Raw genomic sequence first — 55,279 nt, 5'->3', positions numbered from 1 at the left:
GGCCGAGGGTACCGCTTTTAAACCCGCGTACCGTGCCTTCGCCGCCCGCCGTATAGCTTTCATAGAAGGGTAACCCGTCCGTGGAACCATAGCCGTTGCCGTAACCCAGTTTGGTGTGCAAGCGCAGGGCCGTGGCATTGCTGATTGGCAGGAAGGTTTGCCCCGTGTAGTCGACTTTGTAGAAGCTCAGGTCACTGCCGGGTACGGTCACCATCAGGTTGAGGTTTTGCGAATGCCCGCGCGTCGCCAGTACGCCTTTGTTCAGGGTCGATTCCGACCAGCCTGCGCTGGCCTTGAAGTTGGTGAACTGCTTGCCTTCGCGCTCGATGAAGTCGTAGATCTCGTCGGCGCTGTAGGTGCCCGGCTCGATGTTGTCGTGCTGTGCCGTCAGGCCGAACGTCAGGCGGGAAGTCTCATTGATCGGGTAACCAAGGCTGGTGCCCAGGCCATAACTGTTGATGGAGTAATAAGACACCCCGCTATCGTAGTATTTGTTGTAGTCGGTATCACTGTAGAACGCGTTGTAACCCAGGCTAACCCCATCGGTGGTGAAGTAGGGGTCGGTGAAACCGATGTTGTACTTGCTCTGGTAGGACGAACGGGTCAGCCCCAGGCTGGCGTAATTGCCCGTGCCGAGAAAGTTGTTCTGGGTAATCGACCCGCCGAGGATCAGGCCCGAGCTTTGGGCGAAGCCGATGCTGGCGGTGATCGAGCCGGAGGCTTGTTCTTCCACGGCGTAGTTCACATCCAACTGGTCATCCACCCCGGCCACGGCCGGCGTCTCGACATTCACCTCCTTGAAGAACCCCAGGCGCTCCAGGCGCACCTTGGATTGGTCGATCAGGTAAGTCGACGCCCAGCCGCCTTCCATCTGGCGCATCTCGCGACGCAGCACCTTGTCGTCGGTCTTGGTATTGCCCCGGAAGTTGATGCGATTGACGTAAGCCCGCTTGCCGGGGTCGACGCTGAAGATGATGTCCACCGTGTGGTCTTCTTCATGTACCTGAGGCGTACCGTTGACGTTGGCGAACGTATAGCCTTCGTTGCCCAGGCGGCGGGTGATCAGTTCCGAGGTGGTCGTCATCAACTTGCGCGAAAACACCTGGCCCTTTTGCACCAGTAATAATGACTGGACCTGGTCTTGCGGGACTTTCAGCTCACCACTCAACTTGACCTCGCGCACCGTGTATTTCTGGCCTTCCTGGATGTTCACGGTGATGTAGACGTGCTTTTTGTCCGGGGTCATGGAGACCTGGGTCGAGGTGATATCCATGTTGATATAGCCACGGTCCAGGTAATAGGAGCGCAGTCGTTCGAGGTCGCCGGAGAGTTTCTCCCGCGCGTATTTATCGTCGTTCTTGAAAAATGACAGCCAGTTACTGGTCTTGAGCGTAAATTGGTCGTTCAACGTGTCGTCGGAGAACACCGTATTGCCCACCACGTTGATGTGCTGGATCGACGCCACTTGGCCTTCATCGATCTTGATTTTCAGGCCGACCCGATTGCGCGGCTGAGCCACGACTTCGGTGTCGACCGACGCCGAGTAACGGCCCTGGGCCACGTACTGGCGCTGCAACTCGTTGCGCACGCCTTCCAGGGTGGCCCGCTGGAATATCTCGCCTTCGGCAAGGCCCGATTGCTTCATGCCTTTCATCAAGTCTTCGGTGGAGATCGCCTTGTTGCCCTCGAACTCGATACTGGCAACCGAAGGGCGCTCGACGACATTGATAATCAGCACGTCGCCTTCGCGACTCAACTGGATGTCCTGGAAGAACCCGGTCTTGAACAACGCGCGAGTGGAATCCACCAAACGCCGGTCATCCGCTTCGTCGCCGACGTTCAGCGGCAATGCGCCGAATACGCTGCCCGCCGAGACCCGTTGCAGGCCATTGATTCGAATATCGGAGATTTTGAAGCCTTGGGCGAGTGCCAGTGAGGTGTTGAGCAGCAGCGCAACCGAGCAGAGCAGGCGCGAAAAATTCATCAAGATCTTTTCCAGAATACATCGACAAGCAGCGCCGGCTCGCTTGGATAATTCACCGCGCGGCCAGACTGGTGAACACCCAGCATAAGAGCGCATCGCGTTTGGTGCGGTTAACTGAATGTCAAGTTAGGTAAAGGTTGGCCCGAATCCCTGCTGCAAGGCTGATAATGCGCCCCCACTCTACTGACGAGCCCGCAATGATCTCCGTACTGTTAGTCGACGACGATCAGGAATTGACTGAAATGCTGAGCCAGTACCTGGCGTGTGAAGGCTTCGAGGTCACGGCCGTGCATACCGGTGAGGAGGGTGAGGTCGAGGCGCTGTCGGGGCGCCATAGCATTGTGGTGCTGGACGTCATGCTGCCCCAGCGCTCGGGTATCGAGGTACTCCGGCGTATCCGTGCCGTCAGCCAAGTGCCGGTGGTATTGCTCACTGCCCGTGGCGACAACATCGATCGCATCACCGGCCTGGAACTCGGCGCCGACGATTATGTGCCCAAGCCCAGTTCCCCGGGCGAATTGGTGGCGCGCCTGCGCGCCATCATGCGTAGGGTGCAGGCGGTGGGCCAGCCGACCACCGAGGTGATCAAGACCGGCTCGCTGGTGTTGTGGCCGGGCAAGCGCCAGGCTCTGTGGAACGGCGCCGAGCTGGGTGTGACCAGCACCGAGTTCAGCCTGCTCGAAGAACTGGCCCGCAGCGCCGGCCAAGTGGTGAGCAAAAGGGATCTGTCGCTCAACGCCCTGGGCTGTCCGCTGACTCGCTATGACCGGCGTATCGACGTTCACATCAGCAGCATCCGGCAAAAGCTCGGGCCGCGCCCGGATGCCAAGGCCTGGATCCAGAGCGTGCGCGGTCTCGGCTACCTGTTGATTGCCGAATGATCAAGCCCAGCCTGCTGTTCTGGAAACTGTTCCTGGCTTTCTGGTTGGCGACCACCTTGACGTTTCTGGTAGGGATCGGCGTGCTTGAGTTGGGCCGCTTCCGCCCAGGCGACCCGCATGTTGAAGCCATCCTCGCGAGTGAACAGAAGCTGCTGCAACAATTTGGTGTCGAAGCGGCCGCCCAGCTTCTGGCGGTATGGGAGCATCCGTCGGACCAAGCCATCGGTGTCTATGACAGCGCCGGACAGTTGCTGGTGGGGGCCCCCGTTACGCGGCCGGCCTATGAACAAGCGGTCATCAGCAAGGAAGGCCTGGCGCTTTCGCTGCGCTCGACCCACTTCCCCGGTATTGACGGCGGCAGGCCGTGGCACCAAATCCCGCTGATCATCGGCACGCTGATGAGTGCGCTGTTCAGCGGTTACATGGCGTATTACCTGGCCTGGCCATTGGCGTACTTACGTCGGGCGATGAGCGATGTGGCCCAGGGGCGCTTCGAAACCCGGGTCAAGCCCGCGATGGGCAAGCGCCGTGATGAAATCGTCGACCTGGCCGAAGACTGCGATCGCATGGCCAACCAGCTCAAGGTGCTGGTGCAAGCCCAGCAGCATCTGCTGCACGACATCTCCCATGAACTGCGCTCGCCGCTGACACGCATGCAAGCGGCTATCGGCCTGTTGCGCCAGGACGCCGCACGCCTGGAAATGCTCGAACGCATCGAGCATGAATCCGAACGCATGGACACCCTGATCGAAGCGCTGCTGACCCTGGCACGCCTGCAAGGCCGGCCCGAAAGCATCGAGCGTGAGCCCGTGGACATCACTGAGTTGCTGGCGATGATCGTCGAAGACGCGCAGTTCGAGGCCGGGATCAAAGGCTGTCACGTGCACCTGCAGGCCTGCCCGCCGTTTATCGCGTGTGTCAGCGGCGAGTTGCTGTACCGCTGCTTCGAGAATGTGATCCGCAACGCCGTGCGCTACACCCGACCGGACACCACGGTGCGGGTTTCGGCGCATATCAGCCGCGACGCGAACCGCCTCACGGTGCGCATCACCGACCACGGGCCGGGCGTCGACAATGACCGATTGCACAGCATCTTCCAGCCGTTCGAGCGGGGCGCGGGGGATGCCTGCGTCGGCTTCGGCCTGGGCTTGGCCATCGCCGCACGGGCGGTGCAGATGCACGGCGGCACCATCGCGGCCCGCAACGAAGCGGGCGGCGGGCTGACCGTGGAAATCAACCTGCACAGCGCACGATCTTTACACGACATTACATTGGCTTGACCGCCCTGTACGTCGCCGCTCATTAGACTGGTCACCATTGATTGAGCGGAGGTGGCGATGTTTCAGGTGCATAAAAAGGGCTTTGTGCCCGGCAGGAAAATGGTCGATGGCCTGGTTCCTTACGACTTCTTTTGCGAAGACAGCCCGGCGATCAATCTCTTCGTGTTCACCGGCGCCGCCACGCCGGACGCCACGGTCGAGGAGCAGACGCTGTGGGGCTTCACCCGACTGGAGCGGTTCGAGGCGATGACCAGCGCGCTGGTGGGCAACAAGCAGCACGCGGGTTGGTTTCAAAGCGTCAACGTGCTGACCGGGCCCAACCAGAACGGTACGCAAAGCGTGAAATTCCAGCGCGTGCTGAAAATCATCAAGCACGCCAGCGCCACGCGCAAAGCCGACTACGAGATCCGCACCGACGAAGGCGACACCTACTTCACCCGGCCAACCGTTGCGCCGGGCAGTGCGCAAACGGTCATCTATTCGGCTGAGTCATCCGCTCGGAGCGCGTGATTATTTCAGGTACCTGGCGGGCGCAAGGCTCGCCTGTGCAACCCACATTGTGTGTTACCGCTGCCCACCCTTGGTGCGGGTTGAGCCATTGGGTAGCAAATTCCTCCGTCCTCCCCCCCGTTGCCTGCCGATACGTTCTCGCCGATTTCATCTAAATCAATCACTTGGCACAGCGCTCAAGAAGTTGGCACGTATTCTGCTTTTTTGTATCCGTGGATAATTGGATACAAAAATTCAAAAGGTGCCGCCGATGCAATTTGCCCGCGCTTACGTTGATCGTCAGCCGCTGACCGCCGAGGAAGAGGCTTATAACTTCCTGCTGGACGCCATTTGTCGTGGCCGCTACTGCAAGGGCGACCGGCTAATCGCCGAAGACATCGCCAGCGAGATCGGCATGAGCCGCATGCCGGTGCGCGAGGCATTTCGTCGCCTGGATGCCCAGGGCCTGGTGACCCTGCGCCCCAATCGCGGGGCCATCGTCAGTGGTCTGGATATCGATGAGCTGCATGAGGTGTTCGAGATGCGCAGCGCCCTTGAAGGTCTGGCGGTGCGTGTGGCGGTCGGCCGCATCGGTGAGCGCCAGCTCGCGGCGCTGGAGCGCCTGCTGGATGAGATGGATGACTACCGCGACGAGAGCGCCGCGTGGGTCGGCCGGCACCGCGCGTTTCATGAATACCTGTGCAGCCTCAGCGGCCGGCCGCGCTTGATGAAGCAGATTTCGGCGCTGTACTCGCTGGTCGAGGCGCCCATGCGCTTGTGGTTGCAGCACGGCGAAAAACCCCTCAGCGCACGCCAGGAACACGCGGTGATCCTCGACGCCATTCGTGCCGGTGATGCCGCGCGCGCCGAAGCCGTGGTGCGTGAACACATCGAGGGTACGGTGCCGGCGCTGATCCAATTCCTGCAAAACGAACAATAAAAAAGCTGTCGTGTTTTGACGTTGATTCCTGCCCCCGTTATTCAACGAACTGGAGTGTCTGGTCATGCATAAATGCCGTGCCTTGCTGGTGGCTGTCTCCCTCGGCCTCTGTACCCAATGGGCTTTTGCTGCGCCCCAGGTGCCGGAGCGCCTGCAGAAAGTCGATAAGCTCACGTATTGCTCGGGAATGGACTCACCGCCCCTGGTGTCCTTCGACGAAGCCCAGAAACCGCGCGGGCTCACCGTCGACCTGGGCCTGGAAATCGCCAAGCGCCTGGGCGACAAACAGGTGCAATGGCGGGTGATCCCATTCTCCGGTTTAGTGCCGGCGTTGCTTGCCCAGCAATGCGACATGATCGTCGACCAGTTGTTCGACAAGCCCGAGCGGCGCCAAGTGATCGACATCGTCAACTACATGTACTCCAGCCAGTCGGTGGTGGTGCCCAAGGGCAACCCCAAGGGCATCAAGACCCTGGATGAGCTGTCCGGGCACAAAGTCGCGGTGCTCAACGGCTCCACCATCAAGACCCTGCTGGACGCGCAAAACGACAGCCTGACCAAGGCTGGCAAGCCCTTGATGAAACTGGTGGTCTACAACACCGACACCGACGCGTTCCAGGCCCTGCGCATCAGCCAGGTCGACGCCTACGGCACCACCGTGGAAACCGCAGGTTACTACGCAGCGATGGCCCCGGAGCTGTTCCAAGAAGGCGTGCCAGCGTTCAGTCGCATCCTCACCGGCCTGGGCATGCGCAAGGACGATCCGCAACTGACCGCCGCCGTGCAGCAGGTGATCAGCGATATGCGCAGCGACGGCAGCTACGTGCGGTTGCTGGACAAATGGCATGTCAGCAGCGACACACTCGACTGAGGCAAACCTGCGATGAATTTCAATTGGGATGTGTTCTGGCAGTACCTGCTGCAGCCCAGTGGGGTGTACCTCACCGGGTTGTGGCTGACCTGCCTGATCAGCGTGCTGGCGATGCTGCTCGGCTGTGTGCTGGGGCTGGCGGCGGCGCTGCTGCGCTTGTCGAAGAACCCGTTGTTGCACCTGCCGGTGCGTTTTTATGTGTGGCTGATGCGCGGCACACCGCTGCTGGTGCAGATCGTGTTTTTGTACACCGCGCTGGCGGCGGGCGGGATTTTCCGCTTCGAGGATATCGAGCTGTTCGGCCTGATCGTGCCCGGCAATATCCAGGCGGCAATCATTGCCCTGGGCCTCAATGAAGGCGCGTACATGGCCGAGATCATTCGCGCCGGCATCGGTGCGGTAGACAAGGGCCAATACGAAGCCGGGCGCTCCCTGGGCATGGGCTTTGCCAAATTGATGCGGCGTATCGTGCTGCCCCAGGCATTCCGGGTGATCGTGCCGCCGCTGGGCAACGAGTTCAACGTGATGCTCAAGAACACCACCCTGGTCAGTGTGATCGGGGTGCAGGAGTTGCTGCTCAGCACCCAGATGATCACCTCGGCGACCTTCCGCGTGTTCGAGTTGTACTTGGTGGTCGCTCTGTATTTCCTGACACTGACCACCCTGTGGGGCTTTTTCCAGCGCTGGCTGGAGACGCGCTTCAGCCAGTCCGACCGGCCTTCTGAGCCACCGCCGGCAGCCAGCCGCATGTTCGGGCGCAGCGCCCTGAAACTGCTGAGGGGACGTTAACCATGGCGCACCAAAGTGAAGAACTGATCATCGAAGCGTTGGACATCCACAAGTCGTTCGGCGCACTGCAGATTCTCAAGGGCATTTCCCTGCAAGTGCGGCGCGGCGAAGTGGTGGTGCTGATCGGTGCCTCCGGTTCCGGCAAGACCACGTTCATCCGCTGCATCAACCTGTTGGAAGACATCCAGGGTGGGCGCATCCGCGTCAACGGCCGTGCCATGGGCTATCGCGAACGCCCCGACGGCAGCCTGGTGCGCGACTCGGAGCGCAACATCGCCCGGCAGCGCCGTGACATCGGCATGGTGTTCCAGCGCTTCAACCTGTTCCCCCATATGACCGCGCTGGAAAACATCATCGAAGCACCGATCCACGTGCTCGGCACCCCGCGTGCCGAGGCGTTGGAGCAGGCGCGTGGTTTGCTCGCGCGGGTCGGCCTGGCGGACAAGGCCAGCCATTACCCGTCGATGCTCTCTGGCGGCCAGCAACAACGGGTGGCGATTGCCCGCGCGTTGGCGATGAAACCCCAGGCCATGCTGTTCGACGAACCCACCAGCGCCCTCGACCCGGAAACCGTCGGCGAAGTGCTGCAGGTGATGAAGGAACTGGCCGAGGAGGGCATGACCATGGTGGTGGTCACCCATGAAATGGGCTTTGCCCGTGAAGTGGCCGACCGCGTGGTGGTGCTCGACCAGGGCGAGCTCATCGAACAAGGCCCTCCGGAACAGATATTCAGCCACCCCAGCCACCCCCGTACCCGGGCCTTTCTCAGCCGCGTGTTATGACCCGTCCAAGGAGATTTTCCATGCGCTTATCGAGCTTCTTCGCGGCCCTGTGCTGCGCCGCCATTGTCCCTATGGCCGAGGCCGCCGACCCGGTGGTGAAGGTCTATAACTGGTCCGATTACATCGGGCCTGACACCTTGAAAAACTTCGAGAAAGACAGCGGCATCAAGGTGCAGTACGACATCTTCGACACCAACGAAATGCTCGAGGCCAAGTTGCTTTCCGGGCACTCGGGATATGACGTGGTGGTGCCATCCAGCCAGTTCCTGTCCAAGCAGATTCGTGCCGGCGCCTACCAGCCACTGCAACGCGGGCTGCTGGATAACTGGAAGCACCTCGACCCGCGTCTGATGCAACGCCTGGACGCGGCCGACCCCGGCAACCGCTACGCTGTGCCGTACATGTGGGGCACCGTGGGCATCGGCTACAACGCAGAAAAGGTGCGGGCTGTGCTGGGCAAAGAGGCGGTGCTGGACTCCTGGTCGATGGTTTTCGAGCCCGGCAACCTGGCCAAACTCAAAAGTTGCGGCGTCGCTTTTCTCGATGCGCCGGTGAAGATCATTCCCCAGGTCATGCTCTACCTTGGCCTGAACCCCAACAGCGTCAAGCCAGACGACTACACGCAGGCCTCGAAACGGCTGATGGCGCTGCGGCCGTCGGTGACCTACTTCAATTCGTCGAAATACACCGCCGACCTGGCCAACGGCGATATCTGCGTGGCGGTCGGTTATTCCGGCGATGTCATGCAGGCCCAGAGCCGAGCCAAGGAGGCCGGCAAGAACATCGACATCCGCTACCTGATACCCAAAGAAGGCGTGAACCTGTGGTTCGACATGCTGGCGATTCCCAAGGATGCCGGTAACGCGGCCAACGCCCATGCGCTGATCAACTACCTGCTGCGGCCCGAGGTGATCGCGCCGATCAGCGACTACGTGGGCTACGCCAACCCCAACAAGGATGCGACGGCGCTGATGAACCCCAAGGTCAGCGGCAACCCGGGCATCTACCCCGGCGACGACGTGATCAGCCACACCTTCGTCTCCGCCGACCTGCCGGAAAACATCCAGCGTCTGATGACCCGGGAATGGAACCGGATCAAATCCGGCCAATAAATCGAAGAGCCTTTGCCATGTTGAAATTTTCTGCTCACGAGTACCCCTATCCGTCGCAACGCCAGAGTGTGTTTGCCCGGCGCGGCATGGTCGCGGCATCCCAACCCCTGGCCGCCCAGGCGGGCATCGAAATCATGCAAAAGGGCGGCAACGCGATCGACGCGGCCATTGCCACGGCGGCGGCCTTGACGGTGGTGGAGCCCACCGGCTGCGGCCTGGGCGGCGATGCGTTTGCCTTGGTCTGGTGCAAGGGCCAGTTGCATGGCCTGAACGGTAACGGTCACGCGCCGGCCGCCTTGAGTATCGAGGCGGTCAAGGCGGCGGGGCATGACCGGATGCCGCTGTATGGCTGGACCCCGGTCACTGTGCCCGGCTGCCCCTCGGCCTGGGCCGAGCTGTCGCAACGCTTCGGCAAGTTGCCGTTTGCCGAACTGCTGCAACCGGCCATCAGCCTGGCGCGGGAGGGTTTCCCGGTGTCGCCGGTGGTCGCCCATCAATGGCAGATTGCGCTGAACGAATTCACCCCCCATCGCGACGCCGTACTGGACGCCTGGTTCGACACGTTCCTGATCGACGGGCGCGCCCCCCAGGCGGGGCAGGTTTTCCGCAACCTGGCCCAGGCCCGAACGCTGGAAGAACTCGCCGCGACCCGCTGCGAAAGCCTGTATCGCGGGGCCCTGGCCGCACGCCTGGAGACGTATTCCAAGGCCAGTGGCGGCTACCTGCGCGCCTGCGACCTCAAGGATTACCGCGCACAGTGGGTGGAGCCGATCCACATCAACTATCGCGGCGTCGATGTCTGGGAAATCCCGCCCAGCGGCCAGGGCCTGGTGGCACTGATGGCGCTGAAGATCCTCGAAGGTTTCAGCTTCGATCACCGCGACAGCCAGCAAACCTGGCATCGCCAATTGGAAGCGATGAAGCTCGCCTACAGCGATGGCTTGCATTACATCACCGACCCCGAGCACATGCGCGTGGCGGTGGCCGACCTGCTGAGCGACGACTACAGCACCCGCCGCCGCAACCAGATCGGCGAGCAGGCACAGCCGCCCAAACCCGGCGACCCGCACGCCAGCGGCACGGTGTACCTGGCCACGGCGGACGCCGAAGGCAATATGGTCTCGTTCATCCAGAGCAATTACCACGGCTTTGGTTCCGGCGTGGTGCTGCCCGACAGCGGCATCGCACTGCAGAATCGCGGGCAGGAATTCAGCCTCGACCCGACCCACGCCAACTGCCTCGCACCGGGCAAGAAAACCTTCCACACCATCATCCCCGGCTTTCTTACACAGAACGGTGAGGCCCTCGGGCCGTTCGGCGTGATGGGCGGGTACATGCAGCCCCAGGGCCATGTGCAGATGGTGATGAACCTGGTGGACTTCGGCCTCAACCCTCAGGCCGCACTGGATGCGCCGCGCTGGCAATGGCTGGGCGACATGAAGGTTGGGATTGAGCAGGGCGCTTCTCGCGATCTGGCCAATGGGTTGGCGCGGCGTGGCCACAAGGTGCAAATCGACAGCGACCTCACCGACTATGGGCGCGGGCAGATCATCCTGCGCGACCCGGTCAGCGGGGTGCTGTGCGCAGGGACCGAGCCGCGGGCGGACTCGCATATCGCCGTGTGGTAAAACGGGCGGCCAGCGCATCGGGAGGCGGTGGGTAGCCGTTGCGGAAAATAGTTTGACGAAGCCTGTCCCTTTTTTTCACCTCGCCTGTCATCCCAGGTAAGTGAACAAAATCGAGAGCTTCTTACAATGTCCGCAGTCCCCTCCTTGCGCTTGCGCCCGTTGCTCAACCTGAGCCTGCTGCTGAGCCTCAGCGCCAGCCCGTTGTTCGTGCCCGTCAGCTATGCCGAAGACACCGCCAGCCGCCGCAGCTACCAGGTGCCAGCCGGTAGCCTGAGTGCCGCGCTGACCCGTTTCGCCGGGTTGTCGGGGGTCAACCTGTCGGTGGACCCGGCGCTGGTCAGCGGGCGCAGCAGCAGCGGGTTGTCCGGCGAATATGCGGTGGAAGAGGGCTTTGCGCGCCTGCTGCAAGGCTCGGGCCTGCAACTGCAAGCCATGGGAGAGCAGGCCTACATGCTGGTGCCGACGCCCGAGGGCAGCCGCCTGGAACTGGCGCCGACGTCGATCCTCGGCACCAGCGGCCTGGACGACGGCGATACCTACGCCGGTGGGCAAGTGGCGCGGCGTGGTTCGCAAGGCCTGCTGGGTTCGCGGGACTTCATGGACACGCCGTTCAGCATGACCACCTACACCCAGGCGGCGGTGAAGAACCAACAGGCCCGCACCCTCGGCGACCTGATCGCCAGCGACCCATCGGTGCGCGCCACCAACCCGGCCGGTGGGCGCTATGAGCAGTTCACCATTCGCGGGTTCAGCCTGTTCAACAGTGATGTGGCCTACAACGGCCTCTATGGCGTGTTGCCCACCTACACCATCGACATGGAAATGGCCGACCGCGTCGACGTCGTCAAAGGCCCCAGCCAATTGATCAACGGCATCTCGCCGCGCGGCAGTGTGGGCGGCGGGATCAACGTGGTGCCCAAGCGCGCCACCGACAAGGACATCACCTCGTTCACCGGCACCTGGGCCTCCGACAGCCAGGCCGGCGGCGCGGTGGATGTGGGCCGGCGCTTTGGCGAGGACAACAAGTTCGGCCTGCGCTTCAACGGCGTGAAGCAGTCCGGCGATACCGAATGGGACCATCAGAGCGTCGATCGCGAGATGGCCGTACTGGGCCTGGATTTTCGCGGCGAGCGCCTGCGCCTTTCCACCGATATCGGCCACACCGAGCGCGACACCGATGCGCCCCAGGAGCGTGTGCAGGTGGCCGCCGCAGCCCCGGTGCCCAGCGCCAACGATGTGCGCCACAATTACGCGCAGTCGTGGAGCAAGGCCAGCACCAACGACACGTTTGGCACGGTCAATGCTGAGTTCGACCTCAGCGATAACGTGATGCTCTACGGCGGCCTAGGCGCGCGCAAAAGCAACCACGACTTCCTGCGCCACGCCGTTTCCGTTAGCAACAGCGCAGGGGATTTCAGCGTGCAGCCCCGTGACTTCACCCGCGATGAAAATGTGCGCACCGCCACGGCGGGCGTGCGCAACGGGTTCCAGACCGGGCCGGTGAGTCACGAGGTCAACCTGGCTGCCAGCTACTTCTACATGGACTTCACCAACGGCGGCGCACGGTATGCGTCGGCGTCGAGCAATCTCTACGACCCGGTGCAAACGCCGACGCCGTCCACCGCCACCCGCCAGGATGCGAAGGTGTACACCGAGAATAAATTCAGCGGCGTGGCGCTGTCCGACACCCTGGGCTTCTTCGACGACCGCCTGCTGCTGACTCTTGGCGCGCGCTGGCAACGCGTGAAGGTGGATGACTGGACCAACGACGTCAAAGGCCGCACTGGCTACGACGAAGAAAAAATCTCGCCGTCCGGTGGCATCCTGTTCAAGGCCACCGACACGCTGTCGCTGTACGCCAACTACATGGAAGGCCTGAGCCAGGGCAAGGTCGCGCCGTCGACCTCGAACAACGAAAATCAAATCTTCCCGCCGTTCATCAGCCGCCAGGTGGAAGTGGGCGCCAAATACGACGCCGGTGCTTTCGCGGTGACTGCGGCAGTGTTCCGCATCAAGCAACCGGCCTATGAAACCAACGCCACCTCGAACGTGTTCGGCCCCAACGGCAAGCGCCAGAACGAAGGGGTGGAACTGAGCGTGTTCGGCGAGCCGCTCAAGGGTGTGCGTTTGCTTGGCGGGGTGATGTACATCGACAGCGAGCTGACCCACACCACCAACGGCACCTACGACGGCAACCGCGCCCCGGCCACCCCCAAGTACAACGTCAACCTCGGCGCGGAGTGGGACGTGCCGAGCCTCGAAGGCCTGACCTTGACCAGCCGCGGCATCCACTCCAGCTCGCAATACCTGGATCAGTCGAACGTCAAGGAAATCGACGCCTGGAACCGCATCGACGTGGGCGCGCGGTATGCGTTCAAGGTCGATGACAAACACATCACCCTGCGCGCGAATGTGGAGAACGTCGCCGATAAACGCTATTGGAGTTCGGCGGGCGCGTCGGACGACAGTGAGCCGGGGTTGACCTTGTCGACGCCGCGTACTTACCTGTTGTCGGCCACGGTCGACTTCTGATCGGGAGATCGCCTTTGTTTACTCGCGCGCGGTTCGCAGGTGCCAGCGGCAGTGAAAAACACACAGGCTATTTGAAAGTTTTAGCATGATGTCCGCCGAGGGAAACTTCGGCGCGTGGCGCTAATTAGCGAAGTGGCTAATTGCAATTAGCTAAATTCGGCCTTTTCGGTGCTGAGCCTTTAAATCAAGGCTTGTAAGGCCATTTAAAGATGGCCGAAGCCTATTTTTTTCAGTTTGTTTCCCTGCTTCCGGAACTAGCGTTGGAACTTCCAGTCGATTAACCCAGTTAACTCCGACTGCGGCGTGGCGAACTAATGGCATTTTCTTTTTATATCCAGTAGTTCCAAATAGCCATACTTTCTCGCAACTAGACACCCCACTATGTCGTCCATGCCCATCGATGCCTGCCATACGCAGATACCGCACACCGACACCGTGTGCGCGTGGCTGATGCAGCACGCCGGGCTGAAAACCGTCGATCTGGAGCGTGCCCGGCGCTTGTCCACCGACGCCTGCGACCTGTTGGGGTTGCTCACGCGCCTGGGGTTGGTGTCCGAAATCGAACTGGCCCGCGCCTGGGCGGCGTTGCTCGGTGCGCCGCTGTTGCTGGCCGATGCCGCGCCGCCGCTGCTCGACCCGTTGCCCACGCTCACCGAGCGCTTTATGCGCCATTACCAAGTGGTGCCGATGGGGTGGACCCAAGGCGGGCTGCGCGTCCTCGCGGCCAACCCGGCGCAGCACTATCCCTTTCAGGCCCTGGCCTACGCCTGCGATGTGCCGATATGGCTGGCCATCGGCCCGCGCAACGAAGTCGATACGTTGATCGAGCGCTACTACGGCCAGGGCCGTTCCGCCATGGGCACCCTGATCGAGAACCTCGATGAGCAGGGCGGCGCGCTGGAAGATATCGAACACCTCAAGGACATGGCCTCCGAAGCACCGGTGATTCGCCTGGTCAACCTGATCCTGCAGCGGGCGGTGGAACAGCGTGCATCGGACATCCATATCGAACCCTTCGAAAACCAGCTCAAGGTGCGCTACCGCGTCGACGGCGTGCTGCACGACGCCGAAGCGCCGCCGGCCAGTTCGTCGGCGGCGGTGATCTCGCGGGTGAAGATCATGGCGCGCCTGGACATCGCCGAGCGGCGCCTGCCCCAGGACGGGCGGATCATGTTGCGCATCCAGGGCAAGGAGCTGGACCTGCGGGTGTCCACGGTGCCCACCAGTTTTGGCGAGTCGGTGGTGATGCGCCTGCTCGACCGGCAAACCGTGCAGTTCGACTTCCCCAGCCTGGGCTTTGACGGCCAGCGCCTGGCCGCCTTCCTCGACGTGCTCGAACGGCCCCACGGCATCCTGCTGGTCACCGGGCCCACCGGTTCCGGCAAGACCACCACGCTCTACACCGCGCTGGCGCGGCTCAACAGCGCCGAGCGCAAGATCATCACCGTCGAAGACCCGGTGGAATACCAGCTCGAAGGCATCAACCAGATCCAGGTCAAACCGGCCATCGGCCTGGACTTCGCCGGGGCGCTGCGCTCCATCGTGCGCCAGGACCCGGACGTGATCATGATCGGCGAGATCCGCGACCTGGAAACCTGCCGCATCGCCATCCAATCGTCACTCACCGGCCATCTCGTGCTCTCCACCCTGCACACCAACAGCGCCGCCGCGAGCATCACGCGCCTGCTGGACATGGGCGTGGAGCGTTATCTGATCGCCTCGACCGTCACCGGCATCCTCGCGCAACGCCTGGTGCGGCGCCTGGACCCGGCGACCCGCGTCGCCTTCGAAGCGCCGCCGGAGCTGATCGAGGAGCATGGCTTGGAGCGCTTTACCGATGAGCGCCCGATCCTGCTCTACCGGCCCGGCGCCGAAGGCGGTTACCACGGCCGCAGCGCCATCACCGAATTGCTGGTGATGAATGACGAACTGCGTGGCCTGTTGATGCGCCACGCCGACGCCGCGACGCTGGAGCAGGCCGCCCGTCGCGCGGGCCTGCGTACCTTGCATGAAGAAGGCCTGCGCCAGGCGGTGGCGGGCGTCACCTCGCTGGAAGAAGTGCTGCGCGTTACCCGTGGTGACGGCGCGTGAGTCTGTTCACCTTCCGCGCCCTGGACAGCCAGGGTGTGACCCAGCGCGGCACGCTGCAAGCCAAGGATCAAGCCGCCGCCGTCGCAATCCTGCACAAGCGCGGTTGGCTGCTGTTGCAGATCGACACGGCCGGCAGCCAGGGCCTGCGCCATGCCTTTGTGCGTGGGGCGTTGAAGGGCGCCGCGTTGGTGAGTTTCACCCAGCAGTTGGCGACGCTGTTGGGCGCCGGCCAGCCGTTGGAGCGCTCCCTGGGCCTGCTGCTCAAGCAACCCGGCCAGCCCCAGGTGCGCGCGCTGATCGAACGCATCCGCGACCAGGTCAAGGCCGGCAAACCGTTATCGGCCGCGCTGGAGGACGAGGGCGCGAGCTTCTCACCGTTGTACCTGAGCATGGTGCGCGCCGGTGAAGCCGGTGGTGCGCTGGAAAGCACCCTGCGCCAACTCAGCGACTACCTCGAACGCAGCGAGCGGCTGCGCGGCGAGGTCATCAATGCGCTGATCTACCCGGCGTTCCTGGTGGTCGGCGTGCTCGGTTCGCTGGCGTTGTTGCTGGCGTATGTGGTGCCGCAGTTCGTGCCGATTTTCCAGGACCTGGGCGTGCCGATTCCGCTGATCACCGACGTGATTCTGGCCCTGGGTCAATTCCTCGGTGCCTACGGTCTGCTGCTGTTGGCCGGGTCGATCGTCGCGCTGGGGACCCTGGCGGCACGCCTGCGCGATCCCCAGCGCCGCGAACGCTACGACCGCCGCCTGCTCGGCCTGCGGGTGCTCGGCCCGTTGTTGCAGCGGGTTGAAGCGGCGCGCCTGACCCGCACCCTGGGCACCTTGCTCAGCAATGGCGTGGCCTTGCTGCAAGCGTTGGTCATCGCGCGGCAGGTCTGCACCAACCGCGCATTGCAGGCCCAAGTGGCCGATGCGGCTGAATCGGTGAAAGGCGGCGGCACCCTGGCCAGCGCCTTCGGTACGCAAGCGCTGTTGCCCGACCTGGCCCTGCAAATGATTGACGTCGGCGAACAGGCCGGCGAACTCGACAGCATGCTGCTCAAGGTCGCCGACATCTTCGACGTCGAAGCCAAACGCGGTATCGACCGCCTGCTCGCGGCCCTGGTGCCGTCCCTGACCGTGGTCATGGCGGTGCTGGTGGCGGTGATCATGCTCGCGATCATGCTGCCGCTGATGAGCCTGACCAGCCATATATGAACCTTCAAGGAACCCGATCGATGAGAACTCAACGCCGTCAAAGCGGTTTCACCCTGCTGGAAATGCTCGCGGTGATCGTGCTGCTGGGCATTGTCGCAACCATTGTGGTGCGCCAGGTCGGCGGCAATGTGGACAAGGGCAAGTACGGCGCGGGCAAGGCGCAACTGGCCAGCCTGAGCATGAAGCTCGACAGCTACGCCCTGGATGTCGGTTCACCGCCCAACAGCCTGCAGCAACTGGTGGACAAACCCGGGAATGCCGCAAGCTGGGCCGGGCCGTATGCCAAACCGTCGGAGCTGAAAGACCCGTTCGGCCATGCGTTCGGCTATCGCTTCCCGGGCGAACATGGGGCCTTCGACCTGATCTTCTACGGCCAGGATGGCCAACCGGGCGGCGAGGGCTACAGCGCCGACCTGGGCAACTGGGAATAACCCGCCCATGCCCCAACGCGGCTTTACCTTGCTCGAGATGCTGGCGGTCATCCTGTTGATCAGCCTCGCTGTCGGGTTGTTGGGGCTCGGTGCGCGCCAGGCCGTGCAGGCGGCGAACGAGCGGCGCGTGGTCGGGCAGATGGTCGACGCCCTGCGCACCACGCGGGCCGGGGCGATTGTCAGCGGGCGTGCGGCCAGGACCGAATTCGATCTGCAGCGCCTGACCTTCCAGGCGCCGGGCCGCGCCCCTCACGCGTGGCCGGCGAGCCTGCAGGTCACCTTGCACAGCGCCGAACAGGTCGCAAGCGCCGTAGAGTTCTACCCCGATGGCAGTTCCACCGGCGGCAATCTGCTGCTGGCCAACGGCAGCCGGCGTTGGCGCATCGACATTGGCTGGCTGACCGGCAGCGTGCAGTCCAAGGCGCTGCCATGAAGCGCCAGGCCGGGTTTACCTTACTCGAAATGCTCGCCGCCCTGACGTTGATGGCGGTGTGCAGCACGGTGTTGCTGGTCGCCTTCGGCCAGAGCGCGCGCTCGTTGGCGCAAGTGGCCCGCAGCGATCGCCTGAGCCATGCCGCCCTCAGTGTGCTGGACCAGGAAACGACGGGGCACCTGGCCGACGGGGTCCGCCAGGGCGAGCTGGACGGCATCCATTGGCAACTGACGTGTGTGCGCCAGCAACCGCATCTGTATCGCCTCGACCTTATTGTCAGCGAGGGCTCGCACCAGGCCCGTTTCAGCACATTGAAGGTGCGCCAGTGAGGCGCCGCGAGCGGGGCTTCACCCTGCTCGAAATCCTCGTGGTACTCAGCTTGCTCGCGGTGCTGCTGGTGTTGTTGAGCGGCGCGTTGCTCGGCGCCAATCGCGCGGTGTCCAAGGCCCAGCGCTATACCGTCAGCCTGGACGAAATGCGCGCCGCCCAGCAGTTCTTACGCACCGCCATCAGTGAAGCATTGCCACTGGATGTCACGGAAGACGACAGCCAGGCCGATGGGTTTTTCGTGGGCACCTCCGAGCGACTGCAGTTTGTCGCGACGTTGCCCGGTGTGCTCGGCGGTGGGATTCAGCGTTTCACCCTGCAACGGGGCGCAGAGGATTTGCAGGTGGCGTTCTCGCGGTTGGAGGCGCAGACCACGGTCTCCCGCGATGAGCCGCAAGTGCTATTGACGAACCTTGCGGCGCTGCAGTTCAGTTATCGCGGCGTATCGCCCTTGGGCCAACCCACCGGATGGATTGACCAGTGGCCGTGGCCCCGGCGCTTGCCCGCTGCGGTACGGATTGCCGCGCGTGTCGACGGGCCGGTGCCCTGGGTCACCGAGGTGATTGCGTTGCGCTTGAACCTGTCCAGCGGAGCCACGGGCGAATGAGGCGTCAACGCGGGGCGGCGCTGCTGCTGGTGCTCTGGGTGCTGGCCTTGCTCAGCGTGTTGCTGGGTGGCTTGGCCGCTTGGGTACAGCTGGAAAGTCGCCAGGCGCTGTGGCATCGCCAGCACACCCAGACGGTGCTGGCGGCCGAAGCCGGCGTCGCCCTGGCGATGGCCGATCCACGCTGGATCGCCGATGGCCGTGAAATGCCGCTGACTTTCGATGACGCGCAGTTGCACGTCAGCCTACGCAGCGAGCGCGGCAAGCTGTACCTGATCAACGCCGAGGCGGATGACCTCACGCGCCTGGCCCTGGCCTGCGGCGCCACCCCGGCCCAGGCCACGCAACTGGCCAAGGCGTTGGAGGCGCGGCGCAATCAGGGCCTGGCGCCGTTTCGCGTGCTCGAAGAAGTGCGCCAATTGCCGGGCATGACCCAGGCGCTGTACAGCCAATTGTTGCCCGAGATCACTTTGTGGAGCGACCTCGATCGGCCCGCTCCGGCGTTCGCCAGCGCCCTGATGCGCCAGGCCCTGAACCTGCCGCAGCAGAGCGCGCAGGGCGTCGATCCCGGCGAGGTGCTGGTGGTCGACAGCCGCGCACAGCGCCCCGGCGGTTATGAAGCGCGTTTGCACGTCACGGTTTTATTGAGCCCAACGGAGGACGGCGCACAGCCCTACCGGGTGTTGCGTTGGCAAGAATGAATCGACTGGAACCCATCGCCCGGTATTGGCGTGGCAGCCTGGCGCAACAAGGTTGGCGCCTGTGGCTCGCGGAGCTGCGTGCGTGCGTGCCAGCGTGGCTGGCGCTGCACGAGCCGCCCGAGCAGCGCTATCACTGGCCGTTGAGCGAGCCGGTTGAGCTGGCGCCGGGCAACGCGCGCCAGGTGCTGGTGCTCGCGGCCGACGCCGTGCTGGTGCAAACCGTGCAGTTGCCCGTAGCCGCTGCCCGCAACCTCAGCGCCGTGGTCGGCTATGAACTGGATCGCTACACGCCGTTCGAGGCCGACCAGTTGTACTTCGTCGCACGCCAGGAGCGGCGCACGCCAACCCACCTGCAGGTGACGCTAGTGGCGATCCTGCGCGAACGCCTCGATCAGATCCTCAGCGACGGTGCCGCCCTCGGTTTGCATCCTCATCGCGTGGATGTGGGCAACCTGGGCATCGACCTGCTGCCCGCGCCTTTGCGCCCACGTTCGCGCCCGGCAGGCAAGGGCTTGCAACGCAGCTTGCCGTGGCTGTGCGGCGCGTTGCTGATCGCGGCGATGCTGCTCTGGCTCAACGACCGCCAGCGCGTGCTCGACGCCATGCACGAAAGCGTCCAGCAGCAAAAAGCCCAGGTCGCCGAAGTGCATGCGCTGCGTCAGCAACTGCTCACCACCCGCGGCGCGGCGCAGTACCTGACTCGGCGCAAATTGGCCCAGCCACCGCTGGTGGCGCTGCTCGACGACCTCACCACGTGCTTGCCCGCCGACACCTGGCTCGACCAGTTGGACATCAAGGGTCGAGACATTGCCTTCTCCGGACAAAGCGCCAAGGCCAGCGCCCTGATCACTCGGATCAAAGGCTGCCACCGCCTGGACAACGCCCAGTTTGAAGGGGTGATTCAACCCGATGTGCGCAGCGGCAAGGATCAGTTTGCCTTGCGTGCCCATCTTCGCCCGGAGGCCGCCGATGCGCCGACCCCTCACACCCCGTGAACGCCGTGGCACGGCCTTGCTGATCCTGGCCGTGGTGCTCGGCGCGGCGTACTGGCTGTTGATCGACAGCTGGTTCGCCGGGCCCTTGCGTGCCATGGGCGAACAGGCCGAGCAGTTGCGCGAACAGCAGCAACGCTATGCCGGTGTGTTGCGCCAGGGCGATGCACTGCGCGAGCAACTGGACCAGGCCCGCCAGGACCCGGCCAGCCAAACCAGCCTGCTGCCGGGGGATGACCCGGATGCGGTCGCCGCCGACCTGATGCAACGCCTCGCCGATTTGATCAACCGCCACGCCACCCTCGGCGGCGGCTGCAGCCTGAGCCAACGCAAACCGATCACCCCGGAGCAGGACGACGGCGAACCGTATCGACAGGTGCAGGTCAGCCTGACCCTCAATTGCGCCATCGAACCCTTGACCGCGATCCTGCATGAGCTGGAATACCAGCCGCCGTTTCTGTTCGTCGATGAGCTGCGCATCCGCCGTGGCAAACAGGCGCCGGTCAGTGGCGGGGCGGGGCAGTTGGTGGTGCAGTTGCTGGTGCGCGGCTACCTGCAACCGCAGGTGGCCCGATGATCGGTGTCTTGCGCCCCTTGGAATGGGGCTTGCTCGGGTTGGTCGGGGTATTGGGCCTGTTGATGGCGGTCATCCTGAGCAGCATCGGCGACGAACCGCAGTGGCTGCCCGAACCGGCCGTGCGCGAGCATGCCTCTGCGCGGGTGCGAGTCGCGCCCAGCGTCGCGTTGGACCGCCTCGCCGCCACGTGGCAAACCCCGCTGTTCAGTGCGGATCGCAGCCCCGATCGTGCGGTCGGCAATACCCAGGCCAGCAGCCTGGCCAACCTGACCCTCAGCGGCATCCTGATCACCGGCAACCTGCAAATGGTGATGCTCAAGCAAGCCGACGGTCGCCCGCTGACCGTGCGCCTGGGCCAGGTGCTGCCCAACGGCTGGCGCCTGGAACACCTCACGCCGCAATCCGCCCGTTTTACCCTGGACGGTCGCACGCAAACCTTGAGCCTGTACGCCAAGCGTTTGCCGCCGCCGTCGACCCGGCCACCGATTTCCCTGCCTCGCGAGCCCCTCCCTTGATCGACATGCGCACCTCGTTGTTTTGCCTGACTACCGCCGTCTCCCTGGGAGGCTGTGGCTCGCTGCCCGAGCGTCTCGACGCAGACGACGCTTTACTTCACGAAGCCATGCAAGGCACCGGCGCGCAACGCCCGCCGAGTGAGACACCGGCGGTGGACAGCCCGCCGCCCGCAGCGAAGGCCCCGGCCCAACGCCAGTTGATACGTGGCAACCAGCAATTCGTGCGCCCACCCAGCGCCAGCCCGCGTGACGAAGAGCAGGGCGGCGGCGATATCGTGTTCAACTTCGCCGACCAGCCTATCGAAGCGGTGATCAACAGCGTGATGGGTGACCTGCTGCACGAGAACTACAGCATCGCCCAAGGGGTGAAAGGCAGCGTCAGCTTTTCCACGTCTAAACCGGTGGACAAACAGCAGGCGCTGTCGATTCTCGAAACGCTGCTGTCCTGGACTGACAACGCGATGATCAAGCAGGGCAAGCGCTACGTGATCCTGCCGGCCAACCAGGCGGTGGCGGGCAAGCTGGTGCCGCAAATGAACGTCGCCCAACCGTCCAGCGGCCTGTCGGCGCGGCTGTTTCCGTTGCGGTATATCTCCGCCACCGAGATGCAGAAACTGCTCAAGCCGTTCGCCCGCGAAAACGCCTTTCTGCTGGTGGACCCGGCGCGCAACGTCCTGAGTTTGGCCGGCACTGCGGAAGAATTGGCCAACTACCAGGCCACCATCGACACCTTCGATGTGGACTGGCTCAAGGGCATGTCGGTGGGCGTATTCGGCTTGCAACGCGCGTCGGTGGCCGAGCTGATGCCCGAGCTGCAAGCCATGTTCGGCCCGGACAGCGGTATGCCCCTGGCCGGCATGTTGCGCTTTCTGCCGATCGAGCGGACCAATTCGGTGGTGGCGATTTCTTCCCAGCCGCAGTACCTCAGCGAGGTGGGCGACTGGATTCGCACCATCGACGAAGGTGGTGGTAACGAGCCGCAGATGTATGTGTACGACGTGCGCAACATGAAGGCCTCTGACCTGGCCAAATACCTGCGGCAGATCTACGGCAACGGCGCGATCAAGGACGATACGCCGGCCAAGGTCGCACCGGGGTTGCGCACCACTACGTTGTCATCGCTCAACAACAATGCCGGTGGCCTGCAGAGCACTCCGCCGCCGGCTGAAGAACCTGAGCAAAGCGCCGAAGCGCCCGAACCCGCAGCGGATAAAAGCCTCGAAGCCGGCACCCGCATCACCGCGCAAAAAAGCAGTAACCAACTGCTGGTGCGCACCCGCCCCGCGCAATGGAAAGAGATCGAAGCCGCGATCAAACGCCTCGACAACCCGCCGCTGCAAGTGCAGATCGAGACGCGCATCCTCGAAGTCAAACTCACCGGTGAACTGGACCTTGGCGTGCAGTGGTACCTCGGCCGCCTGGCGGGCAACTCCTCCAGCACCACCGTCGCCAACGCGTCCGGCAGCCAGGGCGCGCTGGGCGGTGGCGGGGCAGGGCTGGGGGCGTCGGATTCGTTGTTCTATTCCTTCGTCAGCTCCAACTTGCAAGTGGCCTTGCACGCCCTGGAGACCAACGGCCGCACGCAGGTGCTGTCGGCACCGTCGCTGGTGGTGATGAACAACCAGCCGGCGCAGATCCAGGTCGGGGACAACATCCCCATCAGCCAGACCACGGTGAATACCGGTAACGCCGACAGCACCCTGAGCAGCGTCGAATACGTGCAGACCGGGGTGATTCTGGATGTGGTACCGCGCATCAACCCGGGCGGCCTGGTGTACATGGACATCCAGCAGCAGGTCAGCGATGCCGAGAGCCAGACCAGCAGCAGTGACACGCCGGTAAATCCGCGTATCTCAACGCGCTCGGTCTCGACTCAAGTGGCGGTGCAAAGTGGGCAGACGGTGTTGCTCGGCGGGTTGATCAAACAGGACAACGCCGAGAGCGTCAGTGCCGTGCCGTACCTGGGCAAAATCCCCGGCCTGCGCTGGCTGTTCGGCAACACCAGCAAATCCAAGGACCGCACTGAGCTGATTGTGCTGATTACGCCGAGGGTGATCACCAGCAGCAGCCAGGCGCGGCAGGTGACGGATGATTATCGCCAGCAGATGCAGTTGCTGAAGCCGGCAAACTAAAGGACTGCGGTAAAAAAAATGTGTGCAGGCTTGCTCGCGATAGGGTGGCGTTCGGGTCTCGGTGATCGGAAGTCGACCGTGCCAGCAACCGCGCGGGTTACCACCATTTCCAGCGGCCTTGTTTTTTCAGGGTGGCGATGATGGCTTCGCGCTTGTGGCGGATTTCTACCATCTTTAGACGCATTTCTCGTTGGCGCTTGCTGTTCAGGCACAGCAGTCCAAGTAACGGGCTCAGCAGGGCAAAGGTAAATAGGGCGTGATCTGGGCTATAGATGGTTGTCGGAACTACAAGCAGCAAATAAATCATGAACACGCCAACCTGAAGCCAAACCCACTGAGGATAACCGTGGAGGACAATGCTCTGTGCGACGCCAAATACCACGCATGCCATGCCGCCTCCGAGAAAAAATACCCCATCGCTAACCCCATCAGATGCGTCAGAGAAGTAAGTAAGGTTCATTAGCGTGCTGGCAGTGGCAATCGAAAAGCACAGGGCTAAAACTCCGCCAAACAACGCCAGCCTGTAGTGAGCCAAAAGTGGGCGAGGATCTACGATGTAAAGGGATTCTCTGTGGTTTTTCATTCGCTGAACTCTTGGTAAATACCGATGGCCAGTGTCTTCGTATTTCCGGACATCGCGCTGCTGGTGAGACCCAGCGCTGCTGCAAAAGTGTCCGTGCGATGGATTGCGGTGATTGGTTTTATCTGTGCCGCTGGAATGCGTTTGGACGCATTGCCTGCGGCCTGCTTGAGCTTGAGGAGCTTCGGTGTCAGTCGTGGGTCTTGGATTCTCAACAGTTCATCCGTCAATTTTGCCCGCTCCTGCCGGCTTAGCCCACGAAGTACCTCTCGAAGTGGTTTGCCTGTTGCCCGCTTGGACAGGTTGATAACTTTCACTGTCGTTACGGCAGAAGTGGCCACCCCAAGTAAGGAAACGGCGTCCAGAGCCGCCATCATTCCTTCGTACCACGCGCTACTGTCCAGATAGTCATTCCTCTGAGGGTCCCAAACTTCGTTTACGGTTCGATAGACTCCTGCTGCGCACTGGAACGAGCCCGCCACTGCTGCGGTTGTGCCGATGAAAGAGATGACAACGCTTGCGCCAGCAGTAAAGGGCATCATGGCTATCCCGCTGTATATAACACGCCAACTCAACAGCGCCCCCGCACACGTCACTGCCGTACTCATCGCCTCCGCCATCAACCTCGACTCTCGCGGCTCATGTTCCAGCATCCGCTTGAATTCCACCGGCCCCACATACCGGGGCGCTTCACGCAGCACCACGGTAATCGGCCGCACACTGCAAATCGCCTGGAACTCACGCAGTGTCACCACGTTGAACGCTTCGTCGATGTACACCACCCCCGCGCCGATCAGCGCCGGGTCGGCGTCGATGGCGAAGAACAACCGCCGCAGGTTGAGGCTGCCTTCGAGACGTTGGCGCGTGTTGAGATGGGCTGAGAGATATCTATCCTTGAACTGGGAGATCGTCATTCCTTAACTCCTGATTGGCGAGAGTCGAGAGAGTAAAGATGGCGTCGCGCGGATGAATGTCGGAAGTTTCGTTTTTTCAAGAAAGGCACTTCCCAATCCCGCCCTGGCGTCTTGTGAGCGGCGTATCGATTCAGGAACAGTGCGCCCCACGTCGCTACCGACGCATAACAGGACAGGGAGCTCACATGGCCGTCGATATGTTTTTGAAACTGGGCGATATCAAGGGTGAATCACGGGACCAGGCCCATCGGGATGAGATTGATGTCACCGAGTGGGCGTGGGGGTTGTCGCAGACGGGGTCGATGCATTCCGGCACCGGTGGCGGCGCGGGCAAGGCCGACTTTGCCAACCTGAACCTGAAAAAGCCGCTGGATAAATCCAGCCCCAACCTGATGATGGCCTGCACGACCGGCAAGCATTATCCCGAAGCACGATTGGTGGTGCGCAAGGCGGGCGGTTCCAGCCCGGTGGAGTATCTGGTGATCACCCTGAAGGAAGTCATGGTGGTGTCCTACGGCACCGGTGCTGAAAGTCAGGATGAGGTGCTCTACGACAGCATCGCCTTGAACTTCGCCAGCGTCGACGTCAGCTACCAGCCGCAGAAGGCCGACGGCGCCAAGGACGGCGGGCCAGTGAAGTTCGGCTGGAATATCCGGCAGAACGTCAAAGCGTGAAGCTGCACCTTGTGCCCGGATAGCGCGTCTTTGCGCATCCGGGCGCCAGTCTTCGTCCCTTCACTATTCCTGCAACAGCACTACCTGCTGCTTCATCCCCATAAGTCACTAGCACCTTGCGCCGGGCCTCACCGATGTTGTGTCCGGCCCGGACGAAATCCCCCCCGCGAATCAAGGCCGCCATACCGGCGACAGCTGTTCGTCAAGGCTCCAATGGGATTGGCCGGGCCTCAGGCAAACACCGCCTACCCAGCGTTCATGGCTGGCGTGGTCCAGCCAATAAGCATCGCCGCTCAGCACGGTGTGCCCCAACGCAGTCAACGCCAGTACCCGCCGAGGCCATTCAAGATGAGCCTCGGTTTCTGTCAACAAAGGCCGCTCGCCGTCGATCAACGGCCGCAGCAGTGCATGGAACATCATGTCCCCCAGGAACGGCAGTGGCTCGCGCTTGCCCATCAACTCGGCAAACACGCGCCCGAACGCGACCGGCCCGGCTTCGGCGATGTACGCCAGGGACAGGCGTTCGGTCAGTGACAACCCATCCCTCGCCCCTGGCAACTCCTGCAACTGGCGTCGCAAGGCGGGTGCCAGCAAGGGTAGGGCGGGATGCGTACCCTGGGCCAGTGCCGCCACCTCAAGCGGAGAACTGGCGCAGTAGGCGGACCATGCCTCACGGGCCAACTGCACCGCGTCGTCATCGATCAAGCGCCGCTGCGGCCATAACCACGCCAGTACATCGGGGGCCAATTGGCCAATGCCAATAAAGCGTTCTACCCCTGGAATTCGGTCCACCTCGATCAGCTCCAGCTTGCGTGGTGCCTGGTCAAGACCGGCCAGGGCGCGGATTAGGAACAGTTGGTCATACGCATCCGCCTCGCACCACAGCACGCTGTGTTCGGTGTTGGCCAAGGTTTGCAGTTGGTTATATTCATCGGCGACACGGCGCGCGACATCCGCTTCGCCCAGGCCAAAAGCCTGGCTGATGAATGCGCTGCGCATGGCGCGGAATTCGTCGCGGGGCAGGTCGCGAACCGGGCCCATGCACAGTGGGTCGCTGAGCATCTGGAAGTGGCCCTTGAACCCCGCCACTTGCAGGCTATGGGCAATGTCGTTGCCACAGCGCCAATGGGTGGTGTGGGCTTCGTCGCTGGCGGCGAAGTCGGGATGGCGGGCGGCGAAGTCGATGGCGTCGACATGGGTCTTGAGCTGGGGCCAACTGCTGAAACCCAGTTGTTTAGCGATATGCCATTGAGCCTGGGACAGGGTGGCGTCGGGGTTTTCGCTTTTCAGGCGTGCCAACAGTTCTTTGGCGCGCTTGCGCTGCTGCTCAAGGTTGAGACGGCCATCAGTGGTCGAGGATACGCGGCGTTGCGACATACGAGCTCCTTGCACACCTTTTCCGCTTTAAGGTTGGGAGTCGTAGAAACGAGGGAGTGCTTCATTGTCTTGGGCGCAGCCCTTTCCGCGGAAGGTGGCGTAGAGGGCGCCAGGCGGCAAATATAGGCAGGGCAGGGACTGATTGCAAGGCGCCCGCCACAGAGCCGGTCGCCATCGTTTGAACTTTTGCTATGAAAAGCCCGCTCGCCTGCTTCACCATTGTGCCTGACCGAACCATGAGGAGCATCGCGTCCATGAGCGCACTGATCGAAACCCGCGCCCTTGCGTGCCGGGATGAGCGTCGCCAGGTGGCTTTGCTCCAGCCCACTGACTTCGCCCTGCACCGCGCCGACCGCGTATCGATCACCGGCCCGTCCGGCTCCGGCAAAAGCGTGTTCCTGCGGGCACTGGCGTTGCTGGACGCGCCCACATCGGGGCAGGTCTTGTGGAACAACCGGCCGATCACTAACGCAGACATTCCCGAGTACCGCAGCCGCATCTGCTACCTGTCCCAACGCCCGGCGCTGATCGACGGCACGGTGCAAGACAATCTGCGTTTCCCCTTCAGCCTCAAGACCCTGCGTAAACGCCGTTTCGAGCTGGCGACCGTCACGGCGCTGCTGCAGCACGCCGGCAAGTCGCCCGACTTCCTGGCAAAAAACGCCAGCGACCTGTCGGGCGGCGAGTCCCAGGTGGTGGCGTTGATCCGCACGCTGCAGCTCAACCCCGACGTGCTGTTGCTGGACGAACCCACCGCCGCCCTCGACCCCGCGTCCTCGCACGATGTCGAAGCGCTGATCGACGCCTGGTTCGCCGACGACCCCACCCGCGCGTATGTCTGGGTGTCCCACGACCTGGAACAGGCCCAACGCATGAGTGACATCCACTTGCACATGCGCGCCGGTGTGCTGAGCGGAGCCACCCAGCCATGAACTACCAAAACCTGACTGCGCTGGACATGGCCATCGCCGCCTCGCTGATCCTGATCAACGGCGCGCTGTCGCTGGCGTTGCGCCTGGGCCTGGAGCGCCAGTTGTTGTGGGCCGCCGTGCGTACCGTGGTGCAACTGCTGGCGATCGGTTACCTGCTGGGCTGGGTGTTCGCGTTCGCCTATTGGTACGTGGTGCTCCCGCTGATGTGCGCGATGACCCTGATTGCCGGCCTGTCGGCGGCGGGGCGTGGGCGGCGGACGTACCGTGGGCAACGGATCGACAGCATCGTGTCGGTGTGGGGCAGTTCGTGGCTGGTCACGGCGGTGGGCTTGTTTGCGGTAATTCGTATCCACCCGTGGTACGAGCCGCAGTATGCGATCCCGATCCTCGGCATGATCCTCGGCAACACCCTGACCGGCGTGTCCTTGGGGATCGAGCGCATGACCCAGGAACTGACCTCGGGCCGCAACACCATCGAGATGATCCTGGCCCTCGGCGGCTCACGCTGGGAAGCGGCGCAGGAAGCGATCCGCCAGGCGGTGCGCGCCGGGATGATCCCGACGCTGAACCAGATGACCGTGGTCGGTATCGTCAGCCTGCCCGGCATGATGACCGGCCAGGTGCTGGCGGGGGAGAGCCCGGTGGACGCGGTGCGGTACCAGATCGTGATCATGTTTTTGATCGCCGCTTCGTCGGCGTTGGGCACGGTCGGCGCGGTGCTGCTTACCTACCGGCGCCTGTTTTCCAGGAGTCATCGGTTTTTGCGGGATCGGCTGCAAGAGCGCTGAAGCTCAGGCGACGAACCGCTGGTGATTGTTTCACCGGCTGAAATGCTCGATTGTAAATCCTGGTGATTCCATCGATAGACGCCGCGGCGGAACATGCCTGGCGTCAAAACCCCCACTTCTTTGGAGCCTTTCATGTCCCAGTCTGCGATCAAACTCTATGGTTTCCCCCTGTCCGGCCATTCCCATCGGGTCGAGCTGATGTTGTCGCTGTTGGGCCTGCCCAGTGAATTCATCCTGGTAGACCTCAAGCAAGGCGCGCACAAGGCCGCTGAATTCGTCGACACCATCAACCCGTTCGGCCAGGTGCCGGCGATTGATGACAACGGCACCGTACTCGCCGATTCCAACGCGATTCTGGTGTACCTGGCGAGCAAGTACGGCAACGGCCAATGGCTGCCGAGCGACCCGCTGGGCCAGGCGCGTGTGCAGCGCTGGCTCTCGGCCGCCGCCGGTCAGCTCCACGTCGGGCCGGCGACCGCGCGGCTGGCGGTGGTGTTTGGCGCGGATGTCGATACCGTGACCGCCATCAGCCGCTCCCACGCTTTGCTGCAATTGGTTGAACAGCAACTGGGCCAAAGTCGCTTCCTGGCCAGTGAGCAGCCGAGCATTGCCGATATCGCCTTCTATACCTACGTGGCCCACGCGCCGGAAGGCAATGTGTCGCTGGCCGACTACCCTCAAGTGCGCGCGTGGCTGGCCAGTATCGAAGCGTTGCCGGGTTTTGTCGGCATGCCACGCACGGCGGTGGGTCTGCAAGCACAGTAACCTTCAAGAGGGACGCCGATGGACCGATTTCATGAAATGCAGGTGTTCCTCGCGGTGGCCGAGGAGGAGGGCTTCGCCGCCGCTGCGCGCCGCCTGAAAACCTCGCCGCCCAGCGTGACCCGGGCGATTGCTGCGATGGAACAGCGCATCGGCACCCAATTGCTGGCGCGCACCACCCGCAGTCTGCACCTGACTGAAGCCGGCCAGCGCTACCTAGAAGACTGTCGACGCATCCTCGCCGAGCTGAACGAAGCCGAGGAAGCGGCGGCGGGCAGTTATTCCATCCCCAGTGGGCAACTGACCGTGACCGCCCCGGTGCTGTTTGGCGAGCTGTATGTGGCGCCGTTGCTGGGGACGTATCTCGATCGTTTTCCCCTGGTGAACATCAACGCCTTGATGGTCGACCGCGTGGTGAACATGACCGACGAAGGCGTCGACGTGGCCGTGCGCATCGGTCATCTGCAGGAGCCGGGGCAACAGGCGATCCAGGTCGGTGAAGTGCGGCGGGTGGTGTGCGCATCGCCCGGCTATCTCGATCAGCACGGGCGGCCGCAACGTCCCGAGCAGTTGCGTGAAGCCAAGATCGCCACGTCGTCGGCCAGCCAATTGATCAGCGAGTGGCAATTCGTCGACGGCGACCGGCTGCTGACGGTGCCCATCGCGCCGCGCCTGGTGGTCACGGCAAACAACGCCGCGATCAACCTGGCGCGTATCGGCTGGGGCTTGACGAGGGTGCTGTCCTATCAGGTGGCAGCGGCGGTGGCGGCCGGTGAGCTGGAGATTGTCCTCGACGCCTTCGAACCCGCGCCGCTGCCGATCCAGGTGGTGTTCCAGAAGGGCGCCCGTGTACCGGCGAAGGTGCAGACCTTCGTCGACTTCCTCACCCAGCGTTTCGCCCAGGACCGTGGCCTGAACCCGGCGCCGCAGCGGCCTAGCTGATGGAGCGCTATCGCGATATGCAGCTGTTTGCGGCGCTGGCCGGGCAACCGAGCCTGGCTGCGGCGGCGCGCAGTGCCCAGGTGTCGGGCGCGACGCTGGTGCGTGCGCTGGCGCGGTTGGAAGCACGCCTGCACGTGGCGTTGCTGCAGCGCAGTACGCGGGGTGTTAGCCTCACCGACGCAGGCCGCGCCTACCTGGCCGACTGCGTACGCCTGCTGGCCGCCGTGGACGCCGCCGAAGCCTCGGCCAAGGGCTCGCATGTGCAGGCCCAGGGCAATCTGCGGGTGTTCTTGCCGTTGCTGTTCAGCCGGTACGTGATGGCGCCGATCTTGGCCGGTTATCTGGACCGCCACCCCGATGTGTACCTGACGGCCCGCTACCACGACTATTACCCCAACCTGCACGAAGAAGGGCTGGACGTGGCGATCCTGGTCGGCGCGTTGCCGAACTCGTCGCTGATCGCACGGCCGGTCGGCCAGGTGCGGCAGATCCTTTGCGCCAGTCCCGATTACCTCGCTGCCCACGGCGCACCCGCGCACCCGGACGATCTCAAACAACATCGCCTGATCGCCAGCGTCGATCAGGTCCACTGGGATTTCCCCCACGCCCACCTCAAGGCCCGTACACGCCTGCGCTGCGCCACGGTGCAAGGTGCGATCAATGCGGCCGTGCATGGCGCGGGGATCATCCGTTGCCTGAGCTACCCGGTTCACGAGCACCTGATCAGCAATCAGTTGCGCCGCGTCTTGCCCGCCCACGAGTTGGCGCCGTTGCCGGTCAACGTGGTCTACCGCGAAGGCCGCCATGCACCGATGCGCGTGCGCAGTTTTGTCGATCACTGCGTGGCGGCGCTGCGCGAGCATCCGGCGTTTCAGTTGGCGTAATGCTCGATTGCTCAACGTGGGTATTCTCTCGCTGCCTGGCGGGGCGCAGCATTGGGTTATCTAACTCGAGGTGATCGCCATGAACCCGATCGAACACTCCCCCTGGCATGCCGGTGAACGGCAGATGCAAGCAAGCGCAGGTGCTGCCGAGCGCATGGACATGATTGGCGCCAAGGTGATCCGCGATCATCTGCCCGAGCAACACCGAGGGTTTTATCCGCTGTTGCCGTACTTGCTGCTCGGCGTGGTGGACGCGCACGGCATGCCCTGGGCGACGATGATCGAAGGCGCGCCGGGGTTTGCCCATTCGCCCGACCCCCACACCTTGCAGATCGACAGCCTGCCGGGCACCGGCGACCCTGCACGCTCCGCGCTGCATCCAGGGGCCGCGGTCGGCTTACTCGGCATCGACCTCGACACGCGCCGCCGCAATCGCCTGAATGGCCGGGTCGGCGCGCTGGATCATGAGGGCTTTGCGGTCGATGTGGTGCAGTCCTTCGGCAACTGCCCCAAATACATCCAACTGCGGCCTGTCGATGGGGTCGCCCGTAAACCCGGGGATGTGGTCGAGCGCAGCAACTGCCTGGATGACGCCGCGTGCGCAATGATCCGCAATGCCGACACCTTCTTCGTCGCCAGTTACGTGGACATCGGCGGCGAACGCTCGGTGGACGTCTCCCATCGCGGCGGCAACCGAGGCTTCGTGCGCGTGGAAGGCAACGTGCTGACCATCCCCGACTTTGCCGGCAACCTGTTCTTCAACACCCTGGGCAACCTGCACGCCAATCCGGTGGCGGGGTTGTTGTTCATCGACTTTGCATCGGGGGACGTGATGCACCTGGCCGGGCGCACTTCACTGATCCTCAGCGGGGCCGAGGTGGCGCGGTTCGAGGGCGCGCAGCGGTTGTGGACCGTTACGGTGGAGCAGGTGGTGCGCCGCCCGGCGGCGCTGGCGTTGAGGTGGGGGGGTGCGGAGTTTTCGCCGTACAGCCTGGCGATGGGGCGTTGGTAGGGCGGTGCTGGAAAGCCTGGGGTGGCGAGCGGGTGGTAAAACCTTCATCCCTCCCGTACCATTCGCCCCCCTCGCAGTGACGCGAGGCGCAGCGCCAGGATGGCTCATTGCATGTCTTTCCTGTGGCGTCTGCAGCTCCCTTTTTGCCCGCGTTCAGGATTCGACATGTTTTGCTTTTCCAGGCCTTTGGCCTTGCTCTTAATGGCTGCAGCCTTGGCGGGGTGCGGTACTCAGCCCGCGTCGCTGGTCAGTCAGCCGCTGCAACCAGGCCCCGAAGAACCGGTGGCTTATCTTGTGGGCTCCATCGGCCCGCAGAACCTCAATGCTTCTCCCGCACCCAACCAGCGCCTGTTGTTTCGCAAGCGTGGCTCCGCCTTCGGGGCCGCCGGTATATGGGTCGGTGCCGGGCGGGAAACGCCTCAGGATGTGAAGGACGAGGCCGGCGTCGCCAGTGTGTTTGTGCTGCCGCTCAAACCGGGAGATTATGAGTTTTATGATTTCCAGTTCTTCTCCAGCAACTATTCACCCACCCTGGGCACCACCTACACCTCGGTCCAGGCTCGGGAGAAGTTCAACCTGCCGATGCGCCTGCAAGCCGGCAAGGCCTATTACCTCGGTGAATTTCGCTCGCTGTGCCTGGGGGCTTCCCTGTGCGCCTTCCGTTGGCGTGACCAGCAAGGTCGCGATGAACCGATCGCGCGACAATCGGTTCCGCGCTTGCCGGCGCTGGAGTTGATACCGCTGGATTATCGCAGCGCCGCCCCGCATATCATCGCGCCGCTGTCTACCGCTGCGGGCCAGAATACCCTTCAAGAGATGCGTCCATGAACCGCGTTATTACCCTGAGCGTCCTGGCGCTGCTGACTGGCTGTGCGGCCACCAATACCCTGCCCGAACGCGCGTTGCCCGACGGTCAGGACTACCTCAAGCCGATCCATGTCATGGTCGACGACCCGCTGAATGCCGCGCAAATCCGTAACCAGTTACGCGAAACCGGGGTGTTTCGAAGTGTCGAAACCGGCCAGGGCAAGGCAGGGGATTATTCGGTGTTGATCCGCTTCAATAGCCAGCGCGATTTGCCACCTTTCCCGGTAATTCTGCTGAGTACGGCGACACTGTTTTTGCTGCCCTTGTCCCAGAGTATCGACACCACCACCGAGTTTTCCCTGCAACAAAATGGAAAGCTGTTGAAGCAATACAGCTATCGCAACGTCACCCACAAATACACCTGGCTGCTCGATGGCAGCGGCGGGATGCAGCAAGAGAACGTAAACCGTATCACCCGTGCCTTTGCCCAGGATGTACAACGTGATGGCCTGCTGCCTGTGGAGCACACGCAATGATCAGGATCACCTTAATGGCTGCCGTGCTGTTGCTCGGCGGCTGCAGCACCGCCCTCAAGCCCCTGGACTACAAAGCCCAGCACGCCTATGTGCCGATGAGTGTCACCATGCCGCTGCCCGAATCCCGGTTCGATCAGCAAAAGCAGCGCGAAGTCATCCAGTTGCTGCGTGATACCGGCGCCTTCAGTTTCCTCGACGGTGGTTTCAGCAAGACCGGCTACAGCCTGCTGGTCGACCAGAGCGGCGGTAAAGGGGCCGGAGTGCTCCCCGCAGTACTCGGCGCTCTGACGCTGCTGACCGTGCCAGTGCCCTACACCTACGAGCGCCAATTGCATGGCTCGGTGTTCAAGGACGGTCAACTGTTGAAAACCTATGCCTACAAGCGCGGCGGCTGGACGGCCACGACCTGGTACATCCCCATGATCGAACCTCGCAGCGAGAGTGAAATGCTCGGCGACCTGATGCGAGACCTGGACCGTGATCGCTTGATTCCCTATCAGTGAGCCGGTAGGGAATCAAGCGATCGCGCCGCAGCGGCAACCCCCGCGTCGCCAACAGCGTGTGGCTTTGGCTATCGTCGAGCGCCAGGGGCGGGCAGGTCAGCGCGACATAGGGATAAACGCCACACTCCCATCCGCACGCTGGTGAAACAGCCGCTCGCCATTGTCCGGCTGAGTGGTGATCACTTGATGATCGGTGCCCAGGTATGCCAGGGGCGTGGGATCGTCCTTGGAGTACTGCGCGATGATAATCGTGTGTTGCGGGTCGAAGTGGCGGCCGCTGGTGCGTTCCAGCCAGGCCATGAACGCAGCGCTGTCGCCCTGGCGAGGGAAGTCCTGGGTTTCGGCGACGTAGTAGAACGGCTGGCCGCCGTTTTGCAGGTACATCGGCAGTTTGTTGTCGACTTCCACCAGCACCATTTGCCATTGGTTCCATGGCGCGGTCTTCTCGGCTTGAGCGTGCACATCCTCGACGAAACGCGTTACGCCGCCGTTGCCGTTGGTCCACGGGTACGCCACGCCGAGCACCAGCAGCATCAGTGCGGCGGCAACGCCAAAGCCTTTCTGCCAGCGTGGCCAGCTAGCGGTTTTTTTCGCCAGCCGTTCGTTCAGCCACCACGCTCCCAGCAACTGGGCGAACGGCACCAGCGGCAGCACGTAGTAACTGCGGCGGCTGCCGCTGGCGGTGAAGAACACGAATAGCAGCCCCAGGCCCCATACCAGCCAGCGCACGTTGGGCGGGGTCTGACGCCAATGTCGCACGGCCAGCCACAGGCCGAGCAACCAGCACGGTGCCCAGGGCAGGGTGTAGGCGGGCAGGTAAATCAGATAGGTATAGATCGGCCCCATATGGTCGAAGGGGTCGAAGAAACGCACGACGTTTTCGCGAAATACCAGGGCCAGGCCGCTTTCGCCGTAGGTCGGCGCGCCGTAGAGGTGCGATAGCACAAAGGGGATGGCATAGAACCCGGCGGCAATCAGCAGCGCCAGCACCACGCGCAGGTTGAGGTGACGTTTGTAGCGGTGCTCGCTGAGCAGGTGCGGCAGCAGCACCAGGCCCGGCAGCACAAAACCGATCAAACCCTTGAACAGCGAGGTCGCGGCCAATAGCAGGAAAAACACCGTGTAGCGCCACAGTCGTGTGTCATCCGGCCCGCGCCAGTACCACCACACCGCCGCCAGCACGCCACACACGGTGAGCACGTCCGCCGTGGCCACGCGTGCCCAGAACAGGAAATAGAACGTGGTGGCGAGCATCCAGCCGGCAATCAGCCCGGTGCCTTTGCGAAACAGGCGCTCGCCGATCAGGTACACCAGCCAGATGCTCAACCATGCGGAAATCACCGACGACAGGCGCAGCGACCAGGGCCCCAGGCCGCCCATCAGGTTGGCGAAGCCGGTGATCAGCCAGTAGGAGGGCAGGGGCTTGTCGTAATACGGCGTGCCTTTGAGGTAGGGGTCGAAGTAGTCACCGCTTTGCAGCATCTGCACGGCGATGTTCGCCCAGCGGGTTTCCGGGCCCCACAGGTCGCGACTGCCCAGGCCGAGCAGCAGGAGCAGGGCGGAAACGCCCAGCAATAGCAGCAAGGCGCCACGTTCGGTTTTCCAGACAGTCATGGACGGTTCCTAAGGGGATTTCGGATAGAGGGTGAGCACCAGGTCGCCCTTGCGATAGCGCTTGCCGCCGGGTGGCAGTTGCCCTTCCTCAAGGTGTTCGTTGGTGCTCCTGACGCGCATCAGCACCCCGACCGAACCCTGTTGGCGCGCCTCGGCCAGCCACGACTGGACGTTGTCCAGCCCGACTTTGCGGTGTACCGCGTCTGGGTATTGCAGGCCGTATTGCAGCTCGCCTTCGGTGTCATAAAACGCGACATCCGGCCGGCTCAGGCGCCAAGCCAGTGCCGATGCCGAGCCTAATTCGTTGCTCAATAACGCCTGGGTTTGCTGCAGTTCTTCCAGATGCTCCAGCACAAACTGGTCAGGCATTTCGTTATTCGATATCCGCGCCGGCATGCCCGCTGGCAGGAGTAGCACCAGCAAACCGATGCCCAGGGCTGGCGTCGCCCAGAGTGTCAACGGGCGAAAGGCTTGCAGCAGGTTGGTCAGGACCCAGCCCAGCAGCACAATGAAGGTCAACGACAGGCTGAACATTTCCGCGTGGCTGTTGCCGTATAGCGGATCGCCGATTTGCAGATAGATCAACGTCACCATCGCGGCCATGCCGATCACGAAGTTGAGCAGGCCGTTGATGCGGAGTGCGCGGGTTTTGCCCTGCTGCATCACATCGATCAAGGCATGCCCCATCAACAACGCCAGCGGTAACAGGCACGGCATGATGTAGGTCGGCAGCTTGCCGCTGCTCAGGCTGAAGAAACCCAGCGGCAGCAGCATCCACAGGGCGAGAAAGGCTATCGCCGGTTGGCGCTTTTCTTTCCAGGTCTTGTGCAGCGTGGTCGGTAGCAGCGCCGCCCAGGGCAGGCATGCGACGACCATGATCGGCAGGAAGAACCACCATGGCCGCGCATGTTGCGCGGTGCCGGAGGCAAAACGGCGGATGTGTTCATGCCAGAAGAAGAAATTCCAGTAGTCGGGCTCCTGCACATGGATCGCCCACACCCACGGCAGGCACACCACGACTGCCACGACGATCGCCAGTGGGCCATACCGCAGCAATTCGCCCAGGCGGCGTTGCCAGAGCATATAGGGCACGGCGATCAGCACCGGCAGCAACAACGCGAGGAAGCCCTTGGTCATGAAGCCCATCGCGCAGGCCAGCCCCAGCGCCGCCCAGGCGCCGAGTCGGGCGCCGAGTCGGGCGCGCGGGGTGCGGCTATCGAGGGCAAACCACAGCGCCACCAGGCTGAGGTTGACCCAAAAGGTGAATTGCGGGTCGAGATTGGAGTAGCCGGCTTGCCCCGCCACCAGGCCAAAGCTCAAGTAGAGCAAGGCGCAGGCGAAGCTTTTGCGCGGGTCGTTCCACAGGCGCCGGGCGATCAGGTAGGCCAGCAGCACGCTCAGGGCGCTGGTCAACGCCGAGGCGATGCGCACGCCGAACAGGTTCTGGCCGAAGACCGCCTGGCCGAGGGCAATCAGCCAATAGCCGGCGGCGGGTTTTTCAAAATAACGCACGCCCATGAAATGCGGTGCGGCCCAATTGCCGCTCATGAGCATTTCCTGGCTGACCTGAGCGTAGCGGGTCTCGTCGGGTATCCATAGACCGTGCAGGCCCAAAGGCAGGAGATAAAACGCGACAACGGCCAGCAGCAATAAAGGTAGGGGTTTGAATCGGGTCATGCGAACGTCGCTCCTTGACGTCTAAGTGTAGGGAATTTGTGTAAGGACGCACGGGGGTAAAAAGTCACAGTGTTCACTAAGGGTCTTAAATTATTCATGACGTCCTTAACTAACAGGCGCAGTTAAACATGCCATAAGTTGGCTGTCGTTTGGCTGAACATCCGCCTCTTGTATCGGTTGAAAAGTGTCTAAAGTTGCTTGAGCGCCGCCGGCCAATCGCCGCTGTTTATAATTCCCACGGCCTTGAGTTCGCCGTTGCCCAGCACCTTGATGAACAATGCACTGCCGTATTCGGTGGATTTCGCGTGGGGGTAGCCTAGGGCACGTTCGATGTCACTGATGCAGCCGCTGTGGGTGATCAGCACCAGGTTGCGTCCAGGCTGCTTGTGGCTGAGGAGTTCTTCACCCATGGCATCGCCGCAGATCGCCAGCGGGCCTGGCGACAGTTCGGTTTTGCCAAACATGAACAGCGAGGTCTGGGCGGTACGGGTGGTCGGGGTGCTGAACACGTCTGCACGCTCCATGCCCAATGTTTTAAAGGCTTTTCCGGTTTCGGCTGCCTGTTGAGTCCCTTTGACCGTCAGACCGTCAGCGGGTCCGAAGCAGGGGTTGGAGGAGCGGTCGCAGCGCTCTTCATGGCGCACCAGTACCACCAGATTACCCTCGCGCCAGCTGGTCAGCAGGCCTGACGTCAGCAGGCGATTGCCCGCGCCCAGGTTCGGTGGCGACACAGGCCAGGCCAGAAAACCTGCCAGCAACACGCCGAGCAAGGTGATTGCTGCAATGCCCTGCCAAAGTTTTTTCAGACGTTTTGCTCGCGTTTGATACGAACGCGGTTTGGTCAAGGTCAGGTTAACCACACTATTCACCGTAGGTACGTCAGGCAGCTTTTTATTAGTCAGGCGCAACTGTTTGACAGTGCCCTTAGTGGAGCAAGAGCCTGTCATACAGTTGCTGTCTTTTTGCTGAAAATTGGAGCGTTAAAAATAAGGCGTGCCGACAACTAAAAAGTTGAGCGTCATTGGCGCTTGTCGGGCACTTTATTCGGTGATCGGTAGGTAACCGGTGAAATGCATGTGAAAAATTTGCGTGGCGAGGTCGGTCAGCCGTTATCCTCGGTTGCAGTCCATTGGCGAGCGAGCATTCCCATGTTGCAGGTGCAAGGTGTCCATAAATGCTACGTCACTGCGCAGGGCCCGCTGACGGTATTGGCCGGGGTCGATCTGCAGTTGGCTGAGTGTAGCAGCCTGGCGCTGATGGGCGAGTCCGGCAGCGGAAAAAGCACACTGTTGCACCTGGTGGCCGGGTTGGATCGCGTCGACGGTGGCAGTATCCGCGTGGGTGAGCAGCGCCTGGATCAGATGACCGAGCGGCAGTTGGCCGATTGGCGACGCACTGACATCGGCCTGGTGTTCCAGCAATTCAACCTGATCGGCAGCTTGCGTGTCGACGACAACCTGGCGTTCCAGGCACGCCTGGCAGGGCGCTTTGATCCGCACTGGCAAGCGCAGTTGATCGAGCGCCTGGGCCTGGGGGATCTGCTCAAGCGCTACCCGGAACAACTCTCCGGTGGCCAGCAGCAGCGGGTCGCGGTAGGGCGGGCGTTGGCGTCTCGACCTGGCTTGCTGTTGGCGGACGAGCCTACGGGCAATCTGGATGAAACCACCAGCGATGAGGTGCTGCAACTGCTGCTGGACCTGTTGCGCGACACCCCCACCAGCCTGTTGATGGTCACCCACAGCCCGCGCATTGCCGCGCGGCTCGACCGGCAGGTGGTGTTGCACCGCGGCCACGTCCTGCCTGCGGACGTCGGCTGAGATGGCGGTGTTCTATTGGACGTTGCGTGCGTTGCTCAGCCACTGGCGGCGCCATCCCGTGCAGTTTTTCAGTGTGCTGACCGGTCTTTGGCTCGCCACCGCGCTGCTGACCGGGGTGCAAGCGCTCAACAGCCAGGCGCGGGACAGCTACGCGCGCGCCAGTCAATTGATCGGCGGCGAACCCCAGGCCAGCCTCAGCGCGCCGGACGCTGCCAGTTTCCCCCAGGCGCTGTTTGCCGAGTTGCGCCGCGCCGGCTGGCCGGTGTCGCCGGTGGTGCAGGGGCGGGTGCTGCTCAAGGGGCATGAGGATCAGCGCCTGCAATTGATGGGCATCGATCCGCTGTCGCTGCCCGGCAGCGGGGCGGTGGCGGGGCAGCGCTTGAGTCAGGCGCAAATGGTCGCGTTCTTCGACCCGCCGGGGCGTACCTGGATCGCCCCGCATACGTTGCAGGCGCTGGGGTTGCAGGCCGGTGAACGGCCGCTGACGGCGAGCGGGCAAGCCCTGCCGCCGTTGCAGGTTCAACCGGACATGGCCCCTGGCATGTTGCTGACCGATATCGGTTTTGCCCAACCGTTGCTGGACATGCCTGGGCGCCTGTCCCGGCTGCTGCTCGACAAGTCGTTCGCCGCCGCCCATCCCACGCCGCCGGCGGGACTGCAGCTCAAGCAGGGCGAGGACAATAACCTCGCGCGCCTCACCGAGAGCTTTCACCTGAACCTGGACGCGCTGGGCTTTTTATCCTTTGTGGTCGGGCTGTTTATTGTCCATGCGGCCATCGGCCTGGCCCTGGAGCAACGGCGCGGGCTGCTGCGCACCTTGCGCGCTTGCGGGGTGAGTGCGCGGATGTTGATCCTCGGCCTGGGGATGGAGTTGGGTGCCTTGGCCTTGCTTGGCGGTGTGCTCGGTGTCGCCAGTGGCTATGTGCTCGCCAGCGTGTTGTTGCCGGACGTGGCGGCCAGCCTGCGCGGCCTCTACGGTGCCGAAGTGCCGGGGCAACTGAGCCTCAGCCCCTGGTGGTGGCTCGCCGGGTTGGGCCTGAGCCTGCTCGGTGCGTTGCTCGCCGGCGCCGGCAGTGTGTGGCGGGCGGCGCGCTTGCCGTTGCTGGCGCTGGCCAATCCCCAGGCCTGGCATGAGGCCCATGGGCGCTGGTTGCGGCGCCAGGGCTGGGTGGCGAGTGCGGCGTTGTTGATCGCGCTGTTGGCGCTGTGGTGGGGCGACAGTCTGGCCGCTGGATTTGTGCTAATGGCGGCCTTGCTGCTCGGTGCCGCGTTGGGGCTGCCGGTGCTGCTCAATGCACTGTTGAAAGCGCTGCTGGGGCGCAGCCGCTCGGTGCTCGGACAATGGTTTCTTGCCGACTGCCGCCAACAGTTGCCGGCCTTGAGCCTGGCGCTGATGGCGTTGCTGTTGGCGCTGGCGGCCAACATCGGCGCGGGCTCCATGACCTCGGGCTTTCGCCTGACCTTCAACAACTGGCTGGAACAACGCCTCACCGCCGAGCTGTACCTCAACCCACACAACCCGGCCCAGGCCGAACAGTTGAATACCTGGCTCACGCAACAACCTCTGGTGCAGGCGGTGCTGCCCACCTGGCAGGTCGCCGTGCAATTGCAGGGCTGGCCGGCGGATGTGTTCGGCGTAGTTGACGCCCCGACCTATCGCCAGCACTGGCCGTTGCTGCAAGCGGCGCGTGCGCCGTGGGACCAATTACTGCGCAATGACACGCTGATGCTCAGCGAGCAACTGGCGCGGCGCTTGAACGTGCAAGTCGGCGACGCCGTTGACATTCCCACGCCCGAGGGTGTGTGGTCGCCCCAGGTGGTGGGGATCTACGCCGACTACGGCAACCCCAAGGGCCACGTGCTGGTCAATGCGCAGCACCTGTTGGCGCATTGGCCGACGCTGTCGCCGGCGCGCTTCAACCTGCGCGTACTGCCGCAAAACGTGGCGCCGCTGGTGCGTGAAGTGCAGCGCGAGTTTGCCCTGGACGACAGCCGTATCGTTGACCAGCAGCAACTCAAAGGCTGGTCGAGCCAGGTCTTCGAACGCACCTTCGCCGCCACCGCCGCGCTGAATAGCCTGACCCTCGGCGTGGCAGGCGTGGCGCTGTTCATCAGCCTGCTGACCCAGAGCCAAAGCCGCCTCGGCCAACTCGCACCGCTGTGGGCATTGGGGGTGACGCGCCGGCAATTGATGCTGCTCAACTTGGGGCAGACCTGGTTGTTGGCGGTGCTGACGCTACTGCTGGCCTTGCCCTTGGGGTTGCTGTTGGCGTGGTGCCTGGATGCGGTGATCAATGTGCAGGCATTTGGCTGGCGCCTGCCATTGCATATTTTCCCCTGGCAACTGGCGCAACTGCTGGGGTTGGCGCTGCTTGCCACGTTGCTGGCGTCGGCATGGCCGCTGTGGCAGTTGTACCGCAGTCGCCCGGCGGATTTGCTGAGGACGTTCGCCCATGAAGATTAAGGCGCTGCTGTGCGTCGTTCTGTTGCTGGTGAGCGGCTGTGACAAAGCCCCCGCGCCCGAGGAAAGTTTCGCCGGCCTGGGCAGTGAGGCGGCAGATTTTGCCCAGGTGCTGCCCGGCAAGGTCTTCGATTTTCCCGAGGACCACGGCCCCCACGCCGGTTTTCGTATCGAGTGGTGGTACGTTACCGCCAACCTGAAAGACGCTCAGGGCCACGTGTTCGGCGTGCAATGGACCTTGTTTCGCAATGCTCTCAAGGCCGGGCCGACGCAATCGGGCTGGCAGGATTCAACGATCTGGCTCGGCCACGCCGCCGTCACCTCGGCCACCCGGCACTACGCCGCCGAGCGCTACGCCCGTGGCGGCGTCGGCCAGGCCGGGGCCCAGGCCGCGCCGTTCAGTGCCTGGATCGACGACTGGAACTTCGCCACCCGCCCAGGCGCAACCGGCCCCTTGGCGGACATGCAGCTCAAGGCCAGTGGCGCGCAATTCGCCTACGACTTGCACCTGACGTCCAGTCGCCCGTTGGTGCTTCAAGGCGACAACGGCTACAGCCGCAAGTCCGACCAAGGCCAGGCCTCTTACTACTACAGTCAGCCGTTTTTTACCGCCAACGGCAGCATCAGTCTCGACGGCAAGGTTTACCAGGTCACGGGCCCGGCCTGGCTCGACCGCGAGTGGAGCAGCCAACCCCTGGCCGCCAGCCAGACCGGCTGGGACTGGTTTTCCCTGCACCTGGACCGTGGCGAGCAGTTGATGCTGTTTCGCGTAAGACAAAAGGACGGCACGGGTTATCTCACCGGCACCTGGATCGACCGCGAGGGCCACACCCAAACCTTGCACAACGCCGATATCCAACTTACGCCACTGGCCACCACGGCCATCGACGGGCGGCGTATTCCCACACGCTGGTCGCTGAAAATTCCCGGCAAACAGCTCGATATCACCACAGAAGCCGTCAACCCGAAGGCCTGGATGAACCTCAATATTCCGTACTGGGAAGGACCCGTGCAGTTTGAGGGTGGGGTTGGGTATCTGGAGATGACCGGGTATTAGCACTTTTCTGTAGGTACTAATCCTCTTCTGCGTAGGCAACTTCCCAAATGTGATTTAGCCCCCTCGGGCTTGTGTCCTGGCCGTATTCGCTTGCTTATATTCCGACGCCATCTTCATTGCATTCGGGATGTAAGGCATGGCGCGGGGATACATCAACGACAAGCCAATCAGCTACAGCAGTTTGAAAACCTGGCTGATGGGCCACGGCGTGAGCCGCCAGCACTCTGATCATTTTGATGTGTTGAATCATCACCTGCGCCGTGGGTGGGTGATGCCGGGGCGGATGGTGATTGTTCCAGACACGGAGAGCGTCAGTTGTTCCTGGAACGAATCCTGGTGGGTGCGTTATGCCGAGGAAATTGATCGCAACCTGGAGCTGGACGCTGCGGCTGCACAGACGATGATCGATAACTACGACCTGCTGCAGAGCCTTCTGACGTATGGCTCGATAGGTATCGGCAGTGCCACATCGGCGTGGTCGCGGCACCTGGATGAAGTCGTGAACACGTTGGAGGAAATCGAGCGCCTGCATCAACGCCTGAAAGCGGGCGGGTTGGATCGCCAGGCGTTTATCCGCCAGCGCCAGGTGCTGCTGGCGCTGCTGGGCACGCAACTGCGCGGTGCCGCACGATTTGGCACGGGGTTGCGCGGCAATCAATCGCTGAAAAAGGTGCTGGGGATTTCGACCAAAAGCTATCTGAATAAAGGCGAGATCGCCGGGTATGCACAGCGGTTGAAGGCGATTTCGCAGACGTCGAAGTGGTTGGGCAAGGGTACTTATGTTGGGTTGGTGCTGGATGTGGGCGCAGCGGGTTTGGAGATCAAGGAGGCGTGTGTGGTGGGGCGGGAGGCGCAGTGTCGGCGGGCGAAGTATGTGGAGATGGGGAGGTTGGCGGGTGGGGTTAAGGGGGGAGCTGTTCTTGGAACAGTCGGGGCGAAAGTAGCTCGTCGTGCATGCAACATGTATCTGGGTATTGCTTTGAAAGGACGCGGTGCATTGGCGTGCGAAATTATTGGAGGCGCTGCTGGAGGGTATGTCGGAAGTAGTGAATTTGGCGATGAGGGTGCGTTTCTGGGTGGAAAGATCCTAGAGATCGATGGTGATTTGATATTCCAGCCAGAGGGGGCTTAACCATGGATTTTTTTCTCGTTTATTCCATTGTGCTGTTTGTTGGGATGTCTGTCGTCTTGGGACTGATGCTATTTGCCGAATATACAAAACTCGACGAGTTGGAAAGTTACTTCAGTGAAAACGAAGAAGTTCGCAATAACAAGCGCTTTTGGCGACGAAACCAGTGGATCGACAGACAATATCGCATGATGCTGATTTTTGAATACCTTGCAGACTCTAAACGCCATGTGAAAGCCGGTCTTGTGACCGAAGCCGAACTGGCGTCTATTCCTTTAGCGCTCAAACGTTGGGTGTTGTGGCCCTATTACCTTGCGTTCATTTGGGCTATCGCAACGGTCGTTTGGTCGGTTTGGCGCAGGTGGTGCAACATCCCAATTTGAAAGGGGGGGGAGTTTAACGATGTCGTTTTTTCTTGCTTACACCCTTGTAATATCTATTGGGATGTTCGTCGTTTTGGGACTGATGCTTTTTGCCAAACGTACAAAACTCGACGAGCTGGAAAGTTACTTCAGTGAAAACGCGGAGGTTCGTAAACGTAAGCAACTCTGGGGACCAAATCCGCGGTTCGGCGGATTTCATCGCATGGACCTGATGGTTGATATCCTGCTAATGTCAAAACGCTACGTGAAAGAAGGTCTTGTGACTGAGGAAGAGTTGGCCTGCGTTCCGTTATCACTTAAGCGTTGGGCCTTGTGGCCATATCGCCTTGCGATGATTTGGGCTATTAGCTGGGGCTATTGGTGCACTTGGCTCTAGTGGTAGCTCGTTTTCCTACACCTGAGCAGTTGGTGCTGTTTCGCGTGAGGCAAAAGGATAGTACGGGTTATCTCACCGGCAGTTGGAACGACCGTGAGGGCCGACCCAAACCCTGCACAACGCCGCTGTCCATAACTGAAGCCGTCAACCCGAAGGCCTGGATGAGCCTGGATATTCCGTACTGGGAAGGGCCGATGCAGTTTGAAGATGGGGTTTCTGGGCGGCAAGATTATAGAGATCGATGGTGTTTTTATCTTTCAACCCGAGGGGGCCTGACTATGGATCTTTTTCTCGTCTTTAGTATTTTACTGTTTATAGGCTCTCTGGTTGGCGTAGGGCTGATGTTATACGCCGAGTGCAAAAAGCTCGAAGTGTTGGAAAGCTACTTCAGTGAAAACAAGCTGGTTTGCGATAACAAGCGTTTTTGGGGAAGAAATATGCGGATCGACAGGTTTCAGCGCATGCTCTTGATCAATCAATTGTTAGGAATGCCAAAACTGCATGTAAAGAGGGGCGATGTGACTGAGGCAGAGCTGGCTTCAATCCCGATATCCCTCAAGCGTTGGGCACTTTGGCCGTATCGTCTTTCTTTTATTTGGCTGGCTGCATCAGTCGTTTGGGGCATTTGGTACCGATGGTAGCTCACCTGTCTTCACCGCCACCTGGATGAACCTGAGTATTCCGTACTGGAAGGGCCGGTGAGGTTTAAGGGACTCTGGAGATGACCAGGTATTAGCACTTTTCTGTAGGCGCTGATCTTCTTTTGTGTGGGTAACTTCCTAAATGTGATTGAGCCCCCTCGGGCTTGTGTCCGGACGGTATTCGCTTGCCTATATTTCGACGTCAACTTCATTGCATCAAGGATGTAAGGTATTGCGCGGGGATATATCAGCGATATGACAATCGACTACAGTAGTTTGCAACCTTGGCTGATGGGCCACAGTACGAGTCACCATAAAGCTGACCATTTTGATGTATTGAATCATCACCTGCGCCTGGGGCTGCTGGGAGGGTTAGGCGCTGCATTAGCGCGTCGTGCATGCGGCTTGGTTCTGGGTGGAAAGATCCTAGAAATCGATGGTGATTTGATATTCCAGCCAGAGGGGGCTTAATCATGGATTTTTTTCTCGCATATACCATGGTTTGGTTTTTTGGAATGTTTGTCGTCTTGGGACTGATGCTATTTGCCGAATATACAAAACTCGACGAGTTGGAAAGTTACTTCAGTGAAAACGAAGAAGTTCGCAGCAACAAGCGCTTTTGGCGACGAAACCAGTGGATCGACAGACAATATCGCATGATGCTGATTTTTGAATACCTTGCAGACTCTAAACGCCATGTGAAAGCCGGTCTTGTGACCGAAGCCGAACTGGCGTCTATTCCTTTAGCGCTCAAACGTTGGGTGTTGTGGCCCTATTACCTTGCGTTCATTTGGGCTATCGCAACGGTCGTATGGTCGGTTTGGCGCAGGTGGTGCAACATCCCAATTTGAACGTGGGAGCGAGCTTCGCTGCCGGTGGGGGATGTGCGAGTTTCCGGCGCGAACATTCAAATCAGCGGGTCCCAGCGTTGCGACCAGTCACCTTCCGCCTTGACCACGCCACGCAGCAACTCCAGCGCCTGCTGCAACACCGCCGAATCCCGCGCCCGTGAGTACACCAGGAACGTCGGGAAGCTGAACTCCGGTGCCTTGGGCACGCGTTGCATCACGCCGCTGTCGAGGTAGCTTTGCACCACTCGGGTACGGAAATACCCGGCACCGCCGTGCTCCAGAATGTACTGCAGCGCCAACGGCCCGAGGTTGAAACTCAGCGCGGCGCGGGCCTTGTCGGGCAGGGCGGCGTCATGCTGCTGGCGAAACCCCGGGCCCCAATCGATATACACGTATGGGGTCGGCTTGCTCACCCGTTGCACCAGGATCAGTTTTTCTTCCAGCACCTGCTCCACTTGCAGCCCCGGCCAGTACTGCGGCTGGAACACCAGTGCCGCGTCGATCACACCCAGTTCCAATTGGCGCAGCAGGTAGTCGCCTTCACGGATTTCCGTGCGCAGCGCATGCCCCGGGATATGTTCGCGCAAGGCCTTCGCCCAGCCGAGCATCAACGGGTTGCACAGGCTGACCTCGCCGCCGATATGCAGCACATTGCGATAGCCCTCGGGCAATGGCAGGTCGCGGCGCGCGGCTTCCCAGGTTTGCAGCAACTGGTTGGCGTACACCACAAAGGCCTCGCCGTCGGCGGTCAAGCGCGCACCGGCGCGGTTGCGCACAAACAGCGTGCTGCCTAGCTGGCTTTCGAGGTTCTTCACGCGTGCGGTGATGGCGGTCTGGGTGACGTGCAGTTTCTCGGCCGCCGCGGCCAGGCTGCCGCAGCGGGTGATTTCGAGGAAAGTGCGTGCCAGTTCGATGTCCATGAAGCCCCCGGGGATGAATGGGGGCCTATTGTAGTGGAATGCGATCAAGAACTGTGGGAGGGGGCTTGCTCCCGATTGCAGTGTGTCAGTTGACCGAGCGGGTTCTGGCACACCCTCATCGGGAGCAAGCCCCCTCCCACAGTTGGATCTACGCTGCTCCGGTGATCGGGGCTGGCAGATGATCGGTAGGGAATGCCTTGGCATATGCCTGGCAAACCCGCAACACCGTCTCATCGGCAAACCGCGCCGCCACCACGTGCAACCCCACCGGCAAGCCATTCGCCGCCAACCCGCACGGCACCGACGCCGCCGGCTGCTGGGTCAGGTTGAAGGGGTAGGTAAACGGCGTCCACTCCATCCATTCCTGCATCCCGGAACCTGGCGGTACGTTGTGCCCGACCTCGAACGCGGTGATCGGCATCATCGGCGACACCAGCACATCGTAGTGCTCATGGAACGCCGCCATCCGCGCCACCAGCGCTGCCCGTGCTTCGAGGGCCGCGCTGAAATCGTCCAGGCTCAAGCGCTCGCCGCGCTGTGCGATGCGCAGCAGGCCGGGGTCGAGCAGGTGTTTTTGCGCGTCGCTCATCGGGCCGGTCAGGCGGGCGGCGCCGGCCGCCCACAAGGTGCTGAACAGCTCCAGCGGGTCGCTGAAGCCTGGGTCGATCTGTTCGACATGGGCGCCCAACTGCACCAGACCCGCCACCGCCTCGGCGACTACCTTGGCCACTTGCGGGTCGACGTCCACGTAACCGAAGGTGGGGCTGTAGGCGACGCGCAGGCCTTTCAGGTCCGCTGCGTCCGACAACCAGGGCGTGGTCCTCGGCGCGCCGATCAAGCCGTCCCGCGCATCCGGTTGTGCGACGGTTTGCAGCATCAACACGCTGTCTTCCACGGTGCGGGTCATCGGCCCCAGGTGCGACAGGATCGTCATCGAACTGGCTGGCCACTGCGGCACATAGCCGAAGGTCGGCTTGATGCCGAAGGTGCCGGTAAACGCACAGGGAATCCGGATCGAACCGCCGGCATCGCTGCCCTGGTGCAACACCCCCAGATTCAACGCCGCCGCCGCACCCGCGCCGCCGGATGAGCCGCCCGTGGTCATGCGCGTGTCCCACGGGTTGCGGGTGATGCCGTACAGCGGGTTGTCGGTGACGCCTTTCCAGCCGAATTCCGGGGTGGTGGTCTTGCCCAGCAGCACCGCGCCGGCCTTGCGCATCAGGGCCGGGAAGGGCGCATCCACCGCCCATGGTCCGTCGGCCGAAGAGGTGCGCGAACCCTTGCGCGTGGGCATGCCGAGGGTCAGGGTCAGGTCTTTGATCGACGCTGGCACGCCATCCAGCGCGCCGCAGGGTTCGCCCTTCAGCCAGCGCGCTTCTGAGGCCCGTGCGGCATTGAGTGCGCCCTCGGGGTCGACATGACAGTAGGCGTTGACCCGCGGGTTGTAGCGCTCGATGCGCAGCAGCGCGTCTTCGGTGACCTCCACCGGCGACAAGGTCTGGTCACGAAAATGCTGCAGCAGTTGCACTGCCGTCAGTTGGCCGATCTCACTCATGGTCGATCCCCTGTGCCGCATTGACCATGGCGCGCAGCAACACTGCGCAACCTGCCGCCAGGTCATCCGGTGCGGCGTTTTCGATTTCGTTGTGGCTGATGCCGCCTTCGCACGGCACAAAGATCATCCCGGCCGGGCCCAGTTCGGCGACGAAAATCGCGTCGTGCCCGGCGCCGCTGACGATGTCCATATGGCTCAGGCCCAAGGCGTCGGCGGCGTCGCGCACGGCGTTGACGCAGGCCGGGTGGAAGTCCAGCGGCGGGAAGTCGGCGGTGGGGGTCAGCTCGAACGTCAGGCCGTGGTGCGTGGCGCTGGCTTCGATCACGCCGCGCACTTCATCGACCATCGCCTGCAGCTTGTCGGCATGCAGATGGCGCAGGTCGATGGTCATGTGGACCAGCCCGGGAATCACATTGCGCGAGCCGGGGTGCAGGCTCAGGCAACCGACCGTGCCGCAGGCGTGAGGTTGCTGCTGATGCGCGATGCGGTTAACCGCGCTGACCACCTCGGCCGCGCCCACGAGGGCGTCCTTGCGCAGGTGCATCGGCGTCGGGCCGGCGTGGGCTTCGACGCCGCTGAGGGTCAGGTCGAACCACTTCTGACCCAGGCAGCCCATCACCACGCCGATGGTGGTGGCCTGGTCTTCCAGCACCGGGCCTTGTTCGATATGCGCCTCGAAATACGCACCGACCGGGTGGCCCAGCACTGCGCGGGAACCGGCATAACCGATACGCTGCAATTCGGCCCCCACCGACAGGCCCTGGTCGTCCTGTTTGTCCAGGGTGTCCTGCAAGTCGAACTTCCCGGCAAACACCCCGGAGCCCATCATGCACGGCGGGAAGCGCGAGCCTTCTTCGTTGGTCCACACCACCACTTCGATCGGCGCTTCGGTCTCGATTTTCAAGTCATTGAGGGTGCGGATCACTTCCAGGCCGGCCATCACCCCGAAGCAACCGTCGAACTTGCCGCCGGTGGGCTGGGTGTCGATGTGGCTGCCGGTCATCACCGGCGGCAGCGCCGGATTACGTCCTGCGCGGCGCGCAAAAATATTGCCGATGGCATCGACACTGACGCTGCACCCGGCCGCCTCGCACCATTGCACGAACAGGTCGCGGGCCTGGCGGTCTAGGTCGGTCAGGGCCAGGCGGCACACGCCGCCTTTGACGGTGGCGCCGAGTCGGGCCAGGTCCATCAGCGATTGCCACAGGCGGTCGCGGTTGATCAGCGGGGCGTTGCTCTGGAGCGGTTGTGCACAGCTATTCATCTTCGAACTCCGGTCAGGCACTCAGGGCCAGGTAGCGGTTCTTGATCGTCGGGTCCGCGCGGAAGGCGGCGGCGCTGCCCTCGTACACCACGCGGCCCTGTTCGAGCACGTAATGGCGGTCGGCGAGCTTGTCGCAGACCATCAGGTTCTGTTCCACCAGCAGCACCGGCAGGCCGTCGTCCTTGACCTTGCGCAGGATCTTCACCAACTCGTCGACGATCACCGGGGCCAGGCCTTCGGTGGGTTCGTCGAGGATCAGCAACTTGGGATCGTTGAGCAGGGCGCGGGCGATGGCGAGCATCTGTTGCTCGCCGCCGGAGAGCGCGTGGCCGGCGTTTTTGCGCCGCTCCTTGAGGCGCGGGAACATGCCGTAGACGTCTTCGAGCTGCCAGCGGCTGGTCTTGCGTGCGGCGATGCGCAGGTTTTCCTCGACAGTGAGCAGGCGGAAAATCCCACGGTTCTCCGGCACCAGCGCCAGGCCCTGGCGTGCGATTTCAAAGATCTTCTGGCCCACCAGCGACTGGCCGTTGAAGTGGATCTGGCCCTGGCGCGGGCAGATGATGCCGAGGATGCTGCGCAACGTGGTGGTCTTGCCGGCCCCGTTGCGGCCCAGCAGGGTCACCAGTTCGCCGGGGTTGACGGTCAGCGACACGCCTTCGAGCACATGGCTCTTATCGTAGTAGGCATGGATATTCTCGACGATCAGCATCAGGCAGCCTCCCCAAGATAAGCCGTGCGCACGCGTTCATCGGCGCGCACGAATTCCGGCGTGCCTTCCACCAGGATCTGGCCGTGGCTCATCACGGTGATGCGTTGGCTGATGGACATGACGATGCTCATGTTGTGTTCGATCAACAGCACCGTGTGGTCGCGGCCCAGGTCGCTGATCAGTTGGGTCATGATCGGGATGTCATCGATGCCCATGCCCGAGGTGGGCTCGTCGAGCATCAGCAGTTTGGGTTTGGAACAGATCGACATGCCCACCTCCAGCACCCGTTGCTGGCCGTGGGACAACTCGCCGGCCAGGGTCGTGGCGCGAGCGGTGAGTTGCAGGCGTTCGAGCACCTGGTCGGCCATCTCCAGGTGTTCGCGTTGGCTCTCGACCCGGCGCCAGAAATTCAACGCGCGTACACCGTCGCGCCCTTGGGCGGCCAGGCGCAGGTTTTCGCGCACGCTGAGGTTCTGGAACAGGCTGGTGAGCTGGAACGAACGCGCCATGCCCAGGCCGACGCGGGCGTGGGCCGGTTTGCGCATCAGGTGCTGGCCGTCGAAATGGATCGCCCCGGCGGTGGCCTGGCGTTCGCCGGTCAGGCAGTGGAACAGGCTGGTCTTGCCCGCGCCGTTGGGGCCGATGATGGTGTGGATGGTGCCGGCTTCGACCTTGAGGTTGACGCCGTTGACCGCATGGAACGCACCGTAGGCCAGTTCCAGGTTTTTGGTTTCCAGCAGGATGCTCATAGCCCTTGCTCCTTGGCGACGACGGCGGCTTTGCGGCGGCCGCGCACGTTCTCGAACAGCGACGCCAGGCCGCCCCATAACCCGCCGCGCATGAAGATCACCACCAGGATCAGGATCACCCCCAGCAGCATCAGCCAGCGCGGCCACAGGTCGGAGAGGAAATCCCCCAGCAGCACGATGGAACCGGCGCCGAGCAACGAACCGAACAGCGAGCCGGTGCCGCCGACGATGGTCATGATCAGGATGTTCTCGGACATCGCCAGGTCGATATTCGACAGCGGCACAAAGTGCAGCAACATGGCGTACAGCGCGCCGGCAATCCCGGTGACCGCGCCGGACAGCACGAACACCAGGATCTTGAAGTGGCGCGTGTCATAGCCGATGGCCGAGGCACGGGTTTCGTTTTCGCGGATCGCCATCAGCGTGCTGCCGAACGGCGAGGCAATGACGCGGCGTGCGCCGATGAAGATCAGCAGGAACAGCACCGCGACAAAACCGTAGAACGCGCGGGCGTCGGCCAACGACAGCAACACGCTGTCGCCGATGCGGATCTCCGGGCGCGGCACGCTGAGCAGGCCGTTGTCGCCGCCGGTCCAGTCGCTCAAGGTGTAGGCCACGAAGTAGGCCATCTGGCTGAACGCGAGCGTCAGCATGACGAAGTAGATGCCGGTGCGGCGGATCGCCAGGGCGCCCACCAGCAACGCGAGGAACCCGCCGGCAATCGCAGCGCCCAACAGGGCCGTGAACAAGCCCATTTGCAGGTGGATCATCAGCAGCGCCGCGCAATAGGCGCCGGCACCGAAGAAGATGCCTTGGCCGAATGACAACAGCCCGGTGTAGCCGAGCAACAGGTTGCAGGCCAGGGCGGCCATGGCAAAGATCAGGATCTCGCTGGCCAGGGTCGCCGAGGGCAAGATCAGCGGCAAGCCGATCAGCACCGCCAGCACCCACAGCAACATCGCTTTGGATTGAGTCTTGGCGAACGGCAGGGGGTTTTTCTCGCTCATGTCAGGCTCTCCCGAACAGGCCGTAAGGGCGCACCAGAATCACCACGGCCATCGCGCCGTAGATCATCAGGCTCGCACCCTGGGGCCAGAGTGTGGTCATCAGGCTTTGCACCACGCCCACCAGCAAACCGCCGACCAGCGCGCCGCTGAAGGAACCCATGCCGCCGATGACGACAACCACAAAGGCAATCCCGAGAATTTCCGGGCCGACAAAGGGCTGGGCACCGCGCAACGGCGCGAACAGCACACCGGCCATGCCGGCCAGGCCGACGCCAAGGGCAAAGGTCATGGAGAACAGGCGGAAGATATTCGTGCCGAGCAGCGACACGGTTTCGGTGCTTTCACTGCCGGCGCGCACCAGCGCGCCGAAGCGTGTGCGTTCCAGCAGCAGCCACAGGCCGAGGCCCACCAGCCCGGAAAACACGATGAGGAACAGGCGGTAGTAGGGGTATACGAAATCACCCAGCACCAGCACCCCGCGCAGCAGGTCCGGCACGGCGACGCTTTTGCCCACCGGGCCCCAGATCATCACGCTGGCTTCCTGGATGATCAGCGCGATCCCCAGCGTCACCAGTATCTGGAACATGTGCGGCAAGTGATAAATCCGCTGGATCAGCAAACGCTCGATCACCCACGCCAGCGCGGCCACCACCAGCGGTGCGAGCAGCAGCGCCAGCCAGAAGCTGCCGGTGAGGCTCACGGCGGTGTAGCAGATGTAGGCGCCCAGCAGAAAGAACGCGCCGTGGGCGAAGTTGACGAAGTTGAGCAGGCCGAAAATGATCGTCAGCCCGACCGCGATCAGGAAGTAGATCATCCCCAGGCCAAGGCCATTGAGTATCTGGAACAGGTAAAGATTGAGCATGCAGGAACCCTCGGCAGGACGCCGCTCGCGCGGCCCTGCGGTGCAATATTCAGGGGGTCAGGCGAGCGTGCAGCCCGTGGCCTCGACCGGCGGGAATGACTGGCCGGCGCTGAGCACCTTGGCCAGGTCGTCCTTGTCGGCCATGTCGGCAGCGGCCTTGCCGATCAGCAGGTAGTAATCCTTGATCACCTGGTGGTCGCCGGCGCGGATCGATTCCTTGCCGGTGGGGCCCTCGAAACTCAGGCCTTGCATGGCCTTGGCCACGGTCGGCCCGTCGAAGCTGCCGGTGGCGATGATGCTGTCCAGCATGACCTTGGTGCTGATGTAGTCGGCGGCCAGCGGGTAGGTGGGGTTGATGCCGTACTTAGCCTGGGTCAGCTTGACCAGTTCGCGGTTGAGCGGGCTGTCGACCTGGTGCCAGTACTGCGCGCCGAGGTACACGCCTTCGAGTATGTCGCTGCCCAGTTCCTGGAACTGGTCGAGGCCGGCGGACCATACCAGCAGCACTTTCATGCGCTCCTTGATCCCGAAGTTGACCGCCTGGCGCAGGGTGTTGGACGACTGGCTGCCGAAGTTGAGCAGCACCAGCACGTCAGGTTTGGTGGCGATGGCGTTGGTCAGGTAGCCGGAGAATTCCTGCTCCTGCAGCGAGTGGTAGCTGTTGCCGACGTGTTCCAGGCCGTGTTCCTTGAGCACGTTTTTGGCGCCTTCGAGCAAGGCTTCGCCGAACACGTATTGCGGGGTGATGGTGTACCAGCGCTTGGCGTCCGGCAGCAGCTTGATCAGCGGCACCAGGGTTTCGCGGATTGCGCCGTAGGTGGGCACCGACCAGCGGAAGGTCGCGTGGTTGCAGTCTTTGCCGGTGACTTCATCGGCGCCCACCGGGGTCATGAACACGCCACCAGCCTTGTCGACTTCCTTGGCCACCGCCAGCGCCGATGATGACAAGGTGCAGCCCTGGAAGAACCGCGCGCCGTCCTGCGCAATCGCTTCCTGCACCTTGCGTACCGCCTTGCCCGCGTTGCCTTCGGTGTCGATGACCTTGTAGTTCAGCGGGCGCCCGAGAATCTCGGGGTGCTGCGCCACCGCCAGGCGCGAACCCATGTCGGCAAACTTGCCATAGCTGGCAAAGGCGCCAGACATGGACTTGAGGCCATAAAGGGTAAAGGGCTCGGCGGCGAATGCCGAACGCACGCTCAGCGGAAGGCTGAGGGCGGCGGCGGCGGTGAGGCTGGCTTTCAATAACGTACGACGCTGCATGGGGTGACTCCCTGGTTTAGTTATTGGCAGGAGTGGCAATGGCGATACGGTGGAGCAGGGCCTGTGGGCAGGCGCTTTTTTATTGGGGTAACGCAGTGTGCGGGTTGGAATGCAGTCAACTGTGGGAGGGGCGGTGCGACGATTCGACTTGCTCCCGATTGCGGTGTGTCAGTCGATATAGAGGTTGAATGTGCCGGCCTCATCGGGAGCAAGCCCCCTCCCACATTGGATCTGGGGTGTTATTAAGAGTGATCGAACTCCAGTAGAAAATGCGGGCTGACCTGGCCTTCGAGGGCGGTCATATGGTGTTCGGCGTCGCACATGTGTTCATGCATCAGGCTGCGCACCGCGCTTTCATCGCCGGCGCGAAAGGCGTTCAACAGTTGCTTGTGATAGTCGAGGTTGGCCGCGTCGAACTGCTTGCGCTTGGGCTTGTAGGCTTTTTTCAGCACCACCAGGTCGCGCAGCAGGTCGTTGAGAAACTGCGCCATAAAGCTCAGCAACGGGTTGGGGCAGGCCTTGGCCAACAGGTTGTGGAACTCCAGTTCCGCCAGGCGTTGTTCGCGCTGGCCGGCCTCGCTGTCTTCCGGCGCACTGCAAAAGTCCACGTTGGCCTGCAGGGCCTGGTAGTCGTCCTCGCTCAGGCGCCCGAGCACCGACACCGCCAGTTCCACTTCGATGACCTTGCGCAATTGGTACACCTGCTCACCATCCAGATGCTGGAAGTGCAAGTAATTGCGCAGCGCACGGCTGGCCGGTTCGGTGCCGGCCTGGTTCAGGTAGGCGCCGCCGCTGGGGCCGGTGCGCGTGCTGACCAGGCCTTCGACTTCCAGGGCCTTGAGCGCTTCGCGGGCCGAGCCCTTGGAGCACTGGAAACTTTCCATCAGCTCGCGCTCGGTGGGCAGGCGGTCGCCGGGCTTCAAGGCGTCGGTGACGATGGAGCGCT

The 55,279-nt window shown here is 62.6% G+C and carries 56 protein-coding genes and 1 pseudogene (2 of these 57 cut by a window edge); 41 read left to right on the top strand and 16 right to left on the bottom strand.

Annotated elements, in window-relative coordinates; translation table 11 throughout:
* On the bottom strand, positions 1-1,984 hold the 5' portion of the coding sequence (bamA, locus tag P3S72_RS20120) for an outer membrane protein assembly factor BamA (protein WP_276193772.1). It extends 383 nt beyond the left edge of the window; only the first 1,984 of its 2,367 coding nucleotides appear in the window; its start codon is at positions 1,982-1,984; its stop codon lies beyond the left edge, outside the window.
* A 197-nt stretch (positions 1,985-2,181) separates the two neighbouring features.
* Between bamA and P3S72_RS20115 the strand changes: the two genes are divergently transcribed.
* The 21 genes from P3S72_RS20115 to gspD all read left to right on the top strand — a co-directional run bounded on the left by P3S72_RS20115 (position 2,182) and on the right by gspD (position 23,290).
* A complete protein-coding gene (locus tag P3S72_RS20115; RefSeq protein WP_247407170.1) occupies positions 2,182-2,865 on the top strand; it encodes a response regulator transcription factor in 684 nt (227 codons plus the stop codon).
* On the top strand, positions 2,862-4,145 hold the full coding sequence (locus P3S72_RS20110; RefSeq protein ID WP_276193771.1) for an ATP-binding protein: 1,284 nt from the start codon (positions 2,862-2,864) through the stop codon (positions 4,143-4,145). The genes P3S72_RS20115 and P3S72_RS20110 overlap by 4 nt, the downstream gene beginning before the upstream one ends.
* A 57-nt stretch (positions 4,146-4,202) precedes the next feature.
* A complete protein-coding gene (locus P3S72_RS20105) occupies positions 4,203-4,655 on the top strand; it encodes a hypothetical protein (protein ID WP_276193770.1) in 453 nt (150 codons plus the stop codon).
* A gap of 250 nt (positions 4,656-4,905) precedes the next feature.
* Entirely contained in the window at positions 4,906-5,574 is a 669-nt protein-coding gene (locus P3S72_RS20100) for a GntR family transcriptional regulator (protein ID WP_276193769.1), read from the top strand.
* A gap of 64 nt (positions 5,575-5,638) precedes the next feature.
* Positions 5,639-6,445 (top strand): ABC transporter substrate-binding protein, encoded by an 807-nt coding sequence (locus P3S72_RS20095; RefSeq protein ID WP_276193768.1) that lies wholly within the window; start codon positions 5,639-5,641, stop codon positions 6,443-6,445.
* 12 nt (positions 6,446-6,457) lie between these two features.
* A complete protein-coding gene (locus tag P3S72_RS20090) occupies positions 6,458-7,234 on the top strand; it encodes an amino acid ABC transporter permease (protein ID WP_276193767.1) in 777 nt (258 codons plus the stop codon).
* Positions 7,235-7,236: 2 nt separating this feature from the next.
* Positions 7,237-8,016 carry an amino acid ABC transporter ATP-binding protein gene (locus P3S72_RS20085; RefSeq protein WP_276193766.1) on the top strand — a complete coding sequence of 260 codons (780 nt, stop codon included), beginning with the start codon at positions 7,237-7,239 and terminating at the stop codon, positions 8,014-8,016.
* 20 nt (positions 8,017-8,036) lie between these two features.
* Positions 8,037-9,128 carry a polyamine ABC transporter substrate-binding protein gene (locus P3S72_RS20080; RefSeq protein WP_276193765.1) on the top strand — a complete coding sequence of 364 codons (1,092 nt, stop codon included), beginning with the start codon at positions 8,037-8,039 and terminating at the stop codon, positions 9,126-9,128.
* Between the two features lie 17 nt (positions 9,129-9,145).
* Positions 9,146-10,756: a gamma-glutamyltransferase family protein gene (locus P3S72_RS20075; RefSeq protein WP_276193764.1), complete on the top strand. Its 1,611-nt coding sequence runs from the start codon at positions 9,146-9,148 to the stop codon at positions 10,754-10,756.
* Positions 10,757-10,882: 126 nt separating this feature from the next.
* Positions 10,883-13,288, top strand: coding sequence for a TonB-dependent receptor (locus P3S72_RS20070; RefSeq protein ID WP_276193763.1), 2,406 nt, complete (start codon positions 10,883-10,885; stop codon positions 13,286-13,288).
* Between the two features lie 381 nt (positions 13,289-13,669).
* Positions 13,670-15,379 carry a type II secretion system ATPase GspE gene (gspE, locus tag P3S72_RS20065; protein WP_276193761.1) on the top strand — a complete coding sequence of 570 codons (1,710 nt, stop codon included), beginning with the start codon at positions 13,670-13,672 and terminating at the stop codon, positions 15,377-15,379.
* Positions 15,376-16,578, top strand: a complete 1,203-nt coding sequence (gene gspF / locus P3S72_RS20060) for a type II secretion system inner membrane protein GspF (protein WP_276193760.1) — start codon at positions 15,376-15,378, stop codon at positions 16,576-16,578. Before gspE ends, gspF begins: the two co-directional genes overlap by 4 nt.
* Positions 16,579-16,598: 20 nt before the next feature.
* Positions 16,599-17,009 (top strand): type II secretion system major pseudopilin GspG, encoded by a 411-nt coding sequence (gspG, locus tag P3S72_RS20055; protein ID WP_276193759.1) that lies wholly within the window; start codon positions 16,599-16,601, stop codon positions 17,007-17,009.
* Positions 17,010-17,016: 7 nt separating this feature from the next.
* The gene (locus P3S72_RS20050) at positions 17,017-17,442 is read left to right on the top strand and encodes a prepilin-type N-terminal cleavage/methylation domain-containing protein (protein WP_276193758.1); all 426 of its coding nucleotides are present in this window, start codon (positions 17,017-17,019) and stop codon (positions 17,440-17,442) included.
* The gene (locus tag P3S72_RS20045; RefSeq protein ID WP_276193757.1) at positions 17,439-17,771 is read left to right on the top strand and encodes a type II secretion system protein; all 333 of its coding nucleotides are present in this window, start codon (positions 17,439-17,441) and stop codon (positions 17,769-17,771) included. Before P3S72_RS20050 ends, P3S72_RS20045 begins: the two co-directional genes overlap by 4 nt.
* Positions 17,768-18,376, top strand: coding sequence for a prepilin-type N-terminal cleavage/methylation domain-containing protein (locus P3S72_RS20040; RefSeq protein WP_276193756.1), 609 nt, complete (start codon positions 17,768-17,770; stop codon positions 18,374-18,376). Before P3S72_RS20045 ends, P3S72_RS20040 begins: the two co-directional genes overlap by 4 nt.
* A complete protein-coding gene (locus P3S72_RS20035; protein ID WP_276193755.1) occupies positions 18,373-19,074 on the top strand; it encodes a general secretion pathway protein GspK in 702 nt (233 codons plus the stop codon). The genes P3S72_RS20040 and P3S72_RS20035 overlap by 4 nt, the downstream gene beginning before the upstream one ends.
* Positions 19,071-20,069 carry a PilN domain-containing protein gene (locus P3S72_RS20030; protein WP_276193754.1) on the top strand — a complete coding sequence of 333 codons (999 nt, stop codon included), beginning with the start codon at positions 19,071-19,073 and terminating at the stop codon, positions 20,067-20,069. The genes P3S72_RS20035 and P3S72_RS20030 overlap by 4 nt, the downstream gene beginning before the upstream one ends.
* On the top strand, positions 20,044-20,643 hold the full coding sequence (gspM, locus tag P3S72_RS20025; RefSeq protein WP_276193753.1) for a type II secretion system protein GspM: 600 nt from the start codon (positions 20,044-20,046) through the stop codon (positions 20,641-20,643). Before P3S72_RS20030 ends, gspM begins: the two co-directional genes overlap by 26 nt.
* The gene (locus P3S72_RS20020; RefSeq protein ID WP_276193752.1) at positions 20,640-21,158 is read left to right on the top strand and encodes a general secretion pathway protein GspN; all 519 of its coding nucleotides are present in this window, start codon (positions 20,640-20,642) and stop codon (positions 21,156-21,158) included. The genes gspM and P3S72_RS20020 overlap by 4 nt, the downstream gene beginning before the upstream one ends.
* A gap of 5 nt (positions 21,159-21,163) precedes the next feature.
* A complete protein-coding gene (gspD, locus tag P3S72_RS20015) occupies positions 21,164-23,290 on the top strand; it encodes a type II secretion system secretin GspD (RefSeq protein ID WP_276197962.1) in 2,127 nt (708 codons plus the stop codon).
* A 97-nt stretch (positions 23,291-23,387) separates the two neighbouring features.
* Here the strand turns inward: gspD and P3S72_RS20010 are convergent, their stop codons facing one another.
* Together P3S72_RS20010 and P3S72_RS20005 are read right to left on the bottom strand one after the other, a co-directional pair.
* Positions 23,388-23,873: a hypothetical protein gene (locus P3S72_RS20010; RefSeq protein WP_276193751.1), complete on the bottom strand. Its 486-nt coding sequence runs from the start codon at positions 23,871-23,873 to the stop codon at positions 23,388-23,390.
* Positions 23,870-24,784 carry an NAD synthetase gene (locus P3S72_RS20005; RefSeq protein WP_276193750.1) on the bottom strand — a complete coding sequence of 305 codons (915 nt, stop codon included), beginning with the start codon at positions 24,782-24,784 and terminating at the stop codon, positions 23,870-23,872. Before P3S72_RS20005 ends, P3S72_RS20010 begins: the two co-directional genes overlap by 4 nt.
* 185 nt (positions 24,785-24,969) lie before the next feature.
* On the opposite strand from P3S72_RS20005, the gene P3S72_RS20000 reads away from it, so the two are divergent.
* A complete protein-coding gene (locus tag P3S72_RS20000) occupies positions 24,970-25,458 on the top strand; it encodes a type VI secretion system tube protein Hcp (protein WP_253397140.1) in 489 nt (162 codons plus the stop codon).
* Positions 25,459-25,629: 171 nt separating this feature from the next.
* Here the strand turns inward: P3S72_RS20000 and P3S72_RS19995 are convergent, their stop codons facing one another.
* Entirely contained in the window at positions 25,630-26,835 is a 1,206-nt protein-coding gene (locus P3S72_RS19995; protein WP_276193749.1) for a DUF1835 domain-containing protein, read from the bottom strand.
* A gap of 254 nt (positions 26,836-27,089) precedes the next feature.
* Here P3S72_RS19995 and P3S72_RS19990 point away from each other — a divergent pair, with 254 nt between their 5' ends.
* The 9 genes from P3S72_RS19990 to P3S72_RS19950 all read left to right on the top strand — a co-directional run bounded on the left by P3S72_RS19990 (position 27,090) and on the right by P3S72_RS19950 (position 34,001).
* A complete protein-coding gene (locus P3S72_RS19990) occupies positions 27,090-27,767 on the top strand; it encodes an ATP-binding cassette domain-containing protein (RefSeq protein WP_276193748.1) in 678 nt (225 codons plus the stop codon).
* Positions 27,764-28,555 carry an iron export ABC transporter permease subunit FetB gene (fetB, locus tag P3S72_RS19985; RefSeq protein WP_253397130.1) on the top strand — a complete coding sequence of 264 codons (792 nt, stop codon included), beginning with the start codon at positions 27,764-27,766 and terminating at the stop codon, positions 28,553-28,555. The genes P3S72_RS19990 and fetB overlap by 4 nt, the downstream gene beginning before the upstream one ends.
* A 132-nt stretch (positions 28,556-28,687) precedes the next feature.
* Positions 28,688-29,320 (top strand): glutathione S-transferase, encoded by a 633-nt coding sequence (locus tag P3S72_RS19980; protein WP_276193747.1) that lies wholly within the window; start codon positions 28,688-28,690, stop codon positions 29,318-29,320.
* Between the two features lie 18 nt (positions 29,321-29,338).
* Complete coding sequence (locus P3S72_RS19975) at positions 29,339-30,259, top strand: LysR family transcriptional regulator (protein WP_276193746.1); 921 nt, start codon at positions 29,339-29,341, stop codon at positions 30,257-30,259.
* Positions 30,259-31,143, top strand: coding sequence for a LysR family transcriptional regulator (locus tag P3S72_RS19970; RefSeq protein ID WP_276193745.1), 885 nt, complete (start codon positions 30,259-30,261; stop codon positions 31,141-31,143). Before P3S72_RS19975 ends, P3S72_RS19970 begins: the two co-directional genes overlap by 1 nt.
* Before the next feature lie 79 nt (positions 31,144-31,222).
* Complete coding sequence (locus P3S72_RS19965; protein ID WP_276193744.1) at positions 31,223-32,155, top strand: pyridoxamine 5'-phosphate oxidase family protein; 933 nt, start codon at positions 31,223-31,225, stop codon at positions 32,153-32,155.
* A 201-nt stretch (positions 32,156-32,356) separates the two neighbouring features.
* Positions 32,357-32,983: a hypothetical protein gene (locus P3S72_RS19960; RefSeq protein ID WP_276193743.1), complete on the top strand. Its 627-nt coding sequence runs from the start codon at positions 32,357-32,359 to the stop codon at positions 32,981-32,983.
* Positions 32,980-33,498 carry a hypothetical protein gene (locus P3S72_RS19955; RefSeq protein WP_276193742.1) on the top strand — a complete coding sequence of 173 codons (519 nt, stop codon included), beginning with the start codon at positions 32,980-32,982 and terminating at the stop codon, positions 33,496-33,498. The genes P3S72_RS19960 and P3S72_RS19955 overlap by 4 nt, the downstream gene beginning before the upstream one ends.
* Positions 33,495-34,001, top strand: a complete 507-nt coding sequence (locus P3S72_RS19950; RefSeq protein WP_276193741.1) for a hypothetical protein — start codon at positions 33,495-33,497, stop codon at positions 33,999-34,001. Before P3S72_RS19955 ends, P3S72_RS19950 begins: the two co-directional genes overlap by 4 nt.
* 96 nt (positions 34,002-34,097) lie before the next feature.
* Here the strand turns inward: P3S72_RS19950 and P3S72_RS19945 are convergent, their stop codons facing one another.
* The 3 genes from P3S72_RS19945 to P3S72_RS19935 all read right to left on the bottom strand — a co-directional run bounded on the left by P3S72_RS19945 (position 34,098) and on the right by P3S72_RS19935 (position 38,161).
* Positions 34,098-35,615, bottom strand: coding sequence for a glycosyltransferase family 39 protein (locus P3S72_RS19945; protein ID WP_276193740.1), 1,518 nt, complete (start codon positions 35,613-35,615; stop codon positions 34,098-34,100).
* A 9-nt stretch (positions 35,616-35,624) separates the two neighbouring features.
* Positions 35,625-37,292, bottom strand: a complete 1,668-nt coding sequence (gene arnT, locus P3S72_RS19940; RefSeq protein WP_276193739.1) for a lipid IV(A) 4-amino-4-deoxy-L-arabinosyltransferase — start codon at positions 37,290-37,292, stop codon at positions 35,625-35,627.
* A gap of 188 nt (positions 37,293-37,480) precedes the next feature.
* Positions 37,481-38,161, bottom strand: a complete 681-nt coding sequence (locus tag P3S72_RS19935; protein ID WP_276193738.1) for a histidine phosphatase family protein — start codon at positions 38,159-38,161, stop codon at positions 37,481-37,483.
* A gap of 279 nt (positions 38,162-38,440) precedes the next feature.
* On the opposite strand from P3S72_RS19935, the gene P3S72_RS19930 reads away from it, so the two are divergent.
* The 10 genes and pseudogenes from P3S72_RS19930 to P3S72_RS19885 all read left to right on the top strand — a co-directional run bounded on the left by P3S72_RS19930 (position 38,441) and on the right by P3S72_RS19885 (position 46,007).
* Entirely contained in the window at positions 38,441-39,109 is a 669-nt protein-coding gene (locus P3S72_RS19930) for an ABC transporter ATP-binding protein (protein ID WP_276193737.1), read from the top strand.
* A gap of 1 nt (position 39,110) precedes the next feature.
* On the top strand, positions 39,111-41,573 hold the full coding sequence (locus tag P3S72_RS19925; RefSeq protein ID WP_276193736.1) for an FtsX-like permease family protein: 2,463 nt from the start codon (positions 39,111-39,113) through the stop codon (positions 41,571-41,573).
* The gene (locus P3S72_RS19920; protein WP_276193735.1) at positions 41,563-42,627 is read left to right on the top strand and encodes a lipocalin-like domain-containing protein; all 1,065 of its coding nucleotides are present in this window, start codon (positions 41,563-41,565) and stop codon (positions 42,625-42,627) included. The genes P3S72_RS19925 and P3S72_RS19920 overlap by 11 nt, the downstream gene beginning before the upstream one ends.
* Positions 42,628-42,763: 136 nt before the next feature.
* A complete protein-coding gene (locus P3S72_RS19915) occupies positions 42,764-43,759 on the top strand; it encodes a hypothetical protein (RefSeq protein ID WP_276193734.1) in 996 nt (331 codons plus the stop codon).
* A gap of 2 nt (positions 43,760-43,761) precedes the next feature.
* The gene (locus tag P3S72_RS19910) at positions 43,762-44,139 is read left to right on the top strand and encodes a hypothetical protein (RefSeq protein WP_276193733.1); all 378 of its coding nucleotides are present in this window, start codon (positions 43,762-43,764) and stop codon (positions 44,137-44,139) included.
* Between the two features lie 19 nt (positions 44,140-44,158).
* Positions 44,159-44,515 (top strand): hypothetical protein, encoded by a 357-nt coding sequence (locus P3S72_RS19905; RefSeq protein ID WP_276193732.1) that lies wholly within the window; start codon positions 44,159-44,161, stop codon positions 44,513-44,515.
* A gap of 26 nt (positions 44,516-44,541) precedes the next feature.
* A pseudogene (locus P3S72_RS19900) lies at positions 44,542-44,730 on the top strand (iron ABC transporter permease); the annotation flags it as partial.
* A gap of 63 nt (positions 44,731-44,793) precedes the next feature.
* Positions 44,794-45,156, top strand: coding sequence for a hypothetical protein (locus tag P3S72_RS19895; RefSeq protein WP_276197961.1), 363 nt, complete (start codon positions 44,794-44,796; stop codon positions 45,154-45,156).
* Between the two features lie 255 nt (positions 45,157-45,411).
* The gene (locus tag P3S72_RS19890) at positions 45,412-45,627 is read left to right on the top strand and encodes a hypothetical protein (protein WP_276193731.1); all 216 of its coding nucleotides are present in this window, start codon (positions 45,412-45,414) and stop codon (positions 45,625-45,627) included.
* Between the two features lie 2 nt (positions 45,628-45,629).
* Positions 45,630-46,007 (top strand): hypothetical protein, encoded by a 378-nt coding sequence (locus P3S72_RS19885; RefSeq protein WP_276193730.1) that lies wholly within the window; start codon positions 45,630-45,632, stop codon positions 46,005-46,007.
* A gap of 56 nt (positions 46,008-46,063) precedes the next feature.
* Here the strand turns inward: P3S72_RS19885 and P3S72_RS19880 are convergent, their stop codons facing one another.
* The 9 genes from P3S72_RS19880 to P3S72_RS19840 form a co-directional block, all read right to left on the bottom strand.
* Entirely contained in the window at positions 46,064-46,927 is an 864-nt protein-coding gene (locus tag P3S72_RS19880; RefSeq protein WP_247405832.1) for a LysR family transcriptional regulator, read from the bottom strand.
* Positions 46,928-47,075: 148 nt separating this feature from the next.
* Positions 47,076-48,482, bottom strand: a complete 1,407-nt coding sequence (locus P3S72_RS19875) for an amidase (RefSeq protein WP_276193729.1) — start codon at positions 48,480-48,482, stop codon at positions 47,076-47,078.
* A complete protein-coding gene (locus P3S72_RS19870; protein ID WP_276193728.1) occupies positions 48,475-49,746 on the bottom strand; it encodes a Zn-dependent hydrolase in 1,272 nt (423 codons plus the stop codon). Before P3S72_RS19870 ends, P3S72_RS19875 begins: the two co-directional genes overlap by 8 nt.
* 13 nt (positions 49,747-49,759) lie before the next feature.
* Positions 49,760-50,455, bottom strand: a complete 696-nt coding sequence (locus P3S72_RS19865) for an ABC transporter ATP-binding protein (RefSeq protein ID WP_276193726.1) — start codon at positions 50,453-50,455, stop codon at positions 49,760-49,762.
* Complete coding sequence (locus P3S72_RS19860; protein ID WP_276193725.1) at positions 50,455-51,204, bottom strand: ABC transporter ATP-binding protein; 750 nt, start codon at positions 51,202-51,204, stop codon at positions 50,455-50,457. The genes P3S72_RS19865 and P3S72_RS19860 overlap by 1 nt, the downstream gene beginning before the upstream one ends.
* Complete coding sequence (locus P3S72_RS19855) at positions 51,201-52,211, bottom strand: branched-chain amino acid ABC transporter permease (RefSeq protein WP_247406724.1); 1,011 nt, start codon at positions 52,209-52,211, stop codon at positions 51,201-51,203. Before P3S72_RS19855 ends, P3S72_RS19860 begins: the two co-directional genes overlap by 4 nt.
* 1 nt (position 52,212) lies before the next feature.
* Positions 52,213-53,073: a branched-chain amino acid ABC transporter permease gene (locus P3S72_RS19850; RefSeq protein ID WP_247406721.1), complete on the bottom strand. Its 861-nt coding sequence runs from the start codon at positions 53,071-53,073 to the stop codon at positions 52,213-52,215.
* Positions 53,074-53,130: 57 nt separating this feature from the next.
* On the bottom strand, positions 53,131-54,333 hold the full coding sequence (locus tag P3S72_RS19845) for an ABC transporter substrate-binding protein (RefSeq protein ID WP_276193724.1): 1,203 nt from the start codon (positions 54,331-54,333) through the stop codon (positions 53,131-53,133).
* Positions 54,334-54,575: 242 nt separating this feature from the next.
* Positions 54,576-55,279: the 3' portion of an FCD domain-containing protein gene (locus P3S72_RS19840; RefSeq protein ID WP_276193723.1), read on the bottom strand. 64 nt of this gene lie beyond the right edge of the window; 704 of the gene's 768 nt are visible here — the last part of the coding sequence; the start codon falls outside the window, past its right edge — the gene reads right to left on this strand; it ends in the stop codon at positions 54,576-54,578.

It is taken from the genome of Pseudomonas sp. D3 (assembly GCF_029320995.1).
Lineage (GTDB): Bacteria > Pseudomonadota > Gammaproteobacteria > Pseudomonadales > Pseudomonadaceae > Aquipseudomonas > Aquipseudomonas paraveronii.
Note: the sequence above shows the minus strand (reverse complement) of the source record. Positions and strands in the feature narration are given on the sequence as shown.

What these genes read in the sequence shown, in the direction of transcription:
- P3S72_RS20115 (WP_247407170.1), top strand. Translation starts at nt 2,182, where the DNA reads ATGATCTCCGTACTGTTAGTCGACGACGATCAGGAATTGACTGAAATG.
- P3S72_RS20110 (WP_276193771.1), top strand. Translation starts at nt 2,862, where the DNA reads ATGATCAAGCCCAGCCTGCTGTTCTGGAAACTGTTCCTGGCTTTCTGG.
- P3S72_RS20105 (WP_276193770.1), top strand. Translation starts at nt 4,203, where the DNA reads ATGTTTCAGGTGCATAAAAAGGGCTTTGTGCCCGGCAGGAAAATGGTC.
- P3S72_RS20100 (WP_276193769.1), top strand. Translation starts at nt 4,906, where the DNA reads ATGCAATTTGCCCGCGCTTACGTTGATCGTCAGCCGCTGACCGCCGAG.
- P3S72_RS20095 (WP_276193768.1), top strand. Translation starts at nt 5,639, where the DNA reads ATGCATAAATGCCGTGCCTTGCTGGTGGCTGTCTCCCTCGGCCTCTGT.
- P3S72_RS20090 (WP_276193767.1), top strand. Translation starts at nt 6,458, where the DNA reads ATGAATTTCAATTGGGATGTGTTCTGGCAGTACCTGCTGCAGCCCAGT.
- P3S72_RS20085 (WP_276193766.1), top strand. Translation starts at nt 7,237, where the DNA reads ATGGCGCACCAAAGTGAAGAACTGATCATCGAAGCGTTGGACATCCAC.
- P3S72_RS20080 (WP_276193765.1), top strand. Translation starts at nt 8,037, where the DNA reads ATGCGCTTATCGAGCTTCTTCGCGGCCCTGTGCTGCGCCGCCATTGTC.
- P3S72_RS20075 (WP_276193764.1), top strand. Translation starts at nt 9,146, where the DNA reads ATGTTGAAATTTTCTGCTCACGAGTACCCCTATCCGTCGCAACGCCAG.
- P3S72_RS20070 (WP_276193763.1), top strand. Translation starts at nt 10,883, where the DNA reads ATGTCCGCAGTCCCCTCCTTGCGCTTGCGCCCGTTGCTCAACCTGAGC.
- gspE (WP_276193761.1), top strand. Translation starts at nt 13,670, where the DNA reads ATGTCGTCCATGCCCATCGATGCCTGCCATACGCAGATACCGCACACC.
- gspG (WP_276193759.1), top strand. Translation starts at nt 16,599, where the DNA reads ATGAGAACTCAACGCCGTCAAAGCGGTTTCACCCTGCTGGAAATGCTC.
- P3S72_RS20050 (WP_276193758.1), top strand. Translation starts at nt 17,017, where the DNA reads ATGCCCCAACGCGGCTTTACCTTGCTCGAGATGCTGGCGGTCATCCTG.
- P3S72_RS20045 (WP_276193757.1), top strand. Translation starts at nt 17,439, where the DNA reads ATGAAGCGCCAGGCCGGGTTTACCTTACTCGAAATGCTCGCCGCCCTG.
- P3S72_RS20035 (WP_276193755.1), top strand. Translation starts at nt 18,373, where the DNA reads ATGAGGCGTCAACGCGGGGCGGCGCTGCTGCTGGTGCTCTGGGTGCTG.
- P3S72_RS20030 (WP_276193754.1), top strand. Translation starts at nt 19,071, where the DNA reads ATGAATCGACTGGAACCCATCGCCCGGTATTGGCGTGGCAGCCTGGCG.
- gspM (WP_276193753.1), top strand. Translation starts at nt 20,044, where the DNA reads ATGCGCCGACCCCTCACACCCCGTGAACGCCGTGGCACGGCCTTGCTG.
- P3S72_RS20020 (WP_276193752.1), top strand. Translation starts at nt 20,640, where the DNA reads ATGATCGGTGTCTTGCGCCCCTTGGAATGGGGCTTGCTCGGGTTGGTC.
- gspD (WP_276197962.1), top strand. Translation starts at nt 21,164, where the DNA reads ATGCGCACCTCGTTGTTTTGCCTGACTACCGCCGTCTCCCTGGGAGGC.
- P3S72_RS20010 (WP_276193751.1), bottom strand. Translation starts at nt 23,873, where the DNA reads ATGAAAAACCACAGAGAATCCCTTTACATCGTAGATCCTCGCCCACTT.
- P3S72_RS20005 (WP_276193750.1), bottom strand. Translation starts at nt 24,784, where the DNA reads ATGACGATCTCCCAGTTCAAGGATAGATATCTCTCAGCCCATCTCAAC.
- P3S72_RS20000 (WP_253397140.1), top strand. Translation starts at nt 24,970, where the DNA reads ATGGCCGTCGATATGTTTTTGAAACTGGGCGATATCAAGGGTGAATCA.
- P3S72_RS19995 (WP_276193749.1), bottom strand. Translation starts at nt 26,835, where the DNA reads ATGTCGCAACGCCGCGTATCCTCGACCACTGATGGCCGTCTCAACCTT.
- P3S72_RS19990 (WP_276193748.1), top strand. Translation starts at nt 27,090, where the DNA reads ATGAGCGCACTGATCGAAACCCGCGCCCTTGCGTGCCGGGATGAGCGT.
- fetB (WP_253397130.1), top strand. Translation starts at nt 27,764, where the DNA reads ATGAACTACCAAAACCTGACTGCGCTGGACATGGCCATCGCCGCCTCG.
- P3S72_RS19980 (WP_276193747.1), top strand. Translation starts at nt 28,688, where the DNA reads ATGTCCCAGTCTGCGATCAAACTCTATGGTTTCCCCCTGTCCGGCCAT.
- P3S72_RS19975 (WP_276193746.1), top strand. Translation starts at nt 29,339, where the DNA reads ATGGACCGATTTCATGAAATGCAGGTGTTCCTCGCGGTGGCCGAGGAG.
- P3S72_RS19970 (WP_276193745.1), top strand. Translation starts at nt 30,259, where the DNA reads ATGGAGCGCTATCGCGATATGCAGCTGTTTGCGGCGCTGGCCGGGCAA.
- P3S72_RS19965 (WP_276193744.1), top strand. Translation starts at nt 31,223, where the DNA reads ATGAACCCGATCGAACACTCCCCCTGGCATGCCGGTGAACGGCAGATG.
- P3S72_RS19960 (WP_276193743.1), top strand. Translation starts at nt 32,357, where the DNA reads ATGGCTGCAGCCTTGGCGGGGTGCGGTACTCAGCCCGCGTCGCTGGTC.
- P3S72_RS19955 (WP_276193742.1), top strand. Translation starts at nt 32,980, where the DNA reads ATGAACCGCGTTATTACCCTGAGCGTCCTGGCGCTGCTGACTGGCTGT.
- P3S72_RS19950 (WP_276193741.1), top strand. Translation starts at nt 33,495, where the DNA reads ATGATCAGGATCACCTTAATGGCTGCCGTGCTGTTGCTCGGCGGCTGC.
- P3S72_RS19945 (WP_276193740.1), bottom strand. Translation starts at nt 35,615, where the DNA reads ATGACTGTCTGGAAAACCGAACGTGGCGCCTTGCTGCTATTGCTGGGC.
- arnT (WP_276193739.1), bottom strand. Translation starts at nt 37,292, where the DNA reads ATGACCCGATTCAAACCCCTACCTTTATTGCTGCTGGCCGTTGTCGCG.
- P3S72_RS19930 (WP_276193737.1), top strand. Translation starts at nt 38,441, where the DNA reads ATGTTGCAGGTGCAAGGTGTCCATAAATGCTACGTCACTGCGCAGGGC.
- P3S72_RS19925 (WP_276193736.1), top strand. Translation starts at nt 39,111, where the DNA reads ATGGCGGTGTTCTATTGGACGTTGCGTGCGTTGCTCAGCCACTGGCGG.
- P3S72_RS19920 (WP_276193735.1), top strand. Translation starts at nt 41,563, where the DNA reads ATGAAGATTAAGGCGCTGCTGTGCGTCGTTCTGTTGCTGGTGAGCGGC.
- P3S72_RS19915 (WP_276193734.1), top strand. Translation starts at nt 42,764, where the DNA reads ATGGCGCGGGGATACATCAACGACAAGCCAATCAGCTACAGCAGTTTG.
- P3S72_RS19910 (WP_276193733.1), top strand. Translation starts at nt 43,762, where the DNA reads ATGGATTTTTTTCTCGTTTATTCCATTGTGCTGTTTGTTGGGATGTCT.
- P3S72_RS19905 (WP_276193732.1), top strand. Translation starts at nt 44,159, where the DNA reads ATGTCGTTTTTTCTTGCTTACACCCTTGTAATATCTATTGGGATGTTC.
- P3S72_RS19895 (WP_276197961.1), top strand. Translation starts at nt 44,794, where the DNA reads ATGGATCTTTTTCTCGTCTTTAGTATTTTACTGTTTATAGGCTCTCTG.
- P3S72_RS19890 (WP_276193731.1), top strand. Translation starts at nt 45,412, where the DNA reads ATGACAATCGACTACAGTAGTTTGCAACCTTGGCTGATGGGCCACAGT.
- P3S72_RS19885 (WP_276193730.1), top strand. Translation starts at nt 45,630, where the DNA reads ATGGATTTTTTTCTCGCATATACCATGGTTTGGTTTTTTGGAATGTTT.
- P3S72_RS19880 (WP_247405832.1), bottom strand. Translation starts at nt 46,927, where the DNA reads ATGGACATCGAACTGGCACGCACTTTCCTCGAAATCACCCGCTGCGGC.
- P3S72_RS19875 (WP_276193729.1), bottom strand. Translation starts at nt 48,482, where the DNA reads ATGAGTGAGATCGGCCAACTGACGGCAGTGCAACTGCTGCAGCATTTT.
- P3S72_RS19870 (WP_276193728.1), bottom strand. Translation starts at nt 49,746, where the DNA reads ATGAATAGCTGTGCACAACCGCTCCAGAGCAACGCCCCGCTGATCAAC.
- P3S72_RS19865 (WP_276193726.1), bottom strand. Translation starts at nt 50,455, where the DNA reads ATGCTGATCGTCGAGAATATCCATGCCTACTACGATAAGAGCCATGTG.
- P3S72_RS19860 (WP_276193725.1), bottom strand. Translation starts at nt 51,204, where the DNA reads ATGAGCATCCTGCTGGAAACCAAAAACCTGGAACTGGCCTACGGTGCG.
- P3S72_RS19855 (WP_247406724.1), bottom strand. Translation starts at nt 52,211, where the DNA reads ATGAGCGAGAAAAACCCCCTGCCGTTCGCCAAGACTCAATCCAAAGCG.
- P3S72_RS19850 (WP_247406721.1), bottom strand. Translation starts at nt 53,073, where the DNA reads ATGCTCAATCTTTACCTGTTCCAGATACTCAATGGCCTTGGCCTGGGG.
- P3S72_RS19845 (WP_276193724.1), bottom strand. Translation starts at nt 54,333, where the DNA reads ATGCAGCGTCGTACGTTATTGAAAGCCAGCCTCACCGCCGCCGCCGCC.